The sequence below is a fragment of the Xanthomonas sp. NCPPB 1062 genome (assembly GCF_041481705.2).
Taxonomy (GTDB): Bacteria; Pseudomonadota; Gammaproteobacteria; order Xanthomonadales; family Xanthomonadaceae; genus Xanthomonas; species Xanthomonas euvesicatoria.
Map to the genome: position 1 here is coordinate 4,330,001 of NZ_CM192987.1, position 57,671 is coordinate 4,387,671.

Consider the following 57,671-nt stretch of genomic DNA (forward strand, 5'->3'; position numbering starts at 1 on the left):
GCAGAACTCAGAGCAGGGCCGTGCACGCAAGCGGCGCTTTCACGAACGCCTCCACGTCCTCCACGACACTGCACTGCATCGCAAGCTCAAGGCGCATCTGCCGGCGGCATTCAATGACCGCTGGACCCGCCGTCACTGGATTCACGCCAGCCTGTTCGCCACCATCGGTGCGCTGGTCGCCACGATCGTGCCGGGTTTTTCCAACGCCATCGACGCACCGCTTTCCAGCCATTCCACGCTGGCATTGCCGTTGCCGCCGCTGGTTCCCAGCCGCAAGCAGCTGGCACCGAGCACCGATTGGGAAATTCTGCAGGTCAAGCCGGGCCAGACCCTGAGTACCTTGTTCGGCGAGCTGGGAATCCCGACCACGGTGATGTACCAGGTGTTGGCGCACCCGGGGACCAAGGAGGCGCTGACCAAGCTGCGTCCGGGTACCGAGATCGCCTTCGACATGCCGACGCCGGGGCAGCTGCGCGCACTGCGCTTCGATCGCGACGACAGTCATCGGGTGGAACTGCGCCTGCTGGGCGACGCCGTGCGCGAGAACGTGACCGAGCGGGCGACGACCACGCGCACGGTAGTGGCCAGCGGAGAGATCAGCAGTTCGTTGTATGCCTCGGCCGGCAAATCCGGACTGTCGCCGGCGGCGGTGGCGATCATGACCGACGAGATCTTCAAGTACGACATCGACTTCGACAAGGATCTGCAGCCCGGCGACCGGTTCAGCGTGGTCATGGATGAAACCTGGCGCGAAGGCGAGCGGATCAGCACCGGCGACATCCTGGCGGCGACGTTCACCACTGGCGGCAAGACCTATACGGGGTTCCGCTTCGAGCGCGCCGGCAAACCGGCCGAGTACTTCGACATCACTGGCCGCCCGCTCAAGAAGAGCTTCATCCGCATGCCGGTGGCCTATAGCCGGATCAGCTCCACCTTCGGTGCGCGCAAGCATCCGGTGCTGGGCACCATGCGCATGCACAAGGGTGTGGACTATGCGGCCGCCTCGGGCACGCCGATCATGGCAGCCGGCGATGCGCGGGTGGTGTTTGTCGGGACCCAGCGCGGTTACGGCAACGTGGTGATCCTGGATCACGGCAAGAACTACAGCACGCTGTACGGGCACATGTCGCGCTTTGGCAAGATCAAGGCCGGGCAACGCATCAACCAGGGCACGGTGATCGGCTATGTTGGCATGACCGGCCTGGCGACCGGCCCGCATCTGCATTACGAATTCCGCGTGGGCGGGCAGCAGCGCAACCCGATGTCGGTGACGATGCCGCCGCCGGAGCCGCTGCAGGGCGCCGAACTGGCGGCGTTCCGCGCGCAGACGGCGCCGGCCATGGCCCGTATCGAGGGCATGGAGAAGCTGATCTACGCCGACGCCGGCAAGCCGGCCAAGGGCAAGTCGCGCAGTTGAGGCCTGCGGCTGGTCACTGCCTCAGCTGCGTTGCGGCTGCGCAGGTGGTGGCGGGCAGGTTCGGCGCTGCCTCCAGCCGTGTCGCCTGGTAGTTGCCGTGCAGCTACGGGTTGCGGCGCACTGCAGGTGTTGAACGCTGCGATGTCCCCATGCGGCACCTGGTCTTGGCTGTCGAGCGACAGCTTCTGAGGCGACTGCAGACCTTGACGATTCCGGAGATGGGTGGGGAATCTCGAGGCATGGGCCATTGTCGCGGCAGCGATTGGCGCGCGTGGCCCGACGATGACGCGCCCGCTGCACGGCTGCCACCGGGGTAAGACCGGTTGACGGACCCGGCCCGGCTGCACAAGCTGGCCGGCCGTGTCTTTCTGGCTTCGGCATGTCTGTCTTCGAACACGTTGACTCCCCCTTGTATCTGGGCCTGATGTCGGGAACCAGCGCCGATGGCATCGATGCCGCGCTGGTGCGCTTTGCCGACGCCACCCACCGCCGCTGCGAATTGGTGGCCGGGACGACGGTGGCGTGGGAGCCGCAACTGCGCGAGACCTTGGTGGCGCTCGGCCAGGGCGCCGAGACGGTGGCCATCGATGCGCTGGGCCAGGTGGACGCGCAGGTGGGGCTGGCATTCGCGGCGGCGGCCAATCGATTGATCGGCGACAGCGGCGTGGAGCGCCGGCAGATTCGTGCGATCGGCTCGCATGGGCAGACCATCCGCCACCGGCCCAACGCCAACCCGGCGTTCACCTGGCAGATTGGCGATGCCAGCCGGATTGCAGAGCACACCGGTATTACCACGGTGGCCGATTTCCGCCGCCGCGATGTGGCCGCCGGTGGCCAGGGCGCGCCACTGATGCCGGCCTTCCATCTGGCCATGCTGGGCGCAGGCGACGAAGACCGCGCGGTGCTCAATCTGGGCGGCATCGGCAACCTGACCTTGATTCCGCGCGATGGCGCGGTGCTGGGATTCGATACCGGCCCGGCCAACGCGTTGCTGGACAGCTGGTGCCAACGCCATCACGGCACGCCGTTCGATGCCGAGGGTGCGTTTGCCGCCAGTGGGCGCGTGGATGCGGTTTTGCTGCAGGCGCTGTTGGCCGATCCGTGGTTTGCGTTGCCGCCGCCCAAGAGTACCGGCCGCGAGCAATTCCATCTGGACTGGGCCGTGCAGGCGATGGGCAGCGCGCGGTTGGATGCTGCCGATGTGCAGGCGACCTTGCTCGAACTCACCGCTGCCAGCGTGGCCGATGCCTTGTTGCGGCTGCAGCCAACCACGCGACGGGTCCTGGTCTGCGGCGGCGGCGTGCGCAACCCGGTGCTGTTGGCGCGACTGGCGGCGCGGCTGCCGGGCATGGTGGTGGAATCCAGCGCGCGATACGGACTGGACCCGGATTACCTGGAGGCGATGGGCTTTGCCTGGCTGGCGGCCGAGCTGCTGGCCGGACGCGCGGCCAACCTGCCCGCGGTGACCGGGGCGGCCGGACCTCGGCTGTTGGGGGCGATCTATCCGGCGTGAGCCCGTTGGCCTGTGCTGGCCGGGATGAAGCTGCGGCAGCGCTAGGGATTATTTCCCGCCGGCAGCGCCTTGAGCGCGGCAATCGCCTCGGCCAGGGCATCGACCTCCGGGTGCTGCAGGCCGCCGGTGACTTCGTATTCGCTGGCGAACAGGCCTTGTTCGAGCAGATGCATGACGGTCTGGTGCTGGGTCCAGCCCCGTGCGACGGAAATGCGGCGAATACGGTCCACCAGCACCGGGTCGATGTCACGCAATACCAGATCGGTCATGCCCTGCCTCGTGCAATGCGCTGCTCCGCGCGCATCATCGGCAACCTTGGCGGACGTTTCAATCCGGCCGCCTGTCGTGCGCCAATAGCCGCGGCCATAGCCAGGCCAGCAGCATTAACGTGGGAATGACGGTCAGGGCGCTGAGGATGAAGAAGGTGCTGTAGGAGGTCGCCTGGACGACGAACCCGGACACGCCACCGGCAAACTTGCCCGGCAGGTTGGCCAGCGAGACCAGCAACGCATACTGGGTTGCGGTGAAGTTGCGGTCGGTCAGCGAGGACATGAAAGCCACCAGCACCGTGGCGGCGAACCCCTGGAAGAGATTATCGGCACTGAGCGCGGCATAGAACGCCCACAGCTTGCCGGGGTTGTGCGCCATCAGCAGGAACGCCAGGTTGGACAAGGCGACCCCCAGCGCGGCCACCAGCAACATGCGCCGGAACCCGAACGCGGCAATTGCCGCGCCGCCAGCGAAGGCGCCGACAATGCCCATCCAGACGCCGAACAGTTTGGAGACGGTGGCGATATCGGCCTTGGTGAAGCCCGAATCCAGATAGAACGGACCGGCCATGACGCCGATCACCTGGTCGGGAAACTTGTACAGGCCCACGAACAGCAGCAGCACGATGCCCAGCGCCAGCCCATTGCTGGAAAAGAAGCTGGAAATCGGTTGCCAGAACGCACCGGCGACGTCCACGCGGCGCACGACCGTCGCCTCGGGCCGGTCGGGCTCGCGGCATAGCAAGGTGGTGACGATCGGCACCAGCATCAGTGCGGCCATGCCGACGTACGCCCACGTCCAGCCGAGGTATTGGGCCATGTACAACGCACCGGCACCGCCCAGGATCAGGCCGATGCGGTAGCCCAGCGTGTAGGTCGCCGCCAACGCGGCCTGCGCGGCATCCGGAGCGATTTCGATGCGGTAGGCATCCACCACCGAGTCCTGGGTCGCGCCCCAGAACGAGGCGAACAACACCCAGCCGACCAACCCCGTAACGCTCAGGTCCGGGCGCGAAAATGCCAGCGCGAACAGGCCGATGGTGACGCCGATCTGCGCCACCAGCAGCCAGGAGCGACGGCGCCCCAGAAACGCGGTGAGCGGAAACGCATAGCGGTCGATCAGCGGCGCCCACAGGAACTTGAGCAGATAGAAGAAGCTGGCCAGGCTGATCAAGCCGATGCTGCCCAGGTCCAGCCCCACATCGCGCAAGCGGGTCGACAAGGTCTGCGAGGCGATCAGCAGGAACGGCAAGCCGCTGCCGAAGCCCAGCAGTGCCATGGTCGCCGCCGATGGCGTGGCGAAGGCGCGCTGGATACCACGCCAGCCCTTATAGCCCGGTGCAGACGTGGTCATGCGTCACTCCGGCGAGCACGAACGCCAGTGGTCGTGGCCGGCGCGGCCCACGGCACCGCTGCATGCAGCCCGCCGCGGAGGGCCGTCATGGCGTCACGCGTCCTGTCTTGAGCGGTCTGTGCAGGACCGTAACGACGCACTCCCGTGCCGAAGCAGAAGGTTGCGAAAGGCATCGGCCGACTGCGTAAGGGCCAATGAGAGCCGCCGCGCGTGCTGCAGTGGCCGAGCTGCCGCCGGATGGCGATGTTGCCGGCGAAGTCTTGGCCCCGTTCTGCAACATGCCGGCGCGCTATGACCGAAACCATAGCCTTGGCCTGCCTCACTGCGCGTAATCCACGATGTACGGCGCGTGGTCGGAGAAGCGCTCTTCGCGGTAGATCGAGCAGGCCTTCAAGGTGTCGCGCAGGCCGGGGGTGACCAGTTGGTAGTCGATGCGCCAACCGACATTGTTGGCGCGCGCCGCGCCACGGTTGCTCCACCAGGTGTAGTCCTGGCCCTGCGGATGCAGTACGCGGTAGCTGTCGACCCAGCCGCGGCCTTCGGCGGGGTTGGCGTCTTCTGGCGCGTCGGCGCACAGGCCGTTGAGCCAATCGCGCTCGGGCGGCAGGCAGCCGGAGTTCTTCTGGTTGGATTTCCAGTTCTTGATGTCCAGCGCCGTGCGCACGATGTTCCAGTCGCCGCACAGCACGTACTGGCGGCCACTGGCCAGCCACTGCTCCAGGATCGGCCGTAGCCATTGCATCACCTGGAACTTGTAGTCCTGGCGCAACTCGCCCGAGGAACCGGAGGGGATGTAGAAGGACACCACGCTGAGGTTGCCGAAGCGCGCTTCGATATAGCGCCCCTCTTCGTCGAACTCCGGCCAGCCCAGCGCGGTGCGCACCTCGTCGGGCTCGTGCCGGCTGTAGATCGCCACGCCGCTATAGCCCTTCTTGGTGCTGGCGTCGCGAAACCAGGCCTTGTAGCCGGTGGGCAGGAAGTCTGGCCCGGCCAGCTGATGCTCCTGGGCCTTGGTTTCCTGCACGCACAGCACGTCGGCGTCCTGGGCGGCGAACCACGCGAAGAAACCCTTGCTGGCGGCCGAGCGCAGGCCGTTGGCGTTGAAACTGATGATGCGCATGGATGAAGAGCCGGGATTCGGGAATGGGGATTGGAGATTCGTCAAAGCGTACCGCATCAGCGGATGCCGCAAGGCGCGACCGGCTATGCTTTCCAATCCCGAATCCCTACTCCCCAATCTCGTCACATGACCGACCACCGCACCCGTTTCCTGCAGCTGGCCCTGGACGCCGATGCCCTGCGCTTTGGCGAGTTCACGCTCAAGTCCGGGCGGCTCAGCCCGTACTTCTTCAATGCCGGGCGCTTCGATTCGGGAGCCAAGACCGCGCAGTTGGCGCAGTGCTATGCCGATGCGATCGATGCGGCCGGGCTGGACTTCGACCTGTTGTTCGGGCCGGCCTACAAGGGCATTCCGTTGGCAACCGCGCTGGCCTGCGCCTACGCGGGGCGCGGACGCGACCTGCCGCTGGCGTTCAACCGCAAGGAAGCCAAGGACCATGGCGAAGGCGGCACCCTGATCGGCGCGCCGCTGGCCGGCCGTAAGGTATTGATCGTCGATGACGTGATCACCGCCGGCACCGCGATCCGCGAGGCGCTGGCCATCATCCGTGCCGCCGGCGGCATGCCGTCGGGGATCGTGGTGGCGCTGGACCGGCAGGAGATCGCGTCCGATCAGGACCGCCGTTCCGCCGCCCAGGCGGTGGCGGCCGAGGCCGGCATCCCGGTGATCGCGGTGGCCAACCTGGGCGACCTGCTTGCTTTTGCGGCAGGAAACGCCGACCTTGTGGGCTTCCAGGAACCGCTGCTGGCCTATCGTGGCCGCTACGGGACCGACACCACAGGCTGACGGCAGGCGACAGGGGGCTGCGATGATGCCAATACACACACGTTCGGCATTGTTCGCCGTTGCGGCGGCTGTCGCTGCGACCTTGATCATGGCGGCGCCAGCCGGCGCGCAAGACAAGCCGGCCGGCAAGAAGCTGTATTGCTGGAACCAGAACGGCGCCCGCGTGTGCAGCGATACGCTGCCCCCGGAGGCGGTGAACCAGGCGCGCGACGAATTCAACGTCAAGAGCGGGATGCGCAGCGCCGAGGTGCAGCGCGCCATGAGCAGCGATGAGCGCGCTGCCGCTGCGGCCAGCGAGCAGCAACGCCAGGCCGATCTGGCCGCCGAGCAGATGCGCCAGCGCACCGACCAGGCGATGCTGATGTCCTATCAGAGCGAGGACGACCTGCGCCGGGTGTTCAAGGAGCGCATCGCCATCGTGGACAACAACATCCATACCGCGCGCTTCAACGTGACCAGCCTGCGCGAGGGGTTGGCCAGCCTGCTGCGCAGCGCCGGCGACCGCGAGCTGGCCGGCCAGGCAGTGGCTGACAAGCTGGCCGGCGACATCCAGCAGCGCCATCGCGATCTGATGGCGCAGTTGCGTCTGCAGATCAGCTTCGAGCAGCAACGGGTGGCGCTGGATGGCGAGATCGCCGACATCCTGCAGCGCTACCGGGCCATGAAGGAGCCACCCGCCGGCACCCCGCCCGCCGGCTGACCGGCGCCTGCGTCATTCCGGCCGTGCGGCGCACCGCCGCGGGCGGCATTTCCCGATCCGACGCCCTGCCCGCATAATGGCCGGTCTTACTCTTTGCCCACGAGGCTCTCCCGCATGGCCCGGATCATCGCCATTGCCAACCAGAAAGGCGGCGTCGGCAAGACCACGACCGCGGTCAATCTGGCGGCCGGCCTGGCGCGCGCGCCCAAGCGTGTGTTGCTGGTGGATCTGGACTCGCAGGGCAACGCCACCATGGGCAGCGGCATCGACAAGCGCGATGTGGCCGCCTCCACCTGCGACCTGTTGCTGGGCGAAAACACCGCCGCGCAGATCCGGGTGACCGCGCCGGAAGGCTTCGACCTGCTGCCAGGCAACATCGACCTGACCGCTGCCGAGATCCAGCTGATGGACCAGGGCGAACGCGAACAGCGGCTCAAGCGCGCCCTGGCGCCGATCCGCGACGAGTACGACTTCATCCTGATCGATTGCCCGCCGGCATTGTCGCTGCTCACGCTCAATGCGCTGACCGCGGCCGATTCGATCATCGTGCCGATGCAGTGCGAGTACTACGCGCTGGAAGGGCTGACCGCGCTGCTGGAAACCATCGAAGCGTTGCGCGCCAACCTCAACCCGACGCTGGAAATCGAAGGCGTGCTGCGCACCATGTTCGACATCCGCAACAACCTGGCCAATGCGGTATCGGCCGAGCTGACCGAGCATTTCGGCGACAAGGTGTTTCGCACCATCGTGCCGCGCAACGTGCGCCTGGCCGAGGCGCCCAGCCATGGCCAGAGCATTGTCGGTTACGACCGCACCTCGCGCGGCGGGGTGGCCTACCTGGGCCTGGCCGGTGAGATCGTGCGCCGCCAGAACGACCGCAACAAGGCCGTCCGGCCCGTGGAGACCGTCTGATGAGCAAGCCGCCGCTGGCAAAGAAGCGTGGCCTGGGCCGTGGCCTGGAAGCGCTGCTGGGGCCCAAGGGCGCGGCCGCCGCCGCACCGGCCGGTGCCGACGAACAGGCCTTGCAGCCCGGCGATACCCTGCGCACCTTGGTGGTGACCCAGCTGCAGCCGGGCAAGTATCAGCCGCGCCGGGAGATGGACGAGGTCAAGCTGGCCGAGCTGGCCGAATCGATCAAGGCGCAAGGCGTGATCCAGCCCATCGTGGCGCGCGAGCTGGCGCCGGGGCAGTTCGAGATCGTGGCCGGCGAACGTCGCTGGCGCGCTTCGCAGCTGGCTGGGCTGACCGAAGTGCCGGTGGTGGTGCGCGAGCTGGACGACCGCACCGTCATCGCGATGGCGCTGATCGAAAACATCCAGCGCGAAGACCTCAACCCGCTGGAAGAAGCGCAGGCGTTGCAGCGGCTGATCGACGAATTTTCGCTGACCCATGCCGAGGCCGCCGGCGCGGTGGGACGCTCGCGTGCGTCGGTCTCCAATCTGCTGCGGTTGCTGGAATTGCCGGTGGCCATTCGCGTGTTGCTGGAAACCCGCCGGCTGGAAATGGGCCACGCGCGCGCGCTGCTCACCCTGGCGCCGGAGCTGGCCAGCAAGCTGGCCCAGGAAGCAGCCGACCAGGGCTGGTCGGTGCGCGAGGTCGAACACCGCGCGCAGCAGTTTGCCGCCGGCAAGGTGCCCGGCTCGCTGCGCAAGGGCAAGCCGGCGCCGGTGGCGCCACAGGCCGATATCGCCTCGCTGGAAACCGAACTGTCCGAGTCGCTGGGCACCAAGGTGGTGTTCAATCACGGCCGCGGCGGCAAGGGCAAGCTGGTGATCCATTACACCGATCTGGACACGCTGGACGGCGTGCTCGAACGCCTGCGCATGCAGCGCAGCTGATCGCTTGCACATCCAACAGGATCTTCGTCGGCCATGAATCCCGCCAAGGTGGACCGCCAGCACCTGCTGCAGCTGACCGACCTGCCCAACGTCGGGCCGGCCTGCGAAAAGGACCTGCGCCTGATCGGCATCCGCGTGCCTGCGCAGCTGCGCGGTCGCGATGCCTACGACATGCACGCACAGCTGTGCCTGCGCACCGGCGTGCTGCACGACCCCTGCGTGATCGATGTGTTCCTGTCGATCGTGCGCTTCATGGACGGCGAGGCGGCGCAGCCGTGGTGGAAGTTCAGCGCCGAGCGCAAGGCCAAGCTTGCCAGCGAAGCGCCGCTCGCGCTGCGGTGAACGAAGACGCGTGGCGCGCTGCAGCCTTGATCTCGAGCACCGCATGCGCGGCGGCCGCGGCAAATCGCGCCTGGCACGCCGCGCACGGCAGGCGCGTTGGCAGCATAGAGATGCCGAACCCGCTCGCAGCGGCGCCTGCAATGCGCCGCGCATGCGCAGCCGGAGCGCCAGCCTTTTGTTTCCGCATTTCCCAGGATCACAGCCATGACCATTCTCGTCACCGGCGCTGCCGGTTTCATCGGTGCCTATACCTGCCGCGCGCTGGCGGCCCGCGGCGAGACGGTGGTGGGGCTGGACAACTACAACAGCTACTACGACCCGCAGCTCAAGCACGACCGGGTGGCGGCGCTGTGCCCCGGCATCGATATCCGCACGCTGGACCTGACCGATCGCGAGGGCCTGGCCGCATTGTTCGATGAGATCCAGCCGACCCGCGTGGTGCATCTGGCTGCGCAGGCGGGCGTGCGGTATTCGCTGGAAAACCCCCACGCCTACGTGGACAGCAACCTGGTTGGCTTCGTCAACATGCTCGAGCTGTGCCGGCACCGCGGTGTGCAGCACCTGGTGTATGCCTCGAGCAGTTCGGTCTACGGCGATTCGGCCACCCCGCCGTTTTCCGAAGACCAGCGCGTGGACCAACCGCGTTCGTTGTATGCGGCAACCAAGGCCGCCAACGAATTGATGGGCTACACCTATGCGCAGCTGTATGGCCTGCGCGCGACCGGACTGCGCTTTTTCACGGTGTACGGGCCGTGGGGCCGGCCGGACATGGCGCCGCTGATCTTCAGCCGTGCGGTGCTGGCGGGGCGGCCGATCGAGGTGTTCAACCACGGCAAGATGCAGCGCGATTTCACTTTCGTCGACGATATCGTGGCCGGTGTGCTGGGCGCGCTGGACACGCCCAGCACCGCGCCGGTGCCGCACCGGGTGTTCAACCTGGGCAACCACACGCCGGTGGAGCTGGAGACCTTCATCGACGTGATTGCGCAGGCCGCAGGCCGTGCAGCCGAGAAGGTCTACCGGCCGATGCAGCCGGGCGACATGATCCGCACCATGGCCGATACGCAGCGTGCGCAGGCGGCCTTCGGGTTCGATCCGGCGACCCCGGTCGAGCGTGGTTTGCCGCAGGTCGTGGAGTGGTGCCGGCAGTATTTCGGCGAGCGCACCTAGCGCTTGGCGGGATTTACGGGGAGGTGCGAAGGCGTCGATGGGCGCACGGAGCGCGGAGGCTGCCATGCGAGCCAGATGCAGGGCCTACCTTCCAGCAGCCGCCCGGGCGTACGACCGCATGGCAGCCACGCAATGCATGGCGATGTGTGCCAGCTGATGCACCGGAAGAGGGCGCGTGATCGGCCCGCTGGCCCACGCCTTCGCAGCCTTGCCACCTCCCCACCGTACGCTACAGGCTGCTTCCAACCGGTCCAATGCGCATAACGCGTGCATGCTTCATGCCTGACTCAGAGAGTCAGGGCACAATGCCCGATCTTTTTCGCTCAGCCTTCATCCGGCTACCCCGCATCCATGAGCCAACCTCAGTTGTCCGTCGTCGTCCCGGTATTCAACGAGCGCGATAACGTCGCCACGCTGGTGGGCGAAATCGTCCGCGCCCTGCGCGGCGTGGTGGCCTTCGAAATCGTGTATGTCGACGACCATTCGCGCGACGACACGCTCGCGGTGCTGCAAGACCTGAAGAGCACCACGCCGGAACTGCGCGTGCTGCATCATGTGACCCAGAGCGGCCAGAGCACGGCGGTGCGCAGCGGGGTGAAGGCCGCGCGCGCCAGCTGGATCGCCACGCTCGATGGCGACGGCCAGAACGACCCGGCCGACATCCCCAAGCTGCTCATCGCGCGCAGCCAGGCCGAGCCGCAGGTGAAGCTGTTCGCCGGCTGGCGGGTCAACCGCCAGGATTCCGGCTCCAAGCGCTGGGCCAGCAAATGGGCCAATGCGATCCGCTCGCGCATGCTGCGCGACAACACGCCCGATACCGGCTGCGGCATCAAGTTGTTCGAGCGCGAGGCGTTCCTGGACCTGCCGTACTTCGACCACATGCATCGTTATTTGCCGGCGTTGATGCAGCGCGCCGGCTGGCGCACGGTGAGCGTGCCGGTCAACCACCGCCACCGCACCGCCGGCGTGTCCAAGTACAACAATCTCAATCGCGCGCTAGTCGGAATCCGCGACCTGCGCGGCGTGGCCTGGCTGATCACCCGCAGCAAGCGCACCGTGGTGCAGGAACGCTGATGGACCCGTCCTTGCTCGACCAACAACTGACCTGGCTGTACTGGACCGGCATCCATGTGACCGGGTGGAAGCTGATCGGCTATGTCGGTGCGCTGATGTTCGGTGGCCGCTGGCTGGTGCAGTTCGTTGCCTCTAAGCGCGCCGGCAAACCGGTGATTCCGCGCCTGTTCTGGTACATGAGCGTGGTCGGTAGCCTGATGACGCTGAGCTATTTCGTGTTTTCGGCCAAGCAGGATTCGGTCGGTGTGCTGCAGAACCTGTTCCCGGCGTTTACCGCGTTTTACAGCCTGTATCTGGATGTGAAGCATCGCGGGTGGAAACGCGACCGGGCCGGTCATTGAGGCGGGGATTCGGGATTCGGGATTCGCATTGCCTGGTCCGGATGGTTGCTGGTGATCGAACGCCGTTGGTGATCCGCGGCGGATCGAGATGATCCCGGTGCGCTGCAAAGCGCGTTGCTGCATCCGATGTTCGGTGATCCATCGTGGTTGGCGATGCATCAGCGTACGCAAGCGATACGGCTGCACTGCATCTCACTGACCAGGTTTTGGGGTGCGATGCAGCGTGATTGATGTGCGCCTACGCGCCTTGACGCCACCTGCGGCATCCACCCCATGCAGCGCAGCTTGCCGGAGGCGTGGCGATAGCGCTGACCGCTGATGCCCGCTTTTCGGACACGCCATTGCGCGCGCGGCCGACGCGATGATGGACTGCCCGCCGATGTTGCCGCTCTCGCGCCGCGGGCAACCTGTGACCATGTCCACTGCGCTCCGTCATCGCCTCCTGTCCACGCCGACGCTTGAAGCCACGTATTGGCATCTGCGGCTGCCCACGCATCAGCGCGTGCCGCTATTCGCCGATTGGCGCTGCGCTCGCGCCGCGGCGGCCAGCCTGGCGCTGCCACGCCATTGGCAAGGTGCGCAGTTGCTGTGCTGGGTGCTGTTGCCTGAGGCGTGGTGCGGGTTGCTGCAGGCACCGAGCAAGGCGGTGTTGCTGCAATTGGCGGCGACGGCGCGACTGAGGACCGCCGATGCAGTCAATCGCGCACGCGGGCGTGGTGGAACGGTGTGGCAGCCGCAGATGCAGGTCTCGGCGCTCCCGCTGCAAAGCGATCATCGACAGTTCGCGCGCACGCTGGTCGCATTGCCCCTGCGGGCGGGCCTGGCCGAGCAGGTGGGCGAGTATCCGTACTGGGACGCAGTCTGGCTATTGACGGACGGTCACGACGCCGCGTCGATCACCACGCACTGCGATCGTGCCGAGCCAACCGGAACAGGCGCAACACACGGTTGATCGCGTACACCGAAGCGAGCCGGATAACGGCCCGCCGCGTCGCCCGCCGGCCCAGCTGCGCTGCCCCTGCCCAGGCAACGCAGCGGACGGTCCGCGCATCCGGCGATCAAAACGCCAATGGATGCTCCGGCAACAACGTCTGCAGTTCGTTGCGGAACAGCGTGCGAATCCGCTGCAATGCGGCCTCGCTGTCGGCTTCGAACCGCAGCACCAGGATCGGCGTTGTATTGGAAGCGCGTACCAGCCCCCAGCCGTCGATGAAGTCCGCGCGCAGCCCGTCGATGGTCGACAGCCGCGCCGATTCGAACGGCGATTCTTCGCCGGTCTGCGCACGCGCGACAAAGCGCGCCACCAGCGCATGCGCATCGCCTTCCACCGGCACCTTGATCTCCGGCGTGGAGACGCTCTCGGGCAGGGCGTCCAGCACGTCGGACGGGGTTTCCTCGCGCTGGGCCAGGATTTCCAGCAGGCGTGCGGCGGCGTAGATGCCGTCGTCAAAGCCGTACCAGCGCTCCTTGAAGAAGAAGTGGCCGCTCATCTCGCCGGCCAGCTCAGCATCGGTCTCGCGCATCTTGGATTTGATCAGCGAATGCCCGGTCTTCCACATCAGCGGACTACCGCCGTTGCGCAACACGTAGTCGGACAGCTTGCCGGTGCACTTCACGTCGTAGATGACCAATGCGCCAGGGTTGCGCTGCAGGACATCGGCAGCGAACAGCATCAGCAGGCGGTCGGGGAACACCATCGCGCCTTCCTTGGTCACCACGCCCAGGCGATCGGCATCGCCATCGAACGCCACGCCGATATCCGCATCGAAACGCTGCACCATCTTCACCAGATCGTTGAGGTTGTGCGGCTCGCTCGGATCAGGGTGATGGTTGGGGAAGGTGCCATCGATGTCGCAGTACAACGGCACCACTTCGGCGCCGATCGCTTCCAGCAGGCGCGGTGCGATCTCACCGGCCACGCCGTTGCCGGCGTCCACCACCACCTTGATCGGGCGATCGAGCTGGACGTCATCGGCGATACGCTGAATGTAGGCATCGCTGATGTCGCGCTGTTCCAGTTCGCCAGGCGTGGCGGCGGTATGCAGGCGACCTTCGTTGATGCGCTGGTGCAGTTCGGCGATGGCGGCGCCGGACAAGGTCTCGCCGCCGATCACGATCTTGAAACCGTTGTAGTCCGGCGGATTGTGGCTGCCGGTGACCGCCACGCAGCTGCCGGCACGCAGCTCGTAGGCGCCGAAGTACACCACCGGCGTCGGTGCCAGGCCGATGTCGGTGACGTTGCAGCCGGCGCGGCGCAGGCCTTCGATCAGGCCGTTGCTCAGCTCCGGCCCGGACAGCCGGCCGTCGCGACCGACCACCACATCGCGCAGTCCCTGCGCCTGCATCACGCTGCCGATGGCCTGGCCCACCAAGGCGGCAACGCCGGGGTTGAGGTCCTTACCGACCACGCCGCGGATGTCGTAGGCACGGAACATCTCGGTGGCGACCTGCACCGCCGGCACCAGCGCTGGCGGTGCCGGCGGTGCCTCGGCGTCCAGCGCGCGTGCCTCGCTGGCAACGCTGGCGTCGTGCTGCAGGCTCTGACTGAAGGTGGGTTCATCGGCGCCGGATTGGTCGGCAACCCGGCGCCGTGGCAAGGCCACCTGACCCCGGCTGGCCAGCACCAGCAGTACCGCAATGATCAGCAGCAATGCCGCCACGATGGCGCAACCGACGGCGCCCAGGCCCAGTGGGCCGCTGTCGCCTTGCGGCACCGCCGCAGCCACGCGCAAGCCGCTGGTCCCAAGCGGCCTGGCCAGCGTTTCGGCCGCATCGGCCAGTGCCATATCGCCCTGCTGGGCCACGTTGTAGCTGCCCTGGCGCACGGCCAGGTAGGCGCTGTCCGGTGCCGCGATTGCATCCAGCGGGCCGGTCAGGCGCAGTAACGGCAACCGCGCATACGCCACCGCCGGCTGCCCGCCAAGGCGCACCGCGGCAGCCACGCCCAGGCGGACTTGTTTGGCCTCGCGTACCACCCGGACCTGCGCCCGGTCGGCCACCTGCGCCGATTCGAGCAGGCTCAGACGCGCGTAACCGAAATCCTTGGGGTTGGCATAGGCCGCGGCAAGGTCGCCAGGCAGCACCTGCACATCCTCGGCGCCCTTGAAGCGCTCGCGGATGGCCGATGCGGCCGCCAGCGCGTCGCCACCGGCCAACGCAGCGATGACCGGCGGCTGCTTGAGCACCGCGTCGAGCTGGCTGGCCTGGGTGGCCATGGCCTGGCCCACGTCCTGCACCGCGCGGTCGCGCGCCTGCTCCAGCCCTTGCGCCACCGCGTCCTGGCGCCATTGCGCATAACTGTTCCAGCCGAACCAGGCAGCCAGCAGCAGCAATATGCCTCCCAACACCGGACCACTCGTACGCACGCTGGACATCCCCTGCCTGCGCTCGTTCGCCTTGCTCATGTAATTTCCCCTGTCAGCGCACGCCGGTGTGGCCGAATCCACCCGCTCCCCGCGCGCTGTCGACGAAAGTATCCACCACTTGCAAGCCCATACGCACGATCGGCAGGATCACCAGCTGCGCGATGCGGTCGCCCGGCTCGATGGTGAAGGCCTCGCGGCCGCGATTCCAGGTGCTGATCAGCAGCGGCCCCTGGTAATCGGCATCGATCAAACCGGTGCCGTTGCCGAGCACGATGCCGTGGCGATGGCCCAACCCCGAGCGCGGCAGGATCACCGCGCACAGCTGCGGGTCGGCCAGATGGATCGCGATACCGCTGGGGATCAGCGCCGCATCGCCCGGCTGCAGCGTCATCGGCGCCTCCAGCGCGGCGCGCAGGTCCATGCCGGCGCTGGATGCGGTGGCATAGGCCGGCAGCGGCCACAGATCGCCGAAGCGCGGGTCGAGCAACTTCACCTGCAAGGACTGGGTTGGGGGGCTCATGCCTGCAATCTCTCCGCGATCAGGGCCAGCAGTTGGTCTGCCAACTCGGTCTTGCTGCTGCTGGGGAACACACGCTCGCCGCCCTGCCAATAGGCCGTGGCTGCGTTGTTGTCGCTTTCGAATCCGCCGCCTTCGATCCCCACCTGGTTGGCGATGATCAGGTCCAGCCGCTTGGCCGCCAGCTTGCCACGGGCGTAATGCTCCACATCGTGCGTTTCGGCAGCAAAACCGACCACCAGTTTCAGCGCCCCGGTCTGTGCGGCGACCTCGGACAGGATGTCCGGGGTGCGTACCAGCTCCAGGGTCAACGTTTCGCCGGTCTTCTTGATCTTCTGCGACACCACCCGCTTGGGGGTGTAGTCGGCCACGGCGGCAGCGCCGATGTAGATGTCGGCCGGGAATGCACCCAGCACCGCGTCGCGCATCTGCGCGGCCGAGCGCACGTCGATGCGCTGCACGCCCTCCGGGGTGGTCTGGTGCACCGGCCCGCTGACCAGCACCACATCGGCACCCTGCCTGGCAGCGGCGGCGGCCAGGGCGTAGCCCATCTTGCCGCTGCTGCGGTTGCCGACGTAGCGCACCGGGTCCAGGTCCTCGAAGGTGGGGCCGGCGCTGATCACGATGCGCAGGCCTTCCAGCTGGGCGCTGCTGGGAATGAACACGGGCGCGGCGACGCTCTTGGCGCCCTCCGGGGCTGCGCTGGCGACCGCCGCGCCGCCGGCCAGCGCCGCAAGGATCGCCGCCGGTTCGGCCAGCCGGCCGGGGCCGGATTCGCCCTCCGCCAGCGGGCCGTCGTCAGGGCCCACCACCGCCACCCCGCGCGCGCGCAGGGTGGCGATGTTGGCCTGGGTGGCCGGATGCAGCCACATGCGGTGGTTCATGGCCGGCGCCACGGTCAGCGGCGCGGTCGTGGCCAGGCACAGCGTGGTGACCAGATCGTCGGCCAGACCATGCGCCAGACGCGCTAGCAGGTCGGCGGTCGCCGGGGCAACGATCACCCGGTCGGCCCAGCGCGCCAGTTCGATGTGGCCCATCGCCTGCTCGGCGGCGCTGTCCCACAGCGTGGTGCGGGTGGGCTGCCCGGACAATGCCTGGAAGCTGAGCGGGGTGACGAATTGTTGCGCACCGCCGGTCATGGCGACCTGCACCTGCGCACCGGCGTCGCGCAGGCGACGGACCAGTTCGAGCGATTTGTAAGCGGCGATGCCTCCGCCGACGCACAGCAGCAAACGCTGTCCGTCCAGGGGGCGGGCCTGAGTGGAGCCGATCACGTCGGAGTCGTCCTACGGTTACAAGGACAACTAGATTAGCCGATGCCTCTGCTTGGCCTGATGGGCGTCGGCGATGAGCACCGGCAATCTCGCCATATGCACATACACGACTGGCCCACCCACGAACGCCCGCGCGAGAAACTTCTGGCGCGCGGGGCCACTGCCTTGTCCGATGCCGAGCTGCTGGCAATCTTCGTCGGCTCCGGCCTGCGCGGCCAGGATGCGGTGCAGACCGCGCGCGATCTGCTGCACCGGCACGGCCCGCTGCGTCTGTTGCTGGACCGCCCGGCCAAGACGCTGGCGCGCCTGCCCGGGCTGGGCCCGGCCTCGGCCTGCAAGCTTGCCGCCGCGATGGAGCTGGCCCAGCGGCACCTGATGAGCGCGCTGGAGCGCGGCGAGGCGCTCAGCGACCCGCCCAGCGTGGGCCGCTACTTCTCGCAGCGGCTGCGCGCGCGGGCCTATGAAGTGTTCGCGGCGCTGTTCCTGGACAACCGCCACCGCGCCATCGCCTTCGAGGAACTGTTCACCGGCACCATCGACGGGGCCGACATCCACCCGCGCGAAGTGGTCCGGCGGGCGCTGCTGCACAACGCGGCGGCGGTGATCGTCGGGCATAACCACCCGTCGGGTAATCCGGAGCCCTCCGAGGCCGACCGCGCGGTCACCAAGCGGCTGCTGGACAGCCTGGAGCTGGTGGATATCCGCCTGCTGGACCATTTCGTCATCGGCGATGGTCGACCGGTGTCGTTCGCCGAGCGCGGCTGGCTGGAATGAGCAGTGGTGCGCTGACCTGAACCATCGGTCGGACCCTGCGCCGCGCGGTCGGGTAAAATCGCTGGTTTGGTTCCAAGCAGATCCCACGTGAAAGCCCTACTCCGCGCACTGATCGGCCAAGGCATTGAAGCCTTGCGCGCCAATGGCACCCTGCCCGCCGACACCCTGCCGCCGGATTTTGTGGTCGAGCGACCCAAGACCCGCGAGCACGGCGACTTCGCCACCAATGCCGCGATGCTGCTGGCCAAGGCTGCTCGCAGCAATCCGCGCGCACTGGCGCAGGCGCTGGTTGCCGCGCTGCCGGCCAGCGACGACGTAGCCAAGGTGGACATCGCCGGTCCGGGCTTCATCAATTTCCATCTGGCCCCCACCGCGTATCAGCGCGAAGTGGCGCATGTGATCAAGCAAGGCCACGACTACGGCCGCGGGCTGGCCGGCAACGGCCGTTCGGTGGGCGTGGAATACGTCTCGGCCAACCCGACCGGCCCGCTGCATGTCGGCCACGGCCGCGCCGCGGCGATCGGCGACAGCCTGGCGCGCGTGCTCGACGCCAACGGCTGGAACGTCAAGCGCGAGTTCTACTACAACGATGCCGGCGTGCAGATCGAGAACCTGGCGCTGTCGGTCCAGGCACGCGCGCAGGGGCTCACCCCCGACAGCGACAGCTGGCCGGAAAACGGCTACCGCGGCGACTACATCGCCGATGTGGCCAGTGCCTACCTGGCCGGCGACACCGTCGACCTGGAAGGCCATCTGGTCACCGGCACCAAGGACCCAGCCGATCTCGAATCGATCCGTCGCTTCGCGGTGGCGTACCTGCGTAACGAGCAAAACCACGACCTGGCCGCGTTCCGGGTCGATTTCGACATCTACTTCCTGGAAAGCTCGCTGTACAAGGACGGCAAGGTCGAAGAAGCGGTGCAGAAGCTGATCGCCTCCGGCCATACCTACGAAGAAGGCGGCGCGCTGTGGCTGAAGTCCACCGACTTCGGCGACGACAAGGACCGCGTCATGCGCAAGTCCGACGGCACCTACACCTACTTCGTGCCGGACGTGGCCTATCACCTGACCAAGTGGCAACGCGGCTACGAGCGCGCCATCACCGAACTGGGCGCCGACCACCACGGCTCGCTGACGCGCGTGCGCGCCGGCCTGCAGGCGATGGAACTGGGCATCCCGCAAGGCTGGCCGGAATACGTGCTGCACCAGATGGTCACGGTGATGCGCGGCGGCGAGGAAGTGAAGCTGTCCAAGCGCGCCGGCAGCTACGTCACCCTGCGCGACCTGATCGAAGAAACCAGCGCCGATGCGGTGCGCTGGTTCCTGATCGCGCGCAAGCCCGATTCGCAGCTGACCTTCGATATCGACCTGGCGCGCGCGCAAAGCAACGACAACCCCGTGTTCTACGTGCAGTACGCGCATGCGCGGGTGTGCAGCGTGCTGCGCCAGGCGCAGGAAAAGGGCTACAAGTACGACCAGGCCCACGGCCTGGCCGAGCTCGCATGCCTGGACGACGAACACTCGCTGGCGGTGATGCTGGAGCTGTCGCGTTACCCGGAAGTGGTGGAAATCGCCGGCCAGGCGCTGGAGCCGTACCAGATCGCGCAATACCTGCGTGAATTGGCGCACGCCTTCCACACGTGGTATCACAACAGCAAGGTGCTGGTGGACGATGCCGCCGAGCGCGACGCCAAGCTCACCCTGGCGGTCGCCACCCAACAGGTGCTGGCCAATGGCCTGGAACTGCTCGGCGTCAGCGCTCCGGAAAAGATGTAGACAGGCGGCAGCTCCCGGGTGCCGGCGCAAGCAGCGGCGCAGCGCGTGGCACTGCGGCAGGCGCCGGCCTGCCACCTCGGGCGCCGATGGCGCTCACCGGGCAATCAGCGCAGCGGCGCGCATTGCCACAGCAAGCCGGGCCAGCGGGCCCGCAACGACACGATTCGGAGAAGTGGTAGATGGCAGCACGACGCGGTAAGAGTCAGGCCCGGCGCAACACCAGCAATGGCACCCCCGGTTGGGTGTGGCTGGTGGCTGGCGCCGCGATTGCGGCAGTGATCTTCCTGGCCGCACCCAACCTGTTCAAGAAGGACGGCGACGGTTTCCTGCGCGTGGGCCCGCGTGCCAATCCGGATGCGCAGCCCGAGCCGGTGGCCGATGCCGACGTGGACACGCCGGCCGAACTGCCCAAGCCCAGCGCGCAGCCGCCCAAGCCGCAGGCCAAACCCGGCGATGCGCAGACCCAGTACGACTTCTACACCTTGCTGCCCGGCAAGGAAGTGCAGATGTCCGATGCCGAACTGGCGGCCAGCGCGCGCGCCGAAGAGGCCGCGCGTGCGCGTGCGGCGCTGGAAGGCAAACCCGTGCCCCCCGCACCCGGCGCCAGCGTGGCAGCCGCCACACCGGCGGCCAGCGTCCCGACGCCGTTGAAGGAAACCGCCGCCAGCGCACCCAAGCCGCTGCCGGAAACCGCACCGGCACGCCCGGCCGCCACGCCGGCTCCGGCCAGCACCGCCGCACTCACCACACCGGCCGCTGCCGCGCCCAAGCCCGCTGCAACCGCCGCCGCTGCAACAGCGCCCGCGGCTGCAGCGCCGGCGGTCGCCGACAACACCCGCTACATCCTGCAGGCCGGCTCGTTCGGCGCCTCCGGCGATGCCGAATCCACCAAGGCCAAGCTGGCGATGATGGGCCTGGCCGCACGCGTGGAATCGGCCGACATCAGCGGCAAGACGGTCTACCGCGTGCGCATGGGGCCCTATGGCAGTGCCAGCGAACTGGCCGAGGCCAAGCAGAAGCTCACCGGCAGTGGCCTGTCCGCCATTGCGATCAAGGCGCAGTAAACGCCCGTGTTGCGACGTAGCGCTGGCGTGTTGCTGGGCGTGCTGGCGTGGGCCGGCCCGGCGCAGGCCACCGATCAACTTCCCGACCTGATCCAGATCGACGGTCAGCAGGCGACGTTGCTGGCCGAACCCTTGTCCGGCCCACTGGACGACCCGGCCACCTGGAAGCGTTTTGTGGCGCACGCAGGCAGCGCGCTGGGCAGCTGCAGCGCCAACTGGCGCGGCTACCGCGCCCACTGGCGCCTGGACGGGCAACAGCTGGTGCTCGACCGCGTGGTCCTGGGCGCCTGTAACGACGCGCCGCCCACGCTGCCGCTGGATGTGCTGTTCCCCGGCCAGGCAGCGCCCGTGCCCGCCGTCTGGGTGGATGGCGAATTGCTCGTCGCGCTGCCCGCCACCGCGACGAGCGCTGCGCACGCACCGGCCCCGTACGTGGTGCTGCAGCTGCGGCGTGGCCAGGTCGTCGCACGCCAGACCCTGACCGAAGAGCGGCTGCGTGCGCGGCATGCCGCAACGGCGAAGCCGCGGCCTGCTCACTGAATCTGGTTCCCGCTCCCCCTGTCCCCCTGGAGTCCCCCATGTCCAAGACCGTCCTGATCACTGGTGCCACCTCCGGATTCGGCAGCGCCGCCGTGCGCCGCTTCGCTGCAGCCGGCTGGAAGGTCATCGCCACCGGCCGGCGCGCCGAACGCCTGCAGGCGCTGGCCGCTGATCTGCCGGCCGGGCAGGTCCACACCGCCGCGTTCGACATGCGCGATGCACACGCATTGTCGGACGCAATCGACGCGCTGCCGCCGGCCTTCGCCGACATCGACGTACTGGTCAACAACGCCGGCCTGGCGCTGGGCACCGCGCCGGCGCAGCAGGCCGACCTGGCGCAGTGGCAGCAGATGATCGACACCAATGTCACCGCCCTGGTCACCCTCACCCACCGCCTGCTGCCGGCGTTGATTGCGCGCCGCGGCGCCATCATCAATATCGCCTCGGTGGCGGCAACCTACCCATACACCGGCGGCAACGTCTACGGCGGTACCAAGGCCTTCGTGCAGCAGTTTTCGCTGGGCCTGCGCTCTGACCTGCACGGCACCGGCGTGCGCGTGACCTCGATCGAACCGGGCATGGCCGAGACCGAATTCACCCTGGTGCGCACCGGCGGCAACCAGGCCGCGTCCGACACGCTGTACCGTGGCGCCACCCCGATGACGGCCGAAGACATCGCCGAACAGATCTTCTATGTCGCCAGCCTGCCGGCGCATTTGAACATCAACCGCCTGGAAATCATGCCGGTGACGCAGTCTTTTGCGGGGTTCCAGGTGGCCCGCGACGCGCAGTGAGGCGTGCACCGAAGCAAGGGCTTAGGCGGTGAGCGTGCAGTGCGCCAGCCGCACCCCCCGCTGCGCCGCGCAAGCCCTACCGAGCATCGAACGAAGCATCGAAAAGCCGCGTACTGCGCGGCTTTTCGTTACATCAGCGCTGCATGGTCGCAGCAACTGCGCAGACCGGTTGCCCGACACCAGGTGCTGCAGCGGCGGCCGCCACGCCGCCACCCGTGCACGCTCGCCGTTCTCCGCAACCATCGCATCACGCACGTTCGGCATCGCGGCGCACGGCTGCGCGCCGCCGCAGCAACGCGCCGCGCAGCTGCAGGAACGGACGTTCCACCACGTAATGCAGCAGCGCACCCGCCGCCAGCGCCACCACGCCATACACTGCAAAGGTCAGGACGCCACGGCCGTCCAGCGTGGCGCCGAGCCAGCCCTGGGTCACATGGAACATCGCCTTGTGGGTCAGATACACGCTGTAGGAAATGGCGGCCAACCAGGCGGCACCCGGCACGCGTAGCCGGCCCAGTGCGCTGTCGGTCGCGGTGCCTGCCAATACCAGCAAGGCCAGCCCCAGCGAAAGCACCGGCCAGCCCACCGCGTTGCCGATCAAACCGGTGCGCTCGCGAAATAGCCACATCGCCAGTACCAGCATGGCCACACCGGCCAGCGCCCAGGTGTTGCCGCGCTGCTGCAGCCATTGCCATGTGCGGGGGCGGAAGACCTTCGTCATTGCCAGCACCACACCGGCCAGCAAACCGTCCAGCCGGTTCCAGGTGGGGTAATAGAGATCTTCGACAAACCAGTTGCGCTGCTGGCCGCTGCCGATCTGATCCAGCGCCGTGTTGTGCAGCCACACGCTAGTGCGCAACGCGATGCCGGCGACCACCACCGCCACGCACACCGCGACCACGCGTGCCGCCGATGGACGCCGCAACAACAACGTGGCCAGCAACGGAAACACCAGATAGAAATGCTCTTCCACACAGAGCGACCATGCGTGCGAGAACGCCGCCTGCTCGGCGTAATCGACGAACAGATTCAAGGTGAAGGTGAGGAACATCCACCATGGCGCCAGCCCGGGCGATTCGCGAAAACCCGGCCATGCCATGTAGATCGCCAACACCACCAAAAACGCCGGCAGGATGCGGAGTGCGCGGCGCAGGTAGAAATCGGCGAAGTCCAGTGGCTTGCCGCGCGACAGCGGGGTCAGCACCTGGGTGCCGATCAAAAAGCCGCTCAGTACGAAGAACAGGTCTACCCCCATCCAGCCGTAGCGCGACAGCCATTCCCAGTCCGGACCCAACCCGCCGACCACGAACGAATGGAACAGCATCACCCAGACGATGGCGATGCCACGCAACAGGTCCAAAGCGGGATAGCGCATGCGGGCCAGATCAACCGAGGGAGCCCGATTGTGCCGCATGCCGGCAGCGCGCAGGGCGTCGCCACCAACCACGCACTGCTCCACCGCGCCGCAGTGCGCGCATCAGCGCTGCGGCGGATGCGCAGCATCGCCATGCTTATGCGATGGCGTGCTGCTCGGTCCGTGCGGCCGCCGCGGGCGTCACTGCCGCGGGTTCAAGCAATTGCCAGGCTTCCAGCTGATCGACCGCATTGCGGACGCCGTCTTCCTGGCCGATCCGTTGACCGAGTGCGCGCGCAGCCGCACGCATGGCCGGCGTGCCCGCCTGCCGGATGGCAGCGGCCAGGGCTTCGGGCTGCAGCCCGGCACGCGCCAGCGCTGGCGGCGCAACGCCGCGCTGGGCCAGGCAATGGGCCCAGAACGACTGGTCGTAGCCAAAGGGCAGCACCACCGAGGGAATGCCCGCCGCCAACGCGGCACCGCTGGTGCCGGCGCCACCGTGATGCACGGCCACCGCCACGCGCGGGAACAGCCAATCGTGCGGTGCCTGTTCCAGATGGAAGAAGCGCTCGGCATCATCGGCGACAGCGGCGTCCCCGGCCCCCAGACCGCCCCAGCCGCTGGCCAGCAACGCGCGCTGCCCGGTCAGTCGCACCGCTGCCTTGACCGTGGCAGTGAGCTGCACGACCGCGCTACTGGTCATGCTGCCGAAGCCGATATACAGCGGCGGCGGCCCGGCCTGCAAAAACGCCTGCAGCGCGGCCGGCGGTTGCCACTGCGACGGCGGCAGCTGCCAGAAGCCGCACACCTGCGCGCTCTCCGGCCAGTCCGGCGGGCGCGGACACACGTGCGCGCTATAGCCGTAGATCACGCGTAGTGCGCTGCGATCCGGACCGCTCCACGGATATCCCGGCAGCCCCAACGCCGGACGCACGATATCGTTGAAGGCCGGCCGCATCAGCTGCCAGCCGACAAAGCGCATCAGGCGATGCAATGCCACGTTGACACGTCCCGGCAGACGCAGGTTGGGCATCAGCATCAACGGCAGGTGGCGCGACTCGGTGAGCGGCTGCAACTGCGCAAACGCCACCGGCACGCCATACGCCTCGCCCAGGCTATGGACGAGGAAACTGGCACTGCCCACGCCCAGGATCAAGCCGGCATCGGCACACGCCGCGCGGCCCTGCGCGGGCCAATCGCGCGCCCACTCCAGCAACTTCTTGCGCAAGATGCCAGGGGCACCGCGCATCTCGGCAACGTCCGGATGGTCGTGCAACAGTTGCTGGAGATCGCCGCTGAGCGGGAAGAATTCCAGGCCGTGCGCACGGATCAACGACTCGAAGTTGGAACTGGTCAGCACCCGCGCCGGATAACCGCGCCGCTGCAGGCCAAGGGCCAGCGCAATGATCGGGCGCACGTCCCCATGCGTGCCAAGGGTGGCGATCACCACCGGGCGCTGGCGTGACGGATCGGCGCTGGACTCAGGCATATTCGGTCACTCCGTCGCCGGCGACCGCGCCACGGCCGGCCTGTCCCACCGGCCGCACAGCCCGGGTGGACTCTGCGGTGGCCGCGTGCAGCAAGGTGCTGAGCGTGGCCGCATGCGTCGGCGAGAGCATTGAATGGTGGTCGCTGTCCAGAACGTGCAGCTGCAGGTTGCGCACGTACGGGTGCCACGCCTGGGGACGGTAATCCACCCACAGCGCATCGTCGCCGCCGGAGCTCATGCGCACGCTCGCTTCGACAAAGACCACATCCTGGTCCAGCTGCCTGGGCCGATGACGCCGCGCCAGCTGCAGGTGATGCTGGGTGAGGGCGCCCAGATCGTCCAGCAAGGTGGGACGTTGCTCCAGCAACTGGCGCACCGCAGGCAATTCGTTCAGCCCGTAGTGATCGCACAACAGGCTCGCCAGCTCGGCGACCGTGGTCGGCATCGGCTGGCCCGGCGCCAGATGCAAGGCCAACGCGTGCACCGAGGCGCGCACGTTCTCCGATTCCGACAACGCTGCGGCCTGTTCCAGATGCGGGTAACTGTCGAGCATGGCCAGCACCTCGACCTCTTCGCCCAGTGCATGCAATTCGGCGGTGATGGCGTGCGCGATCAAACCGCCCAGCGACCAGCCCAGCAGACGGTACGGCCCCCTCGGCTGCACGCTGCGCAGACGCGCCAGGTAATCGCGCGCGATCGCCTCGATGCTCTCCGGACGGTGCTGCGGGTCGCTCAAGCCCGGCGATTGCAGCGCATACACCGGCCACTGCGGATCCAGCTGACCCAGCAAGGTGAGATACGACCAGCCCAGACCGATGACCGGATGGATGCAGAACAACGGCGTGCTGCCGGCGGTGCCTGCACGCAGCGGCAGCAGCACGCTCAACGGGTCGTTGGGCGTGTGTGCGCTGCGCTTGATCACCTCGGCCAGGCCGGCGATCGTCGGCGCATGGAACAACGTGCCCAGCGGCAGTTCCACCCCGAACATCTGCGGGAAACGCGCGGCCATTTCCGCCGCACGCAGCGAATCGCCGCCAAGCTCGAAGAAATTGTCGTCCACGCCCACCACTTCGATGCCCAGCACCTCCTGCAGCATCGTTGCCAGCTGGCGTTCGAGCGCATCGCGCGGCGCCAGGTGCGCGCGTTGCGGCAATGCGCCAGGCGCCGGCAACGCACGCCGGTCCAGCTTGCCGTTGGGGGTCAGCGGCAACGCCTCCAGCGGCACCCACAGGGTAGGAATCATCGATGCCGGCAGGCGCTGCTGCAGATGCGCGCGCAACAACTCGATCGACGGCGCATTGCCGTGCTTGCCCACCACATAGGCCAGCAGTTGCAAGGCATGCTCGCCATCGCCGTGGCCCACCACCACCGCCTGCGCCACCTGCGAATGCAACAGCAGTGCGCTTTCGATTTCGGCCGGCTCCACCCGATGTCCGCGGATCTTCAGCTGCGCATCGGCGCGCCCGATGAATTCCAGCAGGCCATCGCTGCGTTGACGCACGCGGTCGCCGGTGCGGTACATGCTGCTGCCGTCGTCGGCGAACGGGTCGCGCATGAAGCGCTCGCTGGTCAGCTGGCGCTTGCCGCGATAGCCCTTGGCCACGCCTGCGCCACCGATATACAGCTCGCCGATCGCACCGGTCGGCAGCGGTTGCCGCTGCGCATCCAGCACATAGACGCGCGTATTGAGCAGCGGCCTGCCGATCGGCGGTGCGGCGGCATCGGTCAACTGCAACGGCATGATGGTCGACCAGATCGTGGTTTCGGTAGGCCCGTACAACTGGGTCAGGCGCCCCACCCGGCTGAGCAGTTGGGTGGCCAGTTCCGGCACCAACGCCTCGCCGCCGATCAACGCATGGATGCGATCCAGCACCAGATCCTCATTGGCCAGCAGGATGCGCCACAGCGATGGCGTGGCCTGCACCACGCTGATGTGTTCGTCGGCGATCAACCGCGACAGGCCGCGCGGGTCGTGGCTGATACCGGCCGGTGCAATGACCACGCGCGCCCCCACCAGCAACGGCAGGTACAACTCCAGCCCGGCGATATCGAAGGTGATGGTGGTGACGGCCAGCACACGGTCGCGCGGGCGCAATGCCAGCTCGTGCTCCATCGCATGCAGGAAATTGAACAGGTTGCGATGGCTGATCTCCACGCCCTTGGGCGCACCGGTGGAGCCGGAGGTGTACAGCACGTACGCGGTGCCGTCGGGCGTCGCCAGCGGTGCGATTGCCTCCGGCAACACGGCCGGGCGCGGATCCAGCCAGACCATGCCACCGAGCAGATAGCGCTCGCACAGCGCTGGCTCGCAGACCAGGCCAATGGCACCGGAATCGTTGAGCATCTGGCGGTTGCGTGCAGCCGGGCTCTCCGGATCCAGCGGCAGATACGCCGCCCCGCTCCACATCACCGCCAGCAACGCCACCAGCAATTGTTCGCTGCGCGGCAACGCCACCGCGACCACATCGCCAGGGCGCACGCCATCGGCCACCCATTGCGCAGCGATGCGCGAGGCAAGCTCGCACAGCGTGGCGTAGTCGAGCGTGCGGTTGTCGTATTGCGCAACCACGGCCGCAGGCATCAACTCGGCGCGTTGCAGCATGCCGTGCAACAGCGTGGCCGGTTCCGGCAGCGGCGCTGCGGTGTTGTTCCATGTATGCAGCAAACGCCGGCGCTCGCTATCGCCGAGCACATCGACCTGGCCCAGCGCGCATTCCGGATCGGCCAATACCGCGTCGGCCAGATGGGTCAGACGACGGCAGTGTTCGGCCAGCTCCTCGCTGTCGTACAGCGCCGGGTTGGCATCCAGATCGAAACGCAGCGCTGCCCCATCGCCGCGTTCGTAGCAGAAGATGGTGAGGTCATCGGCCGGGCCGTTGGAAAGGTTATGCGGCACCGCGTACGCCTCGCCGAAGCGCAAGGTGTAGTCGAAGGCCTCGATGTTCACCGCCAGGCGTGCGAACTTCTGCTCCATCCCGAACATGCCCAGATCGCGGCGCACGTCCTCGAAGCGATATTGCTGATGGCGCAATGCATGCCGAACCACCGACGACACCTGCGCGAACAAGGTATGGATGGGCTGCTGCGGGTCCATCTTCAGGCGCAGCGAAATCACGTTGGCCACCAGGCCTGCGGTTTGCCGGTAGCGCGCATTGATGCGGCCGGTCACCGGCATCGCCAGCACCAGATCCTCGGCACCGGTGCAGCGGTAGTAGTACGCGGCAATCAGCGAAATCAGCATCTGCGGCAGGCTGGCGCCGTACTCCTTGCCCAGCGCGCGCAGACGCACCACCTGGTGCGGCGAGAACTGCCCGGTGCCGCGCAACAACCCGGTGGACAGCTGATTGCCCGGCCGCGCCAGCGTCGCTGGCGGCGGCAGATCGGCCAACTGCTGCATCCAGTACTCGCGATCGCGCTGGAACCGATCGGAGTTGCGATAGTGCTGTTCCATTTCGAGCAGCGACAGTGCACTGCCGTACTGCGCAGGCGCAGGCTCCACGTCGGCCAGGTAGGCGTTATAGAGCACGGCCATGCGCTGCATCATGATCGACGCGCAATAGCCGTCCATCACCAGATGACTCACGCATTGCACCCACAAATGATGATCCTCGCCAAGACGGAACACCGCGCAATGCCATAGCGGCCCGTTCTGCAGGTCTTCCGGCTTGCGGATTTCTTCGTCGATCCAATGTTCGGCGGCATTACGCGGAGCAGGATCTGAGCTGACGTCGAAGTATGGAATCGTGCCGTTGTACGCGGGCAAGACCACCTGCGAAGGCACGCCCTCGCGCTCGACGATACACAGGCGCAGCGTATCGAACTCGTGCGTCAGCTGCATGCTGGCGCGGATCAGCACCTGGGGATTGAGCGGGCCGAACATTTCCAATACTTCGGCCAACATCAAGGTGTTGTCGGTATGCAACTTGTTGGCCACCCAAAGGCCACGTTGCGCCTTGGTCAGGGGAAAAACGGGAGAGGCGTCAGCGTGCATTGCGTGCATCCTTCTGGTGTGGCGCGCAGTCCGTCGACACCCCTCAACCGTTATGCGGTCGATGGACGCCGAATCAGCACCTGGCCTAAGAAAACGAGGGGTAAGAAACACCGCCGACCACCGACAATTGCCGGTAATACGCGATGGAAACGCATGATGAAGACGCACAGCACAGCGACTCGCACAATCGAACCCCGGTGTGCGGGTGACTCGTTGAAGCACTTGTATCCCGACAAGTTAAACGAACACTAACAATTCGCGCGGGGCCGAAACCGTGCAAAAAATCACGGAAATCGCGTGATACCTAAAATTTTTTCACTGAAGTGTGATTTGAACTAGTGTTCTGCATGCATACATCCGATCAATTTCCGCGCCGCATCCGGCGTAGGGCATGGCCGACGATACGCATGGGCTTCAAGGCGAATATGCGCGCACCACGGCAGATAAAAAGCCGCATTGAATAAGACCAATTCCAAATCAGCGTTGCCGGAATTAGGGTATTCGGCAAATCACTTCAGGAGAAAAAAGACGCGTTCAACGCGTCTGCCTCGACAAGCGCACGATCACGCGGTGGTCGCCTGATTGTCATCGGCATGCAGCACAAACGCGCGAAAAGCGTGAGTCGAACCGATCGACGGCGTCGCGCAAGGTAAGCGCAGGCGCTCTTGCTCGATGCGACGAAGCAGGTCGACTTGAAGTGCGAGATCGCACCCGACGTCGGCGCGATGGCGCATCGACGTGTTGCAGAACCTGCAGCGTCCATGCCGGTGATGTCCCTGCTGCTGCAAGCGGCGCTCGCGGCAGGAGCGCGTGCAAGATGGGCCATGTCGCGCACAGCCAGCGCTGCGGCCCAGCCGCAGCGCACTGCGGATCAGCTCAGCGGCTCGTCGGACAGATAGGTGTAGCCGGTCAGCCCCGCTTCCAACGCAGCGCCGAGTTCCTGCGCCCGCTCGGGCGACAGATTTGCGGCAGCAATGCGCTCGGCATAGGTGGCACGCAGCGTGTCCAGCTGATAGCCCACGTAGTCCAGCATGACGTCGGTGGTATCGCCGCGGCGCTGCTGTGCGATGCGATAGCCATCGCGATTCACCACGACTTCCACCGCATCGGTATCGCCGAATAGGTTATGGATATCACCCAGGATTTCCTGGTAGGCGCCCACCAGGAAGAAACCGATGCGATAGCTCTCGCCGGCATTCAAACCATGCAGCGGCAGCGAGCTGTCCAGGCTTTCGTTCTCGACATAGGTCTTGACCATGCCGTCGGAATCGCAGGTCATGTCGGCGATGATGCCGCGCCGCTGCGGCGCTTCGTTCAAGCGCTCGATCGGCACGATCGGGAACACCTGATCGATCGCCCACACGTCCGGGATCGATTCGAACACGCTGAAGTTGACGAAGTACTTGTCCACCAGCCGCTCGTTGAGCTCATCCAGCACCGGGCGATGGCTCTTTTCATCGAAGCTCAGGCGTGCGCGCACGCCATGTGCGATGGCGTAGAACAGATCGTCGATGCGCGCGCGCTGCGGCAGGTCGATCTGGCCCAGCGCATACGCGCTCAAACCTTCGGCATGGAAATGCTGGGCTTCCTGGAACAGCTCCACTGCCGGGCGCACATCGAGCTCGTCATGGATCTCGCGCAGGTGGCGGATCGCGGCCGGCTCATCGTCGTGCGCAACCGGCACGCGGCCTTCAGGCGCCTGCTCCACTTCCGACACATTGGCGATCAGCACCGCATGGTGCGCCGTCATTGCGCGCCCGCACTCGGTGACGATGCGCGGCGGAGCCAGGCCATGCTCTTCGCAGGCGCTGGCCAACGGCTGCACGATGTTGCTGGCATACGAGTGCAGGCCGTAGTTGATCGAGCAATAGCTGCGCGAGCGCGTGCCTTCGTAATCGATGCCCAGGCCGCCGCCCACGTCCACATGGCTGATCTTTGCGCCCAGGCGCGAGAGCTCCACGAAATAGCGCGTGGCCTCGCGCATGCCGTTGGCGATGTCGCGCACGTTGGAAATCTGCGAGCCCATATGGAAATGCAGCAGGTTCAGGCTGTCGGCGTACTCGGTGTCGCGCAGCGTCTTCCACAGGTCCAGCACCTGGCGCGGCGAGAGACCGAACTTGGCCTTGTCGCCACCGCTGTTCTGCCACTTGCCCGCGCCCAGCGAGGCCAGGCGCATGCGCACGCCCAGGCCGGGCTTGACGTCCAGCGCGCGTGCTTCTTCCAGCACCAGGGTCAGTTCGGAGGGCTTTTCGATGACGATGAAGGTCTGCAGGCCGAGTTTGCGGCCGATCAGCGCCAGGCGGATGTATTCGCGGTCCTTGTAACCGTTGCACACGATCAGCCCGCCCGGACGCGACAGCGCCAGCACCGCCATCAGCTCGGGCTTGCTGCCCGCTTCCAGCCCGAAGCCCTCACCGTGGTGACCAGCCAGGGTGCCGGCCACGCCACGATGCTGGTTGACCTTGATCGGATACACCGCCGTATAGCCGCCGGCGTAATCCCACTCCGACTGCGCCTGCGCAAACGCTGCCTGCAGCTTGCCCAGGCGCTGGCCCAGGATGTCCGGGAAGCGCACCAGTAGCGGCAGCTTGGCACCGGCTGCGCGCGCGGCATCCACCACCTCGGGCAGCGACACCGCCGGGCCATCGGCGGTCGGGGTGACCACCACGTGTCCGGCAGCGTTCACATCGAAATACCCGTCGGCCCAATGCGGGATCGAATAGGTCTTGCGGGCTTGGTCGAGGGACCAATCGCTCATTTCGCTGTCTCGGCTGGAATAAAAAAGGGCGTGAAGTGTAACGCCTGGCATGCGCAGGGTCCGTTACAATCCGCGCCGACTTCACGCCCCGCTCCTGGTTGGAGCGGGGCCGAGCAAGGGTCAGCCGCCGCGCAGTTTGGCTGCACGGGGCTGCACCCGACCCTCATCCGGCGCTTTGCGCCACCTTCTCCCGCCGGGAGAAGGAACCGCCCGCTTCTTTTCGATTAGGACGTCCGCATGAGCACCAACGACAACTGGTACATCGAACACTTCCAGCCGACCGGCTCGGCGATCGGCTTCCGCATCAGCGGCAAGCTGGACGAGGTGCAGTCCCCGTTCCAGAAGATCGAGATCTACCAGACCACCGATTGGGGCAAGCTGATGCTGATCGACGGCGCGGTGATGCTCACCAGCCGCGACAATTTCTTCTACCACGAGATGATCAGCCACCCGGCGCTGTTCACCCACCCTGCGCCCAAGCGCGTGGTGATCATCGGCGGCGGCGACTGCGGCACGCTGCGCGAGGTGCTCAAGCACCCGGGCGTGGAAAGCGCCACCCAATGCGATATCGATGAGCAGGTCACCCGCATGTCGGAGAAGTATTTCCCCGAGCTGTGCGATGCCAACCACGACGCGCGCGCTGAACTGCTGTTCGACGACGGCGTGGCCTATATGGCCAATTGCCCGGCCGGCAGCGTGGACATCGTGATCGTCGATTCCACCGACCCGGTCGGCCCAGCCGAGGGCCTGTTCAACAAGGCCTTCTACGAAAGCTGCTTCAAGGCCTTGAAGGACGACGGCATCCTGGTGCAGCAGTCCGAATCGCCGCTGGCGCTGCTGGACCTGATCAACGAAATGCGCACCGAAATGGGCAAGGCCGGCTTCCAGTCGTTCAAGACCCTGCCATTCCCGCAGCCGTGCTACCCCACCGGCTGGTGGAGCGTGACCATGGCCAGCAAGCAGGCCAACGCCGATTTCGCCTTCCGCCAAGCGGACGCGCAGGCCAAGGGCTTCGACACCTTGTACTACACCGCCCATTTGCACACCGGCGTGCTGGTTGCCCCACCGTTCGTGGCCAAGGCGCTGGGCGAGTAATCGCGGTTGCCCGAGCATCGCCGGCAAAAAGCGCAGACAACATTCGTTGAATCGCGGCGCTTGGATGGACGTGGCGGGTTACGGCAGCCGGCCGCGTCCGCTTGGCGATAAGCCCGGCCGGTTTGCTAGTTTTTTTCGCGTGACATGGCCTGCGTGCTTACAGCGCGCGGGCTGATGCATTCGCACCGATCAGGCTGCCGTGGTCGCGCGGCGCTGCTGGAGCGTGAGGCCAGTGCGCGGCCAGCAGCCTTCTGGCGCGGCGATCCACCGACAGCGCCGCCGTGCAATGGACGCGTCAGTTGCTGCGTCACTGCGATCCATGGGCCGACGTAGTTGAAGCCGCCCGATGCGCGGATGTGCTGCGCACGCTATAAGCGCGCCAGCACCTCTGTCTTCTTGGCGTCGAATTCGTCCTGCGTGATCAGCCCCGCATCCAGCAATTGCTTGAGCTTGCTCAGCACCTGCACCGGATCGTCGATTGCAGGAACGGCACTGGCTTGCAAGGGCACTGCTGCGCCATGCGCACCAGGCGCATGCACCACCACGCCACCGGCCGCCGCGCGCAACTTGTCGATCTCCAGCTGCTGGCGCTGTTCGTAGGCGGATTCTTCCACCTGCTGCGCATAGGCGTACACGCGTCGCGCCTGTTTCTTGGGCAGGCTGTCGATGGATGCGTAGGCACCCTGCGTGGTGCGGCACATGATGGTGGCTCCGAGCATCTGTTCGCTCATGTGCACATCGAGCACCTCGCGCCAGGGGAAATCGCGGAAGGTCATGCCGAGCAGCTTTGGGTAGACCACGATGAAGCGACGGTTGGTCAGCACCACCGCATCCGGCGACAGGTTCATCACCATCTTCTTCTGCACGGCGATGTACTCGACCTGCTCGTCGCGGGTCAGCAACTCGGTGATCTTGGGCAGGATCTTGCCCACCGCCACCGGGTCCTGTTCGTCTGTCAAGAACTGCGCCAATGCGTCCATCTGCCCTCGCCCATGGCTGAATCAGTGCGTTGACCAAGACACTACAGCAAGCCGCATGGATGGCTGTGCAATGCCGATGACCGTTTGCGGTGCAGCTTCAAATGGATTGCCGTCCGCGGCATCGCGCTGCATGCCGCGTGACCCAGAAGGGCGAGCGCTGCTGCCCGCCCTTCGACATCGCTAGTTAAAAGCGGACTTCCACTACTGCGTTCAGTACCTCTGCACGGTTGATGGTGGTGTCTTGAGCATAGTCGTAGTAGTCATTGGCGTAGACGTAGTTGGTGTACATCGCGCTCACGCTCGCATGCTTGCCGATATCGACGCCCAGGCCGAGGCTTGCGTAACCACCAAAGATTTCGTCGCTCATGTCTGCGACCTCGGCATACCATGAGCCGAGGCGGACTACCGCGAACAGCGGAGTGTCACCAAAATTGAAACGTGCCGTACCCCCGATGCCGCCAAACTTCACTGCGGGGATAAAGACATCGTCGGTTGTATCGCCGCGTTCCAGGCGTCCAATCGATCCCTCAAGTCCGATCAACGTGACCGAGCCAGCACGCCAGCGATAGCCGGCGCTGAGGCCAAGCATGTCTTGCTTATAGCCACTGAAAACCTCACCTCGACCACGCTGCACGCCGATGAACGCGCCCCTTTCAATGCGCGATTCCTCCACCCGTGTGTAGCGCGCTGCGGGGACAGGCGCTGCAGGGTAAGCAGCGGCAGGCTGAACTGCCACCGCCTCAGTCTGCTCGGTCACCGTAGTGAACCCGCCGGACGCACCAGGTTGGCTGCCGCTTCCACCGACAGCGGCCGGCGCTCCGCCAACGCCCGCTTGCGCCGGGCGCGAGGATGGCGCTGCAGGCGCGGTGGCGCCCTGGGTGCCGGTCTGCTGCTTTTGCTGTTGACGGTAGCTGTCCCAGCCGCGCGACAACGACTGCGCCGAGGCCTGAGCCGTGACGCCGAACGCCGTGCAAGCCAACAGCACTGTTGCGGTCCTTTTCATTGCATCCCCAATGAGTCGTACTCCATCGTTTCCGCATCCTTGCGCACGCAGGTGGCACCTGACGGCGTCTGGAAGTGGCGCAGTTGCGGTCGCATTCGGAGGCGCACCCGGCATCACCTGGATGTCGTACGACATCGATGCAGGCGACGCTCGAAGAGCGTGCCCGTGTTAACGCGTGCTGCAGCCCCCTGACCGCAGCCGGCACAGTGTCTGGAGTCTCAATCGCTGTCAAGAAGCGGCGTGACCGCTACCGCACGCCGGGTTGCGCTAACAGTGCCTGTCTTGAGGCAGGACGCAACGCTGGCGGGACGACACCATGGCGTAGAGTGGCAGGTCTGCATGCATTCGCTGGCACATGCCGATTCTGATGGGGTCCGCCAAACACCTGATTCCAAAAGCTGTTCCACTCCCGGAACATTTCATTTGTTAAATAAATATAATTTCCATACTCACAAGTTCTAAAATTGGGCAGACCGATCCTCGCGATCACCGTGAACCTGCGCAACGCGTGACAGCTCCGCGCCGCCAAGGTCTGGAGAACTGCCATGCACTACCAGCCGCTGGACGTGTCCAGCCTGCACCTCGTCACTCCCGTTCTGCTCAAGCAAGGCACCCGGCTGCTCGAGCCGGACGTCTACCGCACCCATGTGAACGGGCAACCGGCAGTGGTCAAGGACTACGGCCGCTATCGCCGCACGCTGTTGTCGCCGATCGCCCGGCTCATGGTGCGCCACGAGGCCAGGATGCTGCGGCAGTTGCAGGGTTGGCGGCATGCACCGGCCTTGCTCGGCACGCTGGGCGGGCTGGCGCTGGGCATGGAATTCATTCCAGGCGACACGCTCAGCGCCAGCACCGTTGTGGGCCAGGAGGTCTTCCAGCAATTGCAGCAGGCGCTGCGCCGGCTGCATGCGTTCGGCATCACCCATAACGATCTGCACGGCACCAATGTGGTGGTCAGTGCCGGCGTGCCGGTGCTGATCGATTTCACCTCCGCGTGGCGATTTCCGCGCTGGCTGCGGCGCGGCACGCTGGCGCGTCAGCTGCAGCGCAGCGACGTGGCCAATTTTCAGAAAATGCGCCAGCGCCTTGCCGGCATCGCACCGACTGCCGACGAATCGGCCCGCAGTGCCGAACCGCGCTGGGTGCAGGCGATTCGCAGCGGCTGGAAGCGGCTATATCGGCGTTTGAAAGGCAAGGCGTGATCAGCGCTGCTGGCTCACGGCGACTGGGCACACCGTTACGCCCAGCTACTGCGCTGATGTCGTCGGTTTGATCTGCAGCACAGACATCCTTCGAGCGCGCCATGCCGGGTGCTGCGATGCAGTGGCAATGGCGCTCCCGCATTTGCAGGCACAGCGACGCGAGCAATTCCCGATGCGCGTCGCTGTGTTATTGCACTCCCCCATCACTTTGCTGCTGCCGAGTCGGCAACCGCCGGCACGCGATAGGCGATCAAGCGCGGCGCTTGCGCGATGAAGCGGTCGAGCACGCCGTCAGCGAGCTTGACCGGGCCGCCGAAGCGCGTGGCGCCGGGAATCGTTGGGATCTGGCTTGCGACGGCGGCGATCGCAGCCGCCTCGGCAAACAAGGCCGGCGCCTGCGTGTGGCCGCGATTTGCCGCATCCAGCCCGGCTGCCGTCTTCTGCAGGGCCTGGCCCCAATCCTCCATTGCCTCCAGCCAGGGACGCGATTGCTCGGCAAAGCCCTTGTCGGCGACGCCGTCGCGGATGATCTGCGGTGCCGCAGCCAGTTCGTCGGCAGCGCGTGCCAGTTCGGCAATCGCCTCCGTGCGCGTTGCCGCATCGCCAAGCGCGATTGCCTCGCGCACATGATCGAGCACGGCCTTCAAGCGTGGAGCCTGTTCCTGCCACGGCTGGCTGCCAAAGGTTGGCGCCAGATGCTGGGTGTCGAAGAAGGTCAGCAAGGCCGCAGCCACGCGCGCATCGCCGCCGGCCAGATCGCGCGCCGCCGCATGCCAGGTGCGTTGCGCGTCGTAGTCTTTGTCGTTCCAGGCGAACGCGGTCACACCCATCACCGCGACGCGGCTGGGCGCTTCCTGGTTCATCGGGTTGGAGACGATGCCCGACAACTCGGCCGACAGACCCGCCTCGCGCCGCGCATACGGCGCCATCAGCAGGCGCCCGGCCGACGTTTCGAAATCGTTGACCGGGTAGTTGTCCCACAACAGCGTCTTGCGACCGAACGCCTTGGTGGCCGCGCGCGCATCGGGAATGGAAATAGCCGGCGGCACCACATCGGTGCCGGTCCACTGCACCACGATCTTCGGGTCAAGATGCTTGCGCAAGGCTTCCTTGTACGGGCTCTCTTTGGCGTCGTAGTACTCGGTCGGCACCATGATGAGTTCAGCGGCCGCATCGTGGCGCGCGACCAGATCGGCCTGCACCAGATTGAGCAGATGCGACTGCGCGATACCGGCCGCCTGCGCGCCGGACTCGCCAAAGGTGGTCTTGTCGCGTTCGCAATTCCACTTGGTGTATTCGATATCGTCCAGCGCCACGTAGAAGCTGCGCACGCCCAGCGCACGGAACGCATCGAACTTGCGCAACAAGGCCTTGGCATCGGCCGGATCGGAGAAGCACACGGTGGGGCCAGGCGAAATCGCATAGACGAAATCGACGTGATTGCGCTTGGCGGTAGCGGCCAGCTGGCCAAGCGCCTTCAAGGTCGCCCTCGGGTACGGCTCGCGCCAGCGATCGCGCGCGTAAGGGTCGTCCTTGGGGCTATAGATGAAGGTGTTGGCCTTGGTGCGGGCGAGGAAATCGATGTGCTTGCTGCGATCGCTCATCGACCACGGCGCGCCGTAGAAGCCTTCGATGGTGCCGCGGATCGGCATGGCCGGGTAATCCTGGATCGTCAACGTCGGGATGGCCGGCCGCTCGACCAGCTGCCGCAGCGTCTGCGCCGCATGGAACAGGCCATCGTCGTCGTGGCCGGCCAGCGTGATCAGGCTGCCGCGATCGAGCGCGACGCTGGCCAACGTGTAGCCTTCCTTATGGGTGTCCTGGGTCGCCTTGCTGCGCGTCAGCGCATCGCGCACCACGGCCGCATCGCCGGTGCCGAGCACGATGTGCGGGCGGTCCAGCGCGGCAGGCAGGCGTGTGGCGGTCGCAATCTTGGTGACGCCGGCGCTGTCGAGAATGTGGCGCACCAGCGCCACCGTGGCCTTGTCCGCGCCAGGGGCCACCACCAGCACCACCGAGCGGCCCAAGGTCACGGTTGCGCCATCCAGCGTGATCGAGACCGGCGTCGGATAGATCGCCGGCTGGGTGACCGGTTCGGTCACGGCCTGTGCCAACGCCGGAGCAGCCAGGCCCAACGCCACCAATACCGAAAGCAGGCGCACGCCCGGCGTACTGTTGCGTGGCTTCATCTCGAACTCCGGTATTGGAATGGTATTACGCCCTAGAGTAGGCAAGTCGGGCGGCGGCGACAAGCGCGGCCGGGATTGCCATCTGGCCAGCGCTAGGTTGCCGTGCGGTGACTTCAGCCCGTTTCTGCATCGCAATCCAGAAAGGTGCGGCAGCGATACATGGCGGTATTGAAATGGTATGAAAAGTGGGGCGTTTGCGCCTGAGAGCGGCCTGGCGCGGATGCACCCAGCCGTGCATCAGCCGCGGTGATGCGCGCACAGCCAACGCAGTCAGCGCACGTGGCGCGCCGCAGAACTTGGGCGGTCGGGTTCCTGTGAGTCGTGCAATGCCTGCAATGCGCCTGATCCAGCGCCACTAGCTGCGGTGCTGGCTCAGCAATACGTGGCCCGGGCATCGTCGTTGCGCCGGCAGAGGGCAGCAAACCCCTCACCACCCACCGCACATCCGGCAAGCAGCGGGCGCCGCGTTGCGAACCTACAGCGCGTCGCTATCCAGCTCGCCGGTACGGATGCGTACCACCGTGCCCAGGTCGTACACGAACACCTTGCCGTCGCCGATCTTGCCGGTACCGGCCGCCGCGACGATCGCCTCGACCACGCGCTCGGCCTGGTCGTCGGTCACCGCCACTTCGATCTTCACCTTGGGCAGGAAATCGACCACGTATTCGGCGCCGCGATAGAGCTCGGTATGGCCTTTCTGCCGGCCGAAGCCCTTGACCTCGGTCACCGTGATGCCCGCCACCCCGCAGCCGGCGAGCGCTTCGCGCACATCGTCGAGCTTGAACGGTTTGACGATGGCCATGATCATTTTCATCGGTGCAGGTCCCAGGGCATGACGGCCGCGCAGCATACCGTGGACGGGCGCAACACTCATCCAACCGCGCGCCGCCATCACCGCGGACGACAGCCGAATGGGACTATCCTTACCGCCTGCCGACTGCCTTGCCGATGTCCGCGTGTCCCGGCCTGCACTAGGCTTCCTACGGACCTGCGGAGAACACCATGATCGATTTCAACCAGCTCGACGACCTCGCCCGCCGCCTCAGCGACCTGGTGCCGCCGGGCCTGCGCCAATCGCGCGAAGAACTGCAAAGCACCTTCAAGGGCGCGCTGCAGGCCGGCCTGGGCAAGCTGGACCTGGTCACCCGCGAAGAGTTCGATGTGCAGCGCGCGGTCTTGCTGCGCACCCGCGAAAAACTCGACGCGCTGGAGCAGACCGTCGCCGCACTGGAGGCGCGCGCGCCCGGCACGCCACCCGCTGCACCGCCCACCATCCCCTGACTGAAGGCCACCACCATGAGTCTGGCGCTGGTGCACAGCCGTGCCCGCGTGGGGGTGCATGCGCCTGAGGTTCGGGTGGAAGTGCATCTCTCCGGCGGTCTTCCTTCCACCCAGATCGTGGGCCTGCCCGAAGCGGCAGTGCGCGAATCGCGCGAACGCGTGCGTGCCGCCCTGCTGTGCGCACAGTTCGAATTTCCCGCCCGGCGCATCACCATCAACCTGGCACCGGCCGATTTACCGAAAGAAGGCGGCCGGTTCGATCTGCCGATCGCCCTCGGTATCCTGGCTGCCAGCGGGCAAATCGACCGCCAGGCCCTGGCCGATTACGAATTCCTCGGCGAGCTTGCGCTGACCGGCGAGCTGCGCGGCGTCGACGGCGTGCTGCCCGCGGCGCTGGCGGCCGCGCAGGCCGGGCGACGGCTGATCGTCCCGCTCGCCAACGGTGCCGAAGCGGCCATCGCTGGACACGTCGAAGCCTTCACCGCGCGTACCCTGCTGGATGTCTGCGCCACGCTCAACGGCAGCCAGAAAGCGCCCGCCGCCGAGCTGGCAGTGCAGGCGCTCGGCGCCCGCGCCCTGCCCGACATGGCCGACGTGCGCGGGCAACCGCACGCCCGCCGCGCGCTGGAGATCGCCGCTGCCGGTGGGCACCACCTGTTGCTGGTCGGCAGCCCTGGCTGCGGCAAGACCCTGCTGGCCTCGCGCCTGCCCGGTCTATTGCCCGAAGCCAGCGAAGCAGAAGCACTGGAAACCGCTGCGATCACCTCGATCAGCGGCCGTGGGCTGGATCTGGCCCGCTGGCGGCAACGCCCCTACCGCGCCCCGCACCACACCGCCAGCGCAGTGGCCCTGGTCGGCTGTGAATTGGCAGAGTCAGCGCAACTGGGCAAAGAGGATGCAACTCTCAGTAGCCCCTGCCGCCCCTCTGGTACGGGGGTGGCGACGCCGGCGACCTGCAGCTGTAGCTGCAGCCCGGGTGCAGTACGGCCGAAGCGAGGGGCCACGCAACACCGGCAACACCGGCGCCGCTCAGGCGGGGTCCAGCAAACAAGCCGCCACGGAGTTCGGATGTCGCCATTGAGCTCGCGGCAAAGGCTTTCAATAGCTTTGCCTCTTGATAGATCTGGAACGCAACGTCGGAGCAGGATCTGGGCAATTCGAGCTCTCGGAACAACCACGTCTTGAGGGTTGAGGTCAGATCTCCTGCTGCCCTTCTGCATCTCGGAGCCGGCCCCGCAAGAACTTTCCTGTGAAGCCTTTGAGCTCGCCGCGCTCGAACAGTTTGGCCTGGAACTTGAAGTCGCGCGTGATGCGCACAATGAGGAGCTGCTCGAAGTCGCCTTGAGACTTCACGTGGACCCGATCGCTAGTCTTCTCAGGCGAGATCGTCTTCACCTCGACCCGCTTGCCCGCGATTGTTCCATCAGATCCTGCCCTGCGGCTACCATGGCGCCGAAGACCGAACCTGATCTCTGCGTAGATCTCGCCAAGCTCGCCCCATATCTGCAGGTAGCGACCGGTGTTCTCAAAATGGCGTTCTGCACAGCCAACCAGCTCGTGGAAGATCTCCGTCTGCTCTATAACACTACGCGGAAAGCCCTCCCTGCTCTCAAATGGCATGACGGCTTCGATTTCGTCGTCATCTTCCTCGGGTTCGTTAGCCAGCTGGGCATTGATCCACTCCCAGCTGATCCATTCGCCATCGTCCCATATGCCGTCGCCGTGCTTGATTTCGACTCCTGTCATTGCGCAGCGGTGACCGTTCATAAGAGCTTTGAGGGGGCAGAGGGGCTGATCGCCAAGCTTAACCAATCCCCAAGACATCGCGTGGGTTGCGGCTAAGAGAGGCGCAAATTCCGCGCACCCAAGCGCCAAAGGACCGCGCCGCGGCAGTGAGCCGGAGCTTCTCGGCTTGCATGAGGGAGATATCTTTCACGCCCATGCCACCGACCCCTGACTGGTGCAACCCATCAAGTAGTAGCCGGTGGGGCCGGCGGCGCCGCCTGGGGCGCTTGCCCAGTGTCAGGCGCCACCTGATCTGCAACAGCAATCTTCTTCCTCAACACGCGAGGCACGGCTGGGACTCCGCTCCGCTGTAGATAGGCCGCGTACTTTTGCTGCAACCGTGTGGAAAATGGCGGAAGCAACCGTCCCTTGCGGCAGGCGATCCAAGCTTCTCTGGGCTTGATTTCCATATCTTTAAAACCGAACCGATAAGACTTTCCATCCAGCATCGCATAGATAGTGAATTGATCGTCTCGATCTCGGATTTCACCGTAGTTCTCGCCGATATCAATTTTCGATTGATCGATTAGCTCACCTTTCAACAGATACAAATCTGGATACTTTTCGACGCCCTCTCGTCTGACGGCGTCACACTCAGGCCGAATATTGACCCAGATCGTCTTAGTCGCTTTCGGCTGCTGAAACACATCCCCTGGAGCACTACTACTCACGTGCAGCCGCTTAGCGTCAAGGAAACGTTCGCCACTCAATACGAGCTGGAGCGTCTTCTCGTACTTCTCCGGGTTTTGTTCGTGCTTCTCATCGATATCGGGAACGAAATGGGTTAGATCCAGCGGTAGCTGGTCCATGCGAGAAGCGACCAAACGCGTAATTAACTTTCCCAAATCATCGGCTGGCGTAGGACCATCTTTGCTATAGCTTTCCCAAAGCATCACAGGCCAATGGGGGCTGCGATCGTGCAGATCCATGAAAAGCTCATTTAGCGCTCGTACACTTTCCTGCTCCCACGTCTTCAGGGTATAGACCGAAGGAACCTCTGCAGCCCATTTGTTCAAGACTGCATAAATTTGATCACCGACCTCCCCCTTGTCTTTCAGCAGGATCCGCCCGGAATCAAGATGATCCTTCATGTCGGCATGAACTTCCAGAACAGCTCGAACATCATTGATGTTCTCGTTCGTAAAAATCACGACCGGAGTGTGGCGATGCGCACCCAACGCCCGAATGAATTCGACATTGTCTTGGTAAAGTCCCGCTTTCTGATCGTCACTCAGCCTGGCTTCCGGAGGAGATAAATCCCAATCCATCATCACGAATGCGACGTTCGAATAGTTCCGCAGCATCGAAGTTTTTGGCAAGCTTTGATGAACGATTGCCAAGCCGCCCGCAGCCCTAATCGTGTCTAAAATTGCGGTAATGCCCGGCTCTTTACCTGTATCAGCTTGGTCGTCAATGATAACGGCCACACCGCTAAAAAGCCCTTGAATATCCGCTGACATCAGGCGTCCTCCTTGACGAAATTAACAACTAGATTTGCGCCTGATAGCACGCGCTCCGACTTGCTGGCGACATCGATGGTGTAGTCATGTCGGTCGAGCAACTGCCTGGCGATGTAAAGCCCTAGCCCACGCCCTTCCTCGGCCTTTCCGGAATAAAATGGCTCGAAGATGTAGGGCACATCGTCCGCCCGGATACCCGGACCATTGTCTGCAAAGACCAGCTTGCCTTCATCGCCATCGAGCAGGATCTCGATCTCTCGCGGTTCTGGGGCGCTCTTGAGCCAATACATCGCATTATCGAAGAGATTCAGCAAGACCTGAAGCAAAACCGCATCGGTCGTCTTGGCCATCAGCGGTCCACCACTTTCGGTGATGCTGACTCTGATGCCCGTGCGATCGAGCATCGCCCTGAAAAGACGCTCAACTTTGCTGACAAGATCCAGTACCTTGATATCCTTACGACGCTGCTTGGTGCTCTTGAACAGCAGCTGCATGTCTTTGAGCTGATCAGCGATGAACGCCAATCCGCCACGGATTGATAGCAGCTCACGCTTGAGAGCTTCTCTATCTATTTCGCCCGAGCGCCCCACTTGGGCGATCAAGGCATCCGTAGAGGTGGTCGCAGTTCGAATTGCCAGTGTCAGGTCATGAGTGGCCGATTCGACAGAGAGTCCTACGCCTGCCAGATGCTCGGTGGTTTCGGCACGCTGTACGAGGTAGCGGCGCTCTTGCTTGTACTGGCGCGTGGCCTCGCCGAGCTTTTCCCGCACCTCAGGAGGGGTACCGGTTTCGCGCGCAGCCGCGACTGCAAAGTCCAGTGCGGCCTGGACCGCGTTTTCCTTGAAGACCGTGACGTCCTCGCTGCGCTCCTCGTTGATCTTGTATTGGGCGTAGGGCTTTTTACGAACCCATGCCAGTAAGATCTGGAGAAGCGCCCTGAAGTCGCTGGTGGGGTTGCCGGTTTCTACCAGCCCTTCGCGGCTCGTCTTGTCGCGCAGTCCTGGGTTGCCCTCCTGACTAATGCGCACCTGACCAACGACCTGATCATTACTCAAAAACTCGCTTGCCTTGACAGTACCGCGGCGCACATCAATCAGTAGCCAATCGTCATCCGCGTCGCCATAGGGATAGACACGGATGCCGTCGCGGTAGAGATAGATGCGATGCTGGCGCAACAGTTCCTTATCAGCATTGTCGAGTCGATATTTTGCCCTGGCGTTGGGCGCGAAATCGAAAACAAAAAACTCGAACTCGAATGGACCTGACTCTATGGGCCGGTCGACCGGCGGGCCGAAAGTGTCGCGGTAGATCCGCATACCGGTCAGCTCTGGATCGTCCAGCGCAATGCGGTGTCTGGCACCATCGATGTTGAAGTCGAAGGTCGCGCTCTTGGGATTGAAGCTACCCTCGATATGGAAGACGGCTCGATTCTGAAGCAAGCCGGAGAGCTCGCTCTGCCGAACATCGGCAAAGGGCTGATAGACGCCGTTGCGATAGATCGCCAGATCGAACTGATCGTCGGAGACGTCACCTTCTTCGCCCAGCGCAAAGATGGACTGTAGACGCATCAAATCGTTATAGACGCCCTCGACCTTACTTTTGGACCATGTGCTGGAAAGCTGGCCAATCTCGATGTGGGTGCCGTGTTTCGGCCGCTTGACAGTATTGACGCCAATCTCAATTTGCTTGGATTGGATCAACTGAGCGGGATCGACTTCCCTCAGTGTCAGGCGCAGGTCGTCAAGAAACATGGCCTCTTGGTTGCTGTCGATGAAGTTTTCGTCGTAGGCGGACAGGTCCATGACGACCACGTGTTCAGCTGTAGATGCACGCGTCTTGGTGGTCAAGGTAATCTTGCGGCCCAGCTTGAGCAATGCGAAGCGGCCGATACCTTTCTCACCCTGGATAATGCGGCCTTTCTTGGTCGTGCCCTTCTTGGCGAGCTTGCCCTGCAGCTTGAGCGGCGTGGCCGGGTTGGCCCAGTGATTCTCAATCACATCCTCGTTCATGCCCACACCATCGTCTTCGATGATGATTTTTGAGCCGTCCTTGCCGACGAAGCTCTCGTCAAATCCTTCGAAGCTCACCTTCACCCATGTGGCATCAGCGTCATAGGAATTCTTGATCAACTCGACCAGCGCAACGCGCTCATTTTTGATGAGCTGGTCGCCCAGCATCGTCAACAGTCGAGCATAGGGACGAAGTTTTAGGGCTTTTGGTCGGCTCATAGGTGTGCGATCAGGATGAATTCTTCGGCGTAAATGGGGTTGCTCGTACGCGTGCGAGTGTACTTCCCGCTAGCGTCCCGAAAGGGGGTAGCGCTCTTGTTGGAGATCCGCCGGCGGGTCGCGCGCACACGCTTAAAGCCCGCCTCCAGTAGGGATTCGGCCAGATGGGAGGCGTTGTCGATCTGCACGTCCCGATACCTTGTATTGCCGATGACAAACACCGCCATACCCTTGTCGGTCAGGAACTCCCTGCAGCGCTTGGCCATCTTCTGCATATCCAGGAAGTATTGGGCTACAGCGCGAGCAGCCTGGGGATCCTGCTCGTAGAGCGTGAAAACGATCTGCGTGCCGGTCTTGTTGAGTCCCGCGTGCTGCTTGCGCAGATTCAGGTCGTGCTGGGAGGTGCCAATCGATCCTTGCCGCAGCGTGCGGTGGTCGTTGGCATAGCCTAACCACAGAGATGAGAGCTGATGGAGATCAGCGTATTCGTAGGACGTCACATAAGGCGGACTGGTGACGATTAGGTCCACTCGCTCGTTGGGTGCCTCGACGGTCAGAACATTGGCCAGGCGGATATCCGGCACCGGCCCGATCGCCTTCTGGGCTTCATCGAATGCCGCTGCCATCAGTTCGACTTGGGCCAGAAAGGCGACTTGGACGTTCTCAGCGGCCTTGGTCCCGTCAAAAGCAGGCTTGACTGATCGTTGCTGCCACTGCGAGCAGGCCTTCAGAATGGCTGAGAAGGCGCAGTGCAAGACCGGCCGGTAGCGAGAGCGGGGTGATACCGCCGCATTGATGGCATTGAGCAGCTTGGCCAAGTCATTGAAAGCGGACTGAGAGAACCAACGGTTCAATCGGACTACGGCCTCAGCACTGAGCTGGTGTTGGCTGGACGCAGTCGCCATCATCTCAGCTATCTGGACTCCCTTCTGGCGGAGTACCGAACCAGAGCAGTGCGCGCTCTTGACTTTGGCGATCAGGGTGGCCACGGGGTTGATATCGCACCCCCAAAAGGCCAGACCCGCACGCCTTGCTTCATGCGCCACGGTTCCGCAGCCGCAGAAAACATCACCAATCCGCCGTACCTGATGGCCTTCCTGCTCACTGTAGGCAAGTGCCCGGGCCGTCAGGAAGGCGGGGAACTTGGCCGGATAGGCGTGGATGCGGTGCAGGCGCGGCTCGGGCAGCTCGTCCCGATCCCAAGCCCCTGTCAGGGGCGCATCTTCCAGCCGATAGCGCGCAACGCGCTCGGGTGATGTCAGCTCAACAAAGTCCATCTCGTCGTGCCTCCTGGGGCTGCAGCAGCCGTAATTTCACTCTAGCATAATTCATTTGATGCATGCCATGATTCACGCACAATGAGTCCATCATCCGCCCTTCAGGCAGCCGAACTGGTCACGGCCGCAAGAGCTTCAACTAAGTTATCTCAGAGAGATTTCGGTGCGCGTGTGGGCAAAAGCCAGGGATTGATCAGCAAGTACGAGAGTGGCCACGTCGCACCGCCAGCAAGTGTACTGATTCATTGCATGAATATTCTGGATAGCCGTATTCATGATGCAGAGCCACCACAAAGTGGCTGGGAGGCGGTCCAGATCGCACTTGCCCAGCTGCAGAAGGCCCTGGCCGCGGTAACGCCTCGCCAATACTGATCTCACCGCACGAAACGCAATTCCCCCACACTCCACCCTGTTCTTTACCGCTCCTCTGACCGAGCCATCTCCGATGCAGATCCGCACCGTCCACCCTTTCCCCGCGCGCATGGCTCCAGAGCTGGCCCTGTCTTCTCTGGCCGACTTGCCTGCGGGCAGTGTTGTGCTGGACCCGATGTCCGGCTCAGGCACCGTCCTGCGACAGGCATTGGCGCTAGGCCATGAGGCCATTGGATTCGATATGGACCCCTTGGCCGTCCTGATGAGCCGGGTGTGGACCACGCCAATCGAAGAACAAGTGGTCGAGCGTGAACTGGCACTCTTGATGGCTGAGGCGGCACAGGTCGACCTGCGCCAGCAGAAATTGCATTGGCACGATCGAGAGACTCAGGAGTTTGTAAATTTCTGGTTCGGCGCGCCACAGCGACGGTCCCTAACGCGCCTGGCTTACGTGCTTGCCAAGCGCCGCGTCACAAAGCTAACGCCCGCAAGAAGTGCCGCGATTGATGTGCTATCCATTGCACTGAGTCGCCTGATAGTCACAAAGGAGCAGGGAGCATCTCTCGCCCGCGACACCTCCCACAGCCGCCCCCATAAGGTCGCTGACGGATCCAACTACGACGTAGAGACCAACTTCTTCAAGTCAGTGCGGCAATTGGTACAGCGATTGCTTGACCAGCCGCCTCCACGCGCTGCCCAAGTCCAGTTAGGCGATGCGCGCAACCTGGTGCTGTCCCCACGCAGCGTCGATGCTATCTTGACCTCTCCGCCGTACCTCAATGCCATCGACTATATGCGAGGACACCGTTTGGCGCTGGTCTGGCTGGGTTATACGCTGGGCCAGCTGCGTGCAATTCGCTCCAGCACGATCGGTGCCGAGCGCGCGGCCGATCTGGATGATGGCCCGTTGGTCCGCTTGGTCGCCGAGGCGATGTGCCCGCTCGACGAGCTTGAGTCACGCCAGCGCAAGATGGTGGAGCGCTATGCGGGCGATCTGCTGCGCATGCTTAAGCAGGTCGAGCGCGTACTATCGAACACAGGCCACGCCACGTTCGTGGTTGGCAACTCGTGCTTGAAGGACATCTTTATCCGCAATTCGGACGGAGTTGCTGAGGCCGCTGCGCGCGCAGGCCTCGTGCTGACCGAGACTCGTGAGCGCGACCTGCCGGCGGGAAGCCGGTATTTGCCAATGACTGCTCATGGCTCGTTGTCGAAGAGGATGAGGACAGAGACGGTAATGACCTTTCGACCTGGAGGTCAGTGATGTTTTCATATCTCACTCGATCGCAAGCGAGGCGGGCTTCCGCTTGGCACAAGTGGAGCTTGACGATGACTGCCGAGCCGTTCGAAATTTGAAGGCAAGGTTGCCAGCATGGACAAGAGCTCTGTTGGGCCACATCAGAGCCTAGAAGGCTAACTCAGCTCTCATCCCATACCTCAATGACCAACCAATCATTCGGTTCACAACCAAGAATTGCCTCACGATAGAAGCGACTTCGCCTACTCGATATCGGACCATCGACAATGTCGCCCTCACCGACAATCCAAACATCCCGCGCACCCGGTGGCCCTTGGAGCAGAATCGGCGCGACCCACCGCGCCTGTGCTGAAAAGATGTCGGGGTAGCCATTGCCATTTACCACAAGCTTGGCGCAGTTTTCACTAACAAGCTTTTTCAGCCATTGAATTCCATCGATCCTTGCTTGCCAAATAGCTAAACGCTCCCCGCCAGCTCCACCGATACGGCTTGGTTCTTTTCCATCCAACTTATAGACTTGAATCATCCATCCAAGCATCAACACATCCTCGGACTATTTTTGAAAAATATTTGACCAACAAAAAGTCTGATATTTTCCTGCGCGAAATATATTTTACAACCAAACCGACACGTGGTGGGAGAACTTCAGGGCGATCGTCATCGCCACCCTCAATTGATCGCAAGTCCATAGGTTGTGCACTTTGTAGAGACTATGGTGCACGGGCCGGTGTACGCACTATGGTGCAGGAGGGAGGACCAGGACGGGCCTTTGCCGATACAATCCACGCGAACGCAGAAGCAACAGGAGGCGGCATGGGCAGGGAATGGGGACTGCTGGCGCTGGTCGCGCTAGGAAGTACGGCGCAGGCGCAAAAGGCCGATATCAATCTCGGCAATGGTCAGACGATGATCACGCTGTCGCAGATGTCCGAAGCGTTCGAAGGCATCGGGCGTCCAAATAATGAGCGATGGTGGCCGATCGGGCGATCAGGCTTCGAGATCGATTTGATGACGACCAGTCACGTCGGGAGCGTCTGGAGGGTGTGGCTTCGTCATGCCGTAAACGGCGAGTTTAAAACCATGCCAACCGCTGCCTTTGTGACAATGCGGGAGGAGCATGACTGCGATCGATCCAGCTCCACCACCATGGAGGCAATCACTTACGACAAGGCTGGCAAGGTCCTGTTTCGCAGTTCAACGCCTGGCCAGCCGGAGCGCGTCACGCCAGACACAAACATTGAATTTGTGCATAGGTTTGTATGTAACTGATCCCACGGCACCGACCGGAGCTAACCAACGCGACCAGCTCCCACTGGCGGTCAGTTTTCTTGCAGGGCCATTTCTGTCTGTCTTCCGCCCGTGACCAACGGCCGGCGCATCACGCCGCGCGGCCGCACCAGGCCAGCCGGCATCTTCGACGTGCCAGGGAGTGCCGCGGCCGCTGAACGTCGCCAGCGAAACCGCCGCCGCCAGGCTGATCGCATCGTCATAGTTCGTACCCGCTGTACAAGCTATGACGGTTCCACCTCTCAATCATCTCTGCATGCGGCCGATGCTCCGAGGTATAGACCGACATCGCCGGCATAGGCGAATAGCCCTCTTCGGCCCGGTCTCTTGAACATGCGGAACGGTAGGCGGCCAGTTGCGTTCGGCCGCCGTAGCGATCCTGGATTACTGAAGCCAAGAAGCTTTGCGACATCTCGTGCCTGGATGAGCGCGCCATAGGTTTTGGCCAGCCAGATGTCTGATACGCCTTCAACGGGGTCTAGTGAATCGCCCATACACACTCTCAGAGTTGCGTTCGGTTCACCGAGAACTTAGCGCCACCCGGAGAAATATTCAGCCATCGAAATCCCCAGCATTTGCGCAGCTTCTCTGCCGGGTAGCCAAGCTGCCTGCGCGCACAGACCGACGTCCCCCCGCTCTGAGTAGCGGCCGGGTTTAGAGTCCGGGGTTGATGATATCGGTGTTGGCCAGCTGTTGGGCATACGCAGATGGCGTCATGCCGCCAATGGCCTTCTTGGGTCGCTCCTCGTTGTATTCGCGTCGCCAGCGTTCGATCTCGGTACGCGCATGCAGCAGGGTTGGGAACCAGTGCTCGTTGAGGCATTCGTCGCGCAGCCGGCCATTGAACGATTCGACGTAGGCGTTCTGGTTTGGCTTGCCAGGCTGGATCAGCCGTAACTGCACGCCACGCGCATGTGCCCAGGCCACCATCGCTTTGCCGCAAAACTCCTTGCCGTTATCTGTGCGGATCACCTGTGGCAAGCCGCGACTGTGCGCCAGCCGATCCAGCACGCGTGTCACGCCATGGCCCGAGATTGCGCGCTCCACCTCGATGGCGATCGCTTCGTGGGTTGCATCGTCCACGATCACCAGACACTTGATCACTCGGCCTTCGGCGCTGCGGTCGAACACGAAATCCATCGACCACACCTGATTGGCCTGCGATGGCCGCAGCAGCGGCTGACGCTCTCCTATCAGCACCTTTTTGCGCTTGCGGCGCCGGACCTGCAGCTGCTGCTCGCGGTACAACCGCTCCACACGCTTGTAGTTCACGATGCGTCCTTCCTGTCGTAATTTGAGATAGATCATCCCCACACCATAACGGCGATGGCGATGCGCCAACGCACAGATGCGTTCGCGCAGTTCGACGTTGCGATCTTCGCGCGGGCAATATCGCAGCGCACTGGCGCTCATGCCGATCACTGCCAACGCACGACGCTCGCTGGCACCACGCCCGATCCACTCGCGCACCAGCATGCGACGCGCCGGTGCGCTCACCACTTTTTTCGCAGTGCATCCTTGATCAGGTCGTTCTCGAACAGCTGCTCGGCCAGCAACTTCTTCAGCCGCGCGTTCTCGGACTCAAGGTCCTTGAGCCGCTTGGCATCGGGCACGCTCATCCCGCCGAACTTGCTGCGCCACAGATAATAGGAAGCCTCGCTGAAGCCATGCCGCCGGCACAGGTCCTTGATCGCCACACCGGCATCAGCTTCGCGCAGGAAGCCGATGATCTGTTCTTCAGAAAAACGCTTCTTCACGTCCAATCTCCTCGAGTTAGGGAATTGGACTCCAAACTGAGGTGCTACTCAAAATCGGGGGGGCGTCGTGACTAAAACCCCATCAGTCTCCTCGTTGTGGATGCTATCAGTTAGATACAGGCTTGGCCTGGGCCTGATTCAGCGCATAACCGACGCTAGAGGGGGCAGATTCAGCGCATAGATGAGCCTTGATGTAGCGCCCTCGTTAATTCGATGTTGGAAAAGCCAACATCAATGGGGAGACGTCGAAGTACGGATCAGATGCCATCTAGATTATTTTGTGGCGGTGCTCCAGCCTTTTAACACGCTTCGAATTCTTGAGTTGCAACTCCTCGTACTGCGTGATGTGACGAATCAGGCGATTCCTGAATAGGCGGATGTAATGCATTTCCGCCTGCTCCCCTCTCTCTTTCTCAGGTAGCGCGTCAAGGCTTGCTGGGAGTTGCGTGGTCTGATGATGAACGTGCATGGGCTTCAGCAGCCAGCGCGGAACGTCAGCTATGCCACCCCAAGGCTCTCCACCAGCAAACGGAAAGCCTCTCAGCCATACATGCAAATGCTCTGAGCCAAGTTCGCCTGCATCCACACGCCTTACCATGGCTAACGCAAATTCAGGGTCGTCAGGCTCACGATGCGCGTCAATTACATATGTGCACAAACCAGCGATCTGAACCTCTAAAACCAAAAATCTCCTTTTCCGCCGATGCCCTTGAACAAAGCAATCCTCTGAATCAGATGTAATTATTCGTCCAGCCCATGTGTGCCCATGAGGATTTGGCTGCGCCTTGAGATAGTCGTTGACGGCTTGGAACGCGCTGCGTGAGCGACAGAACAGCGTCTCAGCATCCTCTGCGTCTTTCTCGGGCGATCTTGGACGCACATCGACCACTCTCTTGTCTTCCGGACCAAGAGTTGTCATCGAGGCAGCTTCGACTTGAAGCTCGGGATCTGGCAGGACTATAGCCACCCCACTAACTACCTGCGCCTCTTTTACAACAGGCCGCCTAGTAACTGATAGCATGTCTACCGCAGTGTCAACGAATGCAAGTGCGGGAAATGATGATTGGATAGTGCGCCGCGCACCCTTTCGACTTCCCACCAAAGGTAAAGACTTATTTTCTGTAGCAAGCGGTGCGCCCGTCTTCGCGACGACAGGCTTCAGGTCCGTAGCCTTCTCTTGACTTGTATGTTCCGTAATCAAGTCGAAGTCACTGAAGGGAAGTGGCGCATTCGCTCCGTGGATGTGGAGCAGGAGCCAGCGCCTCCTATTATTAGACGGCTGCAATGGCGTCGCGCGGAAGGTCCACTCAGCTGGTTCACGGTGAGGTGGCCAGATCATAGGCAGGCGAGTGCGATTCGCCATAAGCTTCTGGTGGATCATCCTCGCAGAACGATTTGCACCACGCTCGAAAAGTAATCTAGACAGGGCTTTTGCGTTGTAGGCAGATCCGGAGAACGATGGCGCCGCACAGAAGGTCACGTGACTTCCTTCGATTTTTGTACCGGGCAGCCAAGGCGTTGCAGCGCCATAGTCTTGGTTAACATCGAGCATGCCGCCAATTACACAGGGAACCACAGCGGGATCAAATAAGTACCAGGCATGGAGAATTTGCCATCCAGGCACGACGAGCTCCGCACCTTCCTCCGTATCAAAGATCCAACACTCCGCCGCAAATTTTCGTCCATGAAGGGGGTACTCAGCATCGGTAAAAGGCGGCTCCGGCCGTCCAGGAGCCGTCAGGCGAAGAGGTTTTGGACGCACAGTAAGAGTCTTTACGGGGTGCCTTTGAGCGTCGTAGCCAACGAGGCGACCATTGCGCCAGAGTGACTGGACTCCATAGAGCCCCAGCTCTTCGATTGGCCGATACACAGCCTTCCATCTAGCCTGTTTTTGAAGAGGAAGGGGGTCCTCAACGAAGATCACCTCAACCTCTAGCGGGCTCGTCCCATCCTTAGGTTGCCGGCAACCACCTAGCCAAAGTACTCGCCAATTTCGATCCTTAAGTTCCTCGATAAAGACGTCGTGATTCATCGCCTAGCGCGGTCATCCGTAGTGCATGAAAGGTCCCCCAGACGTTCATGGAAGCATGACTGAATGGGGGCTGGGCAAGCAGTATTGATCCACACACATAGAGCTCGCAAATGCAGTGGCGTCACATGGACAAAGCTTCTCCACACAGTGACATCGATCACAACTCAACATCCATTCGCCTCGCTGCCCAGCGGCGGCGAAGGTTCGGAATCGAGCGCTCCAGAGGCAAAAGCGCAAGCTCTAGCCAGGCAGGCTGGGGGGATCGAGCGCAGTTATCGAACCGCGCACGATAGATGCAGTGAGCTTTCGCCAAGTCAATGAATCGTTCGGGCCAGTCCACAAGTATGTGCCTCAGAACACTCATCGCGTATCGGCGCTGATCTATTCTCCAGTGCTCGAAGCAACGCCCATTCCGAACTGGCCGCATCCGGTACATAGCATGTGGCATCAGCTCAACCAGTCCGACTCCGTGACTGTTGGTGTAGATACCCCGAGCCAATGATCGCAAGCCGGTGAACACATCCAGCGGCTGTGCATGATGGCCAAGCCAGTCTAACCAATGGCCAGCTAACGCACGCTCAAGTCTCCGTTGAAATAGAACTTCTCTCTGTGTAGCTTTTTCACCCTTGCCGGCAAGCCGATTACCACAATGGCTGCAAAGAAAGCCACGAAGCGGATGTGAGCTTAAGCGATGAAGGCTAATCGGCGATCCACAGGCCATGCATGAATCGCGCAATGCTACTCCATGGATTGAGCAGACGATCGACCAAGCAAAGCGCCAACGGAGATGCAGCCAAGGCGCATCAGCAGCTAAGCATTCCGGACAGTACTGCTGCCCAAACGCTTTTCTTTTTCGTCCGCGCATACCCAGCGGAAGCACCCAATCAAGCGTTCCTCTTTCGCTATGCGCACTAAAAACCCGTCCTGACGCGCTAGCAATAACGCTACATCGCAGTCTCTCAAATTCCTCGCCAGTCGCTCTTGATGCCGCATCTAGCATCACGTCATTGGCGAATCGATCAAGATCGCGATTCCATGTTGCACGCTCACCTAAAACCTGTCGGCAAAAGCTGTGGTCCGCAACTCCGTTGGCCTGAGCGCTACGATGCAGCCAAGATGAAAAGCTCTCGCCAGTGTGAAGCCTTGGGTGAGCGCACCAAGTTGCGCCACCCCAGGTCATTTAGGTCCTCGCCGGCCGGCGATGTTGCCGGCGCTGCGACGGAGGGATGTAGTCGAGAGAGCGTAGCAACTGTTCGTCTACGCATTCCTTCCCGGTGACCATCGCTTCCTCAACGGCCTTGCATAGCAATAGGTTCATCTCGCCGAGCAAGCCTTCGCTCAGCTCCAGAATGAGGGCAGCCACGCGCTTGTCCTGCAGAGGTGACTTTTCCCGCAGGGGAAGTGTTGCCTGAAAAGCGGCCATCAAACGGCGGAATTCTGTATCCAGCCGCCAGGTCGGCATCCAAACTGGGTGCAGCCTATTGGCTAGTTGTTCATCCTTCGATACCGCCACATGAGCTTCAGCAGTGCCAATAGCAACAATCGGGATCTGCAAGGTGTTGCTGAGATGCTTGACGACCTCAAGGACGAGGCGGCGCCGGTCATTACGCGTGCTGAGTACGGCCTGGAACTCATCGAAGATCAACATCCTGGTACCGACGATCTTCAGTGCTGTCTGGACCTGCCGCGCCTTCACGCTGATCGGATCCTTGGTGCGAAATGGCTGCATGAGCTGCAGCAGGATTTCGTCATAGATCCTGGCTTCATCGGGATTGGGCGGCATTTCGATCCGAAGAACAGGCACACGCACCGCGTCCCCTTCCAAGTTCGGATCAATGGGGTGCCTGCTCATGAACTCCAAACCGAGCGACGTCTTCCCGCTGTTGGATTCCCCAAGCAGCAGAATACCTGGCATGCGATGAGTTGGCGGATGATCGAGCAGAGTCTCCATGCGCTGTAGGATCGTTTCCGCAGCCGCGTAATTGAACCACTTGCTCCCCTGCATCTGACGGAGCCGCATAGCGGGAGACTCATCGATCACCTCCCGGACTTCGGGCAGAAGATGGCTCAAGTCGCTCATCTTGAGAGCTTGATTTCGTAAGGGGACAATTCACCCGAGTCCTCACCCCACTCCTCTTCCTCGGCCGGCAATGACATGACCTTACGAACTTGGGCGCCAGATTGGGCTTCTTCCAGTGATTTACGCCGACCTCGTTCGCGCTGCTTCTGCATCGCCATCCGAGCCTTGACGGTGCTAGCCTGCGCATCCTCTTTGAGCTTGGTCAAGCGCTCGTAGGTCTCGAAGATCAAATCCTCATTCACTTCTTCGCGCCCTTCGCGCTTAAGCTGAGCGCGAATCTCACGAAGCTCCCACAACGTCATGTGCGGCCAGGCCAGATTCCTATAGGGCACCGCGTAGTACTGATCGGTGTCCGGGTCTAGGAACCAAACTACGCTGATATCTCGTGGATCACGTCGCACCAAAAAGCTGAGAGGCTTCTTCGTCTTTGGATCACGCCTGCCCACCCAGGGATCCAGAACGGGGTCGTAGTAACGAATCCCATCGATCGCTAGACCGTAGGCTTGAACCGTGCGCTTGAGGACGGGCATGAAGTCCAGGCGTAGTCTTTTTGGATCAGCGATGGGCGCTGGTAGACCACGTGCGGGCATCGTTCCATCCCCAAGAATCCCCGCTTCAAACTGTTTGATAGGTGGTCGCTTGAGGCTGGAATGCACGGTTTGGTGATAAATCCCGCAGATGTACTCGGCGACATATCGTTCGCACTCTGCAAACGTCATGATGGCTTCTTCGTGCGGCTTGTACTTTCCTCGAGAGGCCGCGTTGGCAAAGGTTGTGCCTGGCACAGTTTGGATTTCCGCGTTTGCGGTACCGATCAGGCGTTCAATGTGCCCACCCCAATGAGGAGTAGCAACCATCCGCCACTCCAACCGAAAGCCATAAGCAGCAGAAGCTCGACTGATCATCTCACCGTGAAACTCCTTGCCGTTATCGGCATGGACAGTGTCTGGACGACCATAGATCGGCCATGGGGATGGAATGCCCATCTTTGCCAGCCAACCATCCTTGTTGAGCATCCCGTGGACCAAACACATGCCGACCGAAACTTCGCTGGGCTTGTCTAGCGATAGATGAAAGCCTGCGACACACCGGGAGTACACATCGATAGCGACCGTCAGCCAGGGCCTACCGATGTGGCGACGATACACGTCGTCAACAATCACCACGTCCATTGGCGTGTGATCGATCTGCCACACGGCATTGGGCCACTCCGCACCTTCAAATCGGCCGGGCCGGGCGTCGAAGCGATCCTGAGCGGCCTTGCGACCCATGCGCCTCTCGATGACTTGCCGCTCCGACAGACTCGCGATACGTCGCCGCAACGTGCTCTCGTTAGGCGGCTCCAAATCCATGCGGCGACAGCGCATCCGCACATCTTGCATTAGACGCGACGGCTTTATCCGCTGCTGGGTGAGGAACATCTCCTGGATGCTTTGAGCGAGGACAGCTTCAATTTCGGGACGGATCCTACTCTTGCCGCGCCCACCGCTAGGTGATTGCGGTGCCAAGGCGCTGACCGTCCCATCGCGTCGCCACCGTTTGAGCCAGCGGTAGACAGTAACCACGTCCACGCCGAGGTGATTGCCGGCCTCAGTCACTAGAGTCTTGCTCGGCCTATCCATGTTGATCAGGGGCGCAAGCACCGCTGCGCGTCGCTGAGCCTCGGCCCAAGCTTCTTCACTCAAGGCCTCGAAGCCGGAACTTTCCACGACAGGCTCATCAGGCTCACCAGCTACCTGCTGCATCTCTTCAAGCAGGCGTTTTACCTCAAGGCGGACAAGTCTCCCGTCATCCGCCTCGGCCAGCACTGTTCCAAGATCAACAAAGTGGCGCAGCCGATACTGGGCTCCGTCAAGACGGACTGTTGAGCCAACAGCCAGAGGGGTCAATAAGTTAGCAGTCACGCCAAATCACCGAATTCATGGTCAACTTAGCAGTGAGGTCTGCCGCAATTGTCCTGTCTGCAACAAGCCGCCATAGCGTAGTTACCAGTCGCCCTCGAACCCAAGGATCCGCCGAACAGGCTTCAAGCAGGCAAGCGGGTGTGGTCTCCCCCATTACCTCAATGGCGTGCAGCAACTGGAAAGCATCCTCGCTATTGGGAGGATCGCTCAGATAGGGGAGCAAGAACTTCGCATTGAACAGCGCCTGGGTCCGAATGCGATCTTCTGTGATCAAGCGGAACTTCCAGCCTCGCGCTCGAGCGTATCGGGTCGCAGCTCTATACCGGGGACGCAGTTCGTTCCACTTACGGCGAAGTTCTTCCCGGTACTTCACCTCATAGAGAATGGTTTGGACGCCTGCAAGAGTCCGATCCGGACCCAGCCAGTACACGAGCACATCCGGTACATACGGGCGACCTCCAGGCACAGATATCTGAACCGGTTGAGGATCCCACCCCGCCACGTCGTTGCTGAATTCAAGAAGCGCGAAGAAATCGCGCTCCAACGACGACTCGAAGCGTGCGGACGCCCCTTCGGACAGCTTTTGGCTAGGGATAAGGCCGGTCAGCGCACGACGACCAAGGCCGATTTTTCGGGCGGGAGGCAAGCGTCTTGGGAACCCAGTTGCGTCACTTGGATCGAATTCGAATCTAGTTTCACCGACTTCGCCAGAAGGTTGCAATGCCTTCGTTGCCATCCCGTAACCCCAGCGCCCAAAAGTCCGCTATACGGTTGCAAACACTTTGCAAATTGTCATCGGCGGCGGCACGCACCCGCGCCCCGGCGAGATCTCGCTGTCTCACAACGGCGTGCTGTTCCTGG

The 57,671-nt window shown here is 63.6% G+C and carries 48 protein-coding genes and 2 pseudogenes (2 of these 50 running past the window's edge); 24 read left to right on the top strand and 26 right to left on the bottom strand.

Going from position 1 to position 57,671, the window contains the following annotated elements; all coding sequences use genetic code 11:
• Window positions 1-1,417, top strand: partial view of a M23 family metallopeptidase gene (locus ACCQ16_RS18600; RefSeq protein ID WP_008571183.1) — the 3' portion only. 2 nt of this gene lie to the left of the window's left edge; 1,417 of the gene's 1,419 nt are visible here — the last part of the coding sequence; the start codon is cut by the window's left edge — 1 of its three bases falls inside, at window position 1; the stop codon is at window positions 1,415-1,417.
• A 379-nt stretch (window positions 1,418-1,796) separates the two neighbouring features.
• Entirely contained in the window at window positions 1,797-2,930 is a 1,134-nt protein-coding gene (locus ACCQ16_RS18605) for an anhydro-N-acetylmuramic acid kinase (protein ID WP_011348848.1), read from the top strand.
• A gap of 41 nt (window positions 2,931-2,971) precedes the next feature.
• On the opposite strand, the gene ACCQ16_RS18610 is transcribed toward ACCQ16_RS18605, so the two are convergent.
• From ACCQ16_RS18610 to ACCQ16_RS18620, 3 genes are all read right to left on the bottom strand, one after another.
• The gene (locus tag ACCQ16_RS18610) at window positions 2,972-3,199 is read right to left on the bottom strand and encodes a hypothetical protein (protein WP_003489057.1); all 228 of its coding nucleotides are present in this window, start codon (window positions 3,197-3,199) and stop codon (window positions 2,972-2,974) included.
• 58 nt (window positions 3,200-3,257) lie between these two features.
• Entirely contained in the window at window positions 3,258-4,553 is a 1,296-nt protein-coding gene (locus tag ACCQ16_RS18615; protein ID WP_011348849.1) for an AmpG family muropeptide MFS transporter, read from the bottom strand.
• A 319-nt stretch (window positions 4,554-4,872) separates the two neighbouring features.
• A complete protein-coding gene (locus ACCQ16_RS18620; RefSeq protein WP_014091280.1) occupies window positions 4,873-5,673 on the bottom strand; it encodes an exodeoxyribonuclease III in 801 nt (266 codons plus the stop codon).
• A gap of 126 nt (window positions 5,674-5,799) precedes the next feature.
• Here ACCQ16_RS18620 and pyrE point away from each other — a divergent pair, with 126 nt between their 5' ends.
• From pyrE to ACCQ16_RS18665, 9 genes are all read left to right on the top strand, one after another.
• Window positions 5,800-6,459 carry an orotate phosphoribosyltransferase gene (pyrE, locus tag ACCQ16_RS18625; RefSeq protein ID WP_011348851.1) on the top strand — a complete coding sequence of 220 codons (660 nt, stop codon included), beginning with the start codon at window positions 5,800-5,802 and terminating at the stop codon, window positions 6,457-6,459.
• Between the two features lie 49 nt (window positions 6,460-6,508).
• Window positions 6,509-7,159 (top strand): hypothetical protein, encoded by a 651-nt coding sequence (locus ACCQ16_RS18630; protein WP_039417898.1) that lies wholly within the window; start codon window positions 6,509-6,511, stop codon window positions 7,157-7,159.
• A 114-nt stretch (window positions 7,160-7,273) separates the two neighbouring features.
• Window positions 7,274-8,071, top strand: a complete 798-nt coding sequence (locus ACCQ16_RS18635) for a ParA family protein (RefSeq protein ID WP_029820813.1) — start codon at window positions 7,274-7,276, stop codon at window positions 8,069-8,071.
• Window positions 8,071-8,997, top strand: a complete 927-nt coding sequence (locus ACCQ16_RS18640) for a ParB/RepB/Spo0J family partition protein (protein WP_057681271.1) — start codon at window positions 8,071-8,073, stop codon at window positions 8,995-8,997. The genes ACCQ16_RS18635 and ACCQ16_RS18640 overlap by 1 nt, the downstream gene beginning before the upstream one ends.
• Window positions 8,998-9,030: 33 nt before the next feature.
• Entirely contained in the window at window positions 9,031-9,339 is a 309-nt protein-coding gene (locus tag ACCQ16_RS18645; RefSeq protein WP_008571192.1) for a helix-hairpin-helix domain-containing protein, read from the top strand.
• 204 nt (window positions 9,340-9,543) lie between these two features.
• Window positions 9,544-10,509, top strand: coding sequence for an SDR family NAD(P)-dependent oxidoreductase (locus ACCQ16_RS18650; RefSeq protein ID WP_008571193.1), 966 nt, complete (start codon window positions 9,544-9,546; stop codon window positions 10,507-10,509).
• A gap of 351 nt (window positions 10,510-10,860) precedes the next feature.
• Window positions 10,861-11,583: a glycosyltransferase family 2 protein gene (locus tag ACCQ16_RS18655; RefSeq protein WP_008571194.1), complete on the top strand. Its 723-nt coding sequence runs from the start codon at window positions 10,861-10,863 to the stop codon at window positions 11,581-11,583.
• Window positions 11,583-11,924 carry a lipid-A-disaccharide synthase N-terminal domain-containing protein gene (locus tag ACCQ16_RS18660; RefSeq protein ID WP_008571195.1) on the top strand — a complete coding sequence of 114 codons (342 nt, stop codon included), beginning with the start codon at window positions 11,583-11,585 and terminating at the stop codon, window positions 11,922-11,924. The genes ACCQ16_RS18655 and ACCQ16_RS18660 overlap by 1 nt, the downstream gene beginning before the upstream one ends.
• Before the next feature lie 379 nt (window positions 11,925-12,303).
• Entirely contained in the window at window positions 12,304-12,876 is a 573-nt protein-coding gene (locus ACCQ16_RS18665) for a hypothetical protein (protein ID WP_218502891.1), read from the top strand.
• Between the two features lie 106 nt (window positions 12,877-12,982).
• On the opposite strand, the gene ACCQ16_RS18670 is transcribed toward ACCQ16_RS18665, so the two are convergent.
• From ACCQ16_RS18670 to coaBC, 3 genes are read right to left on the bottom strand one after another with little or no spacing between them, the layout of a single operon-like run.
• Window positions 12,983-15,328 (bottom strand): phosphomannomutase/phosphoglucomutase, encoded by a 2,346-nt coding sequence (locus ACCQ16_RS18670; protein ID WP_029820817.1) that lies wholly within the window; start codon window positions 15,326-15,328, stop codon window positions 12,983-12,985.
• Window positions 15,329-15,341: 13 nt separating this feature from the next.
• Window positions 15,342-15,809, bottom strand: a complete 468-nt coding sequence (gene dut, locus ACCQ16_RS18675; RefSeq protein WP_372380075.1) for a dUTP diphosphatase — start codon at window positions 15,807-15,809, stop codon at window positions 15,342-15,344.
• Complete coding sequence (coaBC, locus tag ACCQ16_RS18680) at window positions 15,806-17,080, bottom strand: bifunctional phosphopantothenoylcysteine decarboxylase/phosphopantothenate--cysteine ligase CoaBC (protein WP_029820818.1); 1,275 nt, start codon at window positions 17,078-17,080, stop codon at window positions 15,806-15,808. The genes dut and coaBC overlap by 4 nt, the downstream gene beginning before the upstream one ends.
• Window positions 17,081-17,176: 96 nt before the next feature.
• On the opposite strand from coaBC, the gene radC reads away from it, so the two are divergent.
• From radC to ACCQ16_RS18705, 5 genes are all read left to right on the top strand, one after another.
• Window positions 17,177-17,854, top strand: coding sequence for a RadC family protein (gene radC, locus ACCQ16_RS18685; RefSeq protein ID WP_011348857.1), 678 nt, complete (start codon window positions 17,177-17,179; stop codon window positions 17,852-17,854).
• A gap of 87 nt (window positions 17,855-17,941) precedes the next feature.
• Window positions 17,942-19,630, top strand: coding sequence for an arginine--tRNA ligase (gene argS / locus ACCQ16_RS18690; RefSeq protein ID WP_277573297.1), 1,689 nt, complete (start codon window positions 17,942-17,944; stop codon window positions 19,628-19,630).
• A 179-nt stretch (window positions 19,631-19,809) separates the two neighbouring features.
• A complete protein-coding gene (locus tag ACCQ16_RS18695) occupies window positions 19,810-20,694 on the top strand; it encodes an SPOR domain-containing protein (protein ID WP_011348859.1) in 885 nt (294 codons plus the stop codon).
• A 6-nt stretch (window positions 20,695-20,700) separates the two neighbouring features.
• Window positions 20,701-21,234, top strand: a complete 534-nt coding sequence (locus ACCQ16_RS18700) for a hypothetical protein (RefSeq protein WP_011348860.1) — start codon at window positions 20,701-20,703, stop codon at window positions 21,232-21,234.
• 38 nt (window positions 21,235-21,272) lie between these two features.
• On the top strand, window positions 21,273-22,028 hold the full coding sequence (locus ACCQ16_RS18705) for an SDR family NAD(P)-dependent oxidoreductase (RefSeq protein ID WP_008572040.1): 756 nt from the start codon (window positions 21,273-21,275) through the stop codon (window positions 22,026-22,028).
• Window positions 22,029-22,275: 247 nt separating this feature from the next.
• Here the strand turns inward: ACCQ16_RS18705 and ACCQ16_RS18710 are convergent, their stop codons facing one another.
• From ACCQ16_RS18710 to speA, 5 genes are all read right to left on the bottom strand, one after another.
• Window positions 22,276-23,403: an acyltransferase family protein gene (locus ACCQ16_RS18710; protein WP_218505213.1), complete on the bottom strand. Its 1,128-nt coding sequence runs from the start codon at window positions 23,401-23,403 to the stop codon at window positions 22,276-22,278.
• Between the two features lie 136 nt (window positions 23,404-23,539).
• Window positions 23,540-24,871 (bottom strand): glycosyltransferase, encoded by a 1,332-nt coding sequence (locus tag ACCQ16_RS18715; RefSeq protein WP_277573296.1) that lies wholly within the window; start codon window positions 24,869-24,871, stop codon window positions 23,540-23,542.
• Window positions 24,864-28,805 carry a non-ribosomal peptide synthetase gene (locus ACCQ16_RS18720; RefSeq protein WP_372380362.1) on the bottom strand — a complete coding sequence of 1,314 codons (3,942 nt, stop codon included), beginning with the start codon at window positions 28,803-28,805 and terminating at the stop codon, window positions 24,864-24,866. Before ACCQ16_RS18720 ends, ACCQ16_RS18715 begins: the two co-directional genes overlap by 8 nt.
• Before the next feature lie 620 nt (window positions 28,806-29,425).
• Window positions 29,426-29,596 carry a hypothetical protein gene (locus tag ACCQ16_RS18725; protein WP_372380076.1) on the bottom strand — a complete coding sequence of 57 codons (171 nt, stop codon included), beginning with the start codon at window positions 29,594-29,596 and terminating at the stop codon, window positions 29,426-29,428.
• 137 nt (window positions 29,597-29,733) lie between these two features.
• Entirely contained in the window at window positions 29,734-31,620 is a 1,887-nt protein-coding gene (speA, locus tag ACCQ16_RS18730) for an arginine decarboxylase (RefSeq protein ID WP_039417250.1), read from the bottom strand.
• Between the two features lie 237 nt (window positions 31,621-31,857).
• On the opposite strand from speA, the gene speE reads away from it, so the two are divergent.
• Window positions 31,858-32,715, top strand: a complete 858-nt coding sequence (gene speE, locus ACCQ16_RS18735) for a polyamine aminopropyltransferase (protein WP_014091294.1) — start codon at window positions 31,858-31,860, stop codon at window positions 32,713-32,715.
• Window positions 32,716-33,083: 368 nt separating this feature from the next.
• Here speE and ACCQ16_RS18740 read toward each other — a convergent pair whose 3' ends face one another.
• Together ACCQ16_RS18740 and ACCQ16_RS18745 are read right to left on the bottom strand one after the other, a co-directional pair.
• Entirely contained in the window at window positions 33,084-33,695 is a 612-nt protein-coding gene (locus tag ACCQ16_RS18740; RefSeq protein ID WP_104613791.1) for a PH domain-containing protein, read from the bottom strand.
• Between the two features lie 184 nt (window positions 33,696-33,879).
• Window positions 33,880-34,698, bottom strand: a complete 819-nt coding sequence (locus ACCQ16_RS18745; RefSeq protein WP_041469861.1) for a hypothetical protein — start codon at window positions 34,696-34,698, stop codon at window positions 33,880-33,882.
• A gap of 545 nt (window positions 34,699-35,243) precedes the next feature.
• Here ACCQ16_RS18745 and ACCQ16_RS18750 point away from each other — a divergent pair.
• Complete coding sequence (locus ACCQ16_RS18750) at window positions 35,244-35,900, top strand: RIO1 family regulatory kinase/ATPase domain-containing protein (protein ID WP_014091297.1); 657 nt, start codon at window positions 35,244-35,246, stop codon at window positions 35,898-35,900.
• 203 nt (window positions 35,901-36,103) lie between these two features.
• Here the strand turns inward: ACCQ16_RS18750 and ACCQ16_RS18755 are convergent, their stop codons facing one another.
• Both ACCQ16_RS18755 and ACCQ16_RS18760 read right to left on the bottom strand, forming a co-directional pair.
• A complete protein-coding gene (locus ACCQ16_RS18755; protein WP_277573295.1) occupies window positions 36,104-38,089 on the bottom strand; it encodes a glycoside hydrolase family 84 protein in 1,986 nt (661 codons plus the stop codon).
• A 475-nt stretch (window positions 38,090-38,564) separates the two neighbouring features.
• Window positions 38,565-38,939: a P-II family nitrogen regulator gene (locus ACCQ16_RS18760; RefSeq protein ID WP_008574841.1), complete on the bottom strand. Its 375-nt coding sequence runs from the start codon at window positions 38,937-38,939 to the stop codon at window positions 38,565-38,567.
• Between the two features lie 152 nt (window positions 38,940-39,091).
• Between ACCQ16_RS18760 and ubiK the strand changes: the two genes are divergently transcribed.
• Both ubiK and ACCQ16_RS18770 read left to right on the top strand, forming a co-directional pair.
• The gene (gene ubiK / locus ACCQ16_RS18765) at window positions 39,092-39,370 is read left to right on the top strand and encodes a ubiquinone biosynthesis accessory factor UbiK (protein WP_008574840.1); all 279 of its coding nucleotides are present in this window, start codon (window positions 39,092-39,094) and stop codon (window positions 39,368-39,370) included.
• Window positions 39,371-39,385: 15 nt separating this feature from the next.
• Window positions 39,386-40,228, top strand: a pseudogene (locus ACCQ16_RS18770) (YifB family Mg chelatase-like AAA ATPase); the annotation flags it as partial.
• A 336-nt stretch (window positions 40,229-40,564) separates the two neighbouring features.
• On the opposite strand, the gene ACCQ16_RS18775 reads toward ACCQ16_RS18770, so the two are convergent.
• From ACCQ16_RS18775 to ACCQ16_RS18790, 4 genes are all read right to left on the bottom strand, one after another.
• Window positions 40,565-41,116, bottom strand: a complete 552-nt coding sequence (locus ACCQ16_RS18775) for a DUF6998 domain-containing protein (RefSeq protein ID WP_506175253.1) — start codon at window positions 41,114-41,116, stop codon at window positions 40,565-40,567.
• A 224-nt stretch (window positions 41,117-41,340) separates the two neighbouring features.
• Window positions 41,341-42,615, bottom strand: coding sequence for a hypothetical protein (locus ACCQ16_RS18780; protein WP_372380078.1), 1,275 nt, complete (start codon window positions 42,613-42,615; stop codon window positions 41,341-41,343).
• The gene (locus ACCQ16_RS18785; RefSeq protein WP_372380079.1) at window positions 42,615-44,843 is read right to left on the bottom strand and encodes a sensor histidine kinase; all 2,229 of its coding nucleotides are present in this window, start codon (window positions 44,841-44,843) and stop codon (window positions 42,615-42,617) included. Before ACCQ16_RS18785 ends, ACCQ16_RS18780 begins: the two co-directional genes overlap by 1 nt.
• Window positions 44,840-46,120: a TRM11 family methyltransferase gene (locus ACCQ16_RS18790; protein ID WP_372380080.1), complete on the bottom strand. Its 1,281-nt coding sequence runs from the start codon at window positions 46,118-46,120 to the stop codon at window positions 44,840-44,842. The genes ACCQ16_RS18785 and ACCQ16_RS18790 overlap by 4 nt, the downstream gene beginning before the upstream one ends.
• 81 nt (window positions 46,121-46,201) lie before the next feature.
• On the opposite strand from ACCQ16_RS18790, the gene ACCQ16_RS18795 reads away from it, so the two are divergent.
• Both ACCQ16_RS18795 and ACCQ16_RS18800 read left to right on the top strand, forming a co-directional pair.
• Window positions 46,202-46,492, top strand: coding sequence for a helix-turn-helix domain-containing protein (locus tag ACCQ16_RS18795; protein WP_506175254.1), 291 nt, complete (start codon window positions 46,202-46,204; stop codon window positions 46,490-46,492).
• A gap of 73 nt (window positions 46,493-46,565) precedes the next feature.
• On the top strand, window positions 46,566-47,756 hold the full coding sequence (locus ACCQ16_RS18800; RefSeq protein WP_372380081.1) for a TRM11 family methyltransferase: 1,191 nt from the start codon (window positions 46,566-46,568) through the stop codon (window positions 47,754-47,756).
• Between the two features lie 154 nt (window positions 47,757-47,910).
• On the opposite strand, the gene ACCQ16_RS18805 is transcribed toward ACCQ16_RS18800, so the two are convergent.
• Complete coding sequence (locus ACCQ16_RS18805; protein ID WP_372380082.1) at window positions 47,911-48,276, bottom strand: hypothetical protein; 366 nt, start codon at window positions 48,274-48,276, stop codon at window positions 47,911-47,913.
• 287 nt (window positions 48,277-48,563) lie between these two features.
• Between ACCQ16_RS18805 and ACCQ16_RS18810 the strand changes: the two genes are divergently transcribed.
• Window positions 48,564-49,019 (top strand): surface-adhesin E family protein, encoded by a 456-nt coding sequence (locus ACCQ16_RS18810; protein WP_372380083.1) that lies wholly within the window; start codon window positions 48,564-48,566, stop codon window positions 49,017-49,019.
• Window positions 49,020-49,691: 672 nt separating this feature from the next.
• On the opposite strand, the gene ACCQ16_RS18815 is transcribed toward ACCQ16_RS18810, so the two are convergent.
• The 6 genes from ACCQ16_RS18815 to ACCQ16_RS18840 form a co-directional block, all read right to left on the bottom strand.
• A protein-coding gene (locus ACCQ16_RS18815; RefSeq protein WP_094030629.1) for an IS3 family transposase occupies window positions 49,692-50,794 on the bottom strand; the annotation gives its coding sequence in 2 pieces (ribosomal slippage) (window positions 49,692-50,536 and window positions 50,536-50,794; 1,104 coding nt in all).
• A 268-nt stretch (window positions 50,795-51,062) separates the two neighbouring features.
• Complete coding sequence (locus ACCQ16_RS18820) at window positions 51,063-52,346, bottom strand: hypothetical protein (RefSeq protein WP_372380084.1); 1,284 nt, start codon at window positions 52,344-52,346, stop codon at window positions 51,063-51,065.
• Between the two features lie 637 nt (window positions 52,347-52,983).
• Entirely contained in the window at window positions 52,984-54,006 is a 1,023-nt protein-coding gene (locus tag ACCQ16_RS18825; RefSeq protein ID WP_372380085.1) for a TniQ family protein, read from the bottom strand.
• On the bottom strand, window positions 54,007-54,897 hold the full coding sequence (locus tag ACCQ16_RS18830; RefSeq protein ID WP_372380086.1) for a TniB family NTP-binding protein: 891 nt from the start codon (window positions 54,895-54,897) through the stop codon (window positions 54,007-54,009).
• Window positions 54,898-54,902: 5 nt separating this feature from the next.
• On the bottom strand, window positions 54,903-56,810 hold the full coding sequence (locus ACCQ16_RS18835) for a TnsB C-terminal domain-containing protein (protein WP_372380087.1): 1,908 nt from the start codon (window positions 56,808-56,810) through the stop codon (window positions 54,903-54,905).
• Entirely contained in the window at window positions 56,800-57,546 is a 747-nt protein-coding gene (locus ACCQ16_RS18840) for a TnsA endonuclease N-terminal domain-containing protein (protein WP_372380088.1), read from the bottom strand. The genes ACCQ16_RS18835 and ACCQ16_RS18840 overlap by 11 nt, the downstream gene beginning before the upstream one ends.
• 55 nt (window positions 57,547-57,601) lie before the next feature.
• Between ACCQ16_RS18840 and ACCQ16_RS18845 the strand changes: the two are divergent.
• Window positions 57,602-57,671, top strand: a pseudogene (locus tag ACCQ16_RS18845) (ATP-binding protein) (its annotated part continues 617 nt past the right edge of the window); the annotation flags it as partial.

Bases quoted from the DNA above. Each gene is read 5' to 3' on its own strand.
- ACCQ16_RS18695 (WP_011348859.1), top strand. From the start codon at position 19,810: ATGGCAGCACGACGCGGTAAGAGTCAGGCCCGGCGCAACACCAGCAAT.
- ACCQ16_RS18710 (WP_218505213.1), bottom strand. From the start codon at position 23,403: ATGCGCTATCCCGCTTTGGACCTGTTGCGTGGCATCGCCATCGTCTGG.
- ubiK (WP_008574840.1), top strand. From the start codon at position 39,092: ATGATCGATTTCAACCAGCTCGACGACCTCGCCCGCCGCCTCAGCGAC.
- ACCQ16_RS18615 (WP_011348849.1), bottom strand. From the start codon at position 4,553: ATGACCACGTCTGCACCGGGCTATAAGGGCTGGCGTGGTATCCAGCGC.
- ACCQ16_RS18755 (WP_277573295.1), bottom strand. From the start codon at position 38,089: ATGAAGCCACGCAACAGTACGCCGGGCGTGCGCCTGCTTTCGGTATTG.
- speE (WP_014091294.1), top strand. From the start codon at position 31,858: ATGAGCACCAACGACAACTGGTACATCGAACACTTCCAGCCGACCGGC.
- ACCQ16_RS18750 (WP_014091297.1), top strand. From the start codon at position 35,244: ATGCACTACCAGCCGCTGGACGTGTCCAGCCTGCACCTCGTCACTCCC.
- ACCQ16_RS18800 (WP_372380081.1), top strand. From the start codon at position 46,566: ATGCAGATCCGCACCGTCCACCCTTTCCCCGCGCGCATGGCTCCAGAG.
- ACCQ16_RS18705 (WP_008572040.1), top strand. From the start codon at position 21,273: ATGTCCAAGACCGTCCTGATCACTGGTGCCACCTCCGGATTCGGCAGC.
- radC (WP_011348857.1), top strand. From the start codon at position 17,177: ATGCACATACACGACTGGCCCACCCACGAACGCCCGCGCGAGAAACTT.
- ACCQ16_RS18810 (WP_372380083.1), top strand. From the start codon at position 48,564: ATGGGCAGGGAATGGGGACTGCTGGCGCTGGTCGCGCTAGGAAGTACG.
- ACCQ16_RS18605 (WP_011348848.1), top strand. From the start codon at position 1,797: ATGTCTGTCTTCGAACACGTTGACTCCCCCTTGTATCTGGGCCTGATG.
- ACCQ16_RS18715 (WP_277573296.1), bottom strand. From the start codon at position 24,871: ATGCCTGAGTCCAGCGCCGATCCGTCACGCCAGCGCCCGGTGGTGATC.
- ACCQ16_RS18635 (WP_029820813.1), top strand. From the start codon at position 7,274: ATGGCCCGGATCATCGCCATTGCCAACCAGAAAGGCGGCGTCGGCAAG.
- ACCQ16_RS18620 (WP_014091280.1), bottom strand. From the start codon at position 5,673: ATGCGCATCATCAGTTTCAACGCCAACGGCCTGCGCTCGGCCGCCAGC.
- ACCQ16_RS18740 (WP_104613791.1), bottom strand. From the start codon at position 33,695: ATGGACGCATTGGCGCAGTTCTTGACAGACGAACAGGACCCGGTGGCG.
- ACCQ16_RS18775 (WP_506175253.1), bottom strand. From the start codon at position 41,116: ATGACAGGAGTCGAAATCAAGCACGGCGACGGCATATGGGACGATGGC.
- pyrE (WP_011348851.1), top strand. From the start codon at position 5,800: ATGACCGACCACCGCACCCGTTTCCTGCAGCTGGCCCTGGACGCCGAT.
- ACCQ16_RS18640 (WP_057681271.1), top strand. From the start codon at position 8,071: ATGAGCAAGCCGCCGCTGGCAAAGAAGCGTGGCCTGGGCCGTGGCCTG.
- speA (WP_039417250.1), bottom strand. From the start codon at position 31,620: ATGAGCGATTGGTCCCTCGACCAAGCCCGCAAGACCTATTCGATCCCG.
- ACCQ16_RS18840 (WP_372380088.1), bottom strand. From the start codon at position 57,546: ATGGCAACGAAGGCATTGCAACCTTCTGGCGAAGTCGGTGAAACTAGA.
- ACCQ16_RS18645 (WP_008571192.1), top strand. From the start codon at position 9,031: ATGAATCCCGCCAAGGTGGACCGCCAGCACCTGCTGCAGCTGACCGAC.
- ACCQ16_RS18665 (WP_218502891.1), top strand. From the start codon at position 12,304: ATGTTGCCGCTCTCGCGCCGCGGGCAACCTGTGACCATGTCCACTGCG.
- ACCQ16_RS18785 (WP_372380079.1), bottom strand. From the start codon at position 44,843: ATGAGCCGACCAAAAGCCCTAAAACTTCGTCCCTATGCTCGACTGTTG.
- ACCQ16_RS18745 (WP_041469861.1), bottom strand. From the start codon at position 34,698: ATGAAAAGGACCGCAACAGTGCTGTTGGCTTGCACGGCGTTCGGCGTC.
- ACCQ16_RS18655 (WP_008571194.1), top strand. From the start codon at position 10,861: ATGAGCCAACCTCAGTTGTCCGTCGTCGTCCCGGTATTCAACGAGCGC.
- ACCQ16_RS18825 (WP_372380085.1), bottom strand. From the start codon at position 54,006: ATGACCTGGGGTGGCGCAACTTGGTGCGCTCACCCAAGGCTTCACACT.
- ACCQ16_RS18780 (WP_372380078.1), bottom strand. From the start codon at position 42,615: ATGTCAGCGGATATTCAAGGGCTTTTTAGCGGTGTGGCCGTTATCATT.
- ACCQ16_RS18795 (WP_506175254.1), top strand. From the start codon at position 46,202: ATGAGTCCATCATCCGCCCTTCAGGCAGCCGAACTGGTCACGGCCGCA.
- ACCQ16_RS18610 (WP_003489057.1), bottom strand. From the start codon at position 3,199: ATGACCGATCTGGTATTGCGTGACATCGACCCGGTGCTGGTGGACCGT.
- ACCQ16_RS18820 (WP_372380084.1), bottom strand. From the start codon at position 52,346: ATGCTCGATGTTAACCAAGACTATGGCGCTGCAACGCCTTGGCTGCCC.
- ACCQ16_RS18650 (WP_008571193.1), top strand. From the start codon at position 9,544: ATGACCATTCTCGTCACCGGCGCTGCCGGTTTCATCGGTGCCTATACC.
- ACCQ16_RS18805 (WP_372380082.1), bottom strand. From the start codon at position 48,276: ATGATTCAAGTCTATAAGTTGGATGGAAAAGAACCAAGCCGTATCGGT.
- ACCQ16_RS18670 (WP_029820817.1), bottom strand. From the start codon at position 15,328: ATGAGCAAGGCGAACGAGCGCAGGCAGGGGATGTCCAGCGTGCGTACG.
- ACCQ16_RS18790 (WP_372380080.1), bottom strand. From the start codon at position 46,120: ATGGACTTTGTTGAGCTGACATCACCCGAGCGCGTTGCGCGCTATCGG.
- ACCQ16_RS18760 (WP_008574841.1), bottom strand. From the start codon at position 38,939: ATGCTGCGCGGCCGTCATGCCCTGGGACCTGCACCGATGAAAATGATC.
- dut (WP_372380075.1), bottom strand. From the start codon at position 15,809: ATGAGCCCCCCAACCCAGTCCTTGCAGGTGAAGTTGCTCGACCCGCGC.
- ACCQ16_RS18660 (WP_008571195.1), top strand. From the start codon at position 11,583: ATGGACCCGTCCTTGCTCGACCAACAACTGACCTGGCTGTACTGGACC.
- ACCQ16_RS18725 (WP_372380076.1), bottom strand. From the start codon at position 29,596: ATGCGCCATCGCGCCGACGTCGGGTGCGATCTCGCACTTCAAGTCGAC.